Below are 57671 nucleotides of genomic sequence, written 5' to 3'. Positions count from 1 at the left end.
ACCTTCTCCTTCACCATCCGGGAGGGCGCCACCTGGGACGCCGGAGAGTCCGGGCGGCAGATCACCGGCGCCGACGTGGAGCGCGGCTTCAAGCGCCTGTGCAACCCGGTCGTCCCCAGCGCCGGGGCCTCCTACTACATCGACGCCATCGAGGGCATGCGCGCCTTCTGCGACGGCTTCGGCAAGGTCGCCAAGAACGTCACCGCCATCAGGGAGTACGTCGAGAAGAACGACATCACCGGGATCGTCACCAAGGGCGAGCGCGAGGTCACCTTCAGACTGACCGCCCCCATGGGCGACTTCACCAACCTCCTGGCCCTGGTGTCGGCCAGCCCCGCACCGGCCGAGAGCCTGGACCACCTGCCCGACTCGCCGGACTACCGGCGCACCGTGGTCTCCAGCGGCCCCTACCGGGTGAGCGACTACCGGGCCGACCAGAAGATCGTGCTGGACCGCAACCCGGCGTGGAAGGCCGCCTCCGACCCGCTGCGCAAGGCCTACGTCGACCGGATCGAGATCACGTTCGGCGCCACCCAGGACTCGGTGATGCAGCAGCTCCAGGCCGGGACGGTCGACCTGCCCTGGGACACCGTCGTACCGCCCGCGCTGCTGCCCGGCCTGGCCGCCGCGAAGGACGACAGGCTGCTGATCGTCAAGACCGGCGCGACCGAGCCGTACCTCGCCATCAACCTGCGCAGCCCCAACAACGGCAAGGCGCTGTCCAAGCTGAAGGTCCGCCAGGCCCTCGCCTACGCCGTCGACAAGAAGGCCGTCCTCCAGGTGCAGGGCGGCGCCACCGTCGGCCAGATCCAGAACCAGCTCTTCGTCTCCACCCTCATCGGCTCGGAACCCTTCGACCCCTACCCCACCCCCGGCCACCGCGGTGACCCGGACAAGGCCCGCGCGCTGCTGGCCGAGGCCGGGTATCCCGACGGGCTGACCCTCAAGCTGCCCTACCGCACCAAGGACCAGTACCCCCAGGTCGCCCAGGCCCTCCAGGCGGGGCTCGCCAAGGCCGGCATCACCCTGAAGCTGATCCCCGTGACCCCGAACGACTACTACGGCGAGTGGCTCACCAACGACGCGGCCCAGACCTCCGGCCGCTGGGACATCGCCCCGGCCGGCTGGGCCCCCGACGCACCCGGCACCTCCCACCGCACCGTCTACGACCCGCTGATCCGCAAGCCCTCGGTCACCGGCTCGTACAACTACGGCAGCTACAGCAACCCGAAGGCGGACGCCCTCGCCGACCGGGCCCTGGCCACCAGTGACGAGAGGACCGCCGCCGAACTGTGGAACCGGATCGACCGCATGGTCATGTCCGACGTCCCGCTGATCCCGATCGCCGTCCGCAACCAGGCCCTCTACCGGGGCGCCAACACCGCCGGCGTCGTCGCCAACTCCCTCAGCAAGTGGCCCGACTGGACCCAGCTCTGGCTGAAGAAGTGACCCACCAGCCCGCATCCCCGCCCCGCGCGGGCAGCGCCGGAACGGAACGAACGATCAGCGATGAACCTACTTGAAGTATCCGGCCTGTCGGTCGGACTCCCCACCGCGGACGGCCTCGTCCGGGCAGTGGACGGACTGTCCTTCTCGGTCGCGGCGGGAGAGCTGTTCGGCGTCGTCGGCGAGTCGGGTTCGGGCAAGAGCGTCACCATGAGCACCCTCGTCGGGCTGCTGCCGGGGGCCCAGGCCTCCGGCAGCGCCCTCTTCGAGGGCGAGGACCTGCTCACCCTGCCGCCCGCGCGGATGCGCGCACTGCGCGGGCGGCGGATCGGAATGATCTTCCAGGACCCGCTCTCCAGCCTCCATCCGCACTTCACCGTCGGCTGGCAGATCGCGGAGATGGTGCGCGCCCACGAGGACGTCACGCGCAAGCAGGCCATGGCGCGGGCGGTGGACATGCTCGGCCGGGTGGGCGTCCCCGACCCGGCCCGCCGGGCCGCGGAGCACCCCCACCAGTTCTCCGGCGGGATGCGCCAGCGCGCCATGATCGCCATGGCCCTGGCCCTGAACCCGGCACTGATCATCGCCGACGAACCCACCACCGCCCTGGACACCACCGTCCAGGCACAGATCCTGGAACTGTTCGGCTCGATCCAGCAGGAGTACGGCACCTCCATCATCATGATCACCCACGATCTGGAGGTCCTCGCCGACATCGCGGACCGGGTCATGGTGATGTACGCGGGCCGCCGCATGGAGGCCGGCACCCGCGAGGAGATCTTCACCCGGCCCCGCCACCCCTACACCCGGGGCCTGCTGGACTCCTCTCCGGCCCGGCACCCCGGTGCGGGACGTCTGCGCCCGATCGACGGACGCCCGCCCAGTCTCGTCAGCCCGCCCGCCGGATGCGTCTTCCACCCCCGCTGCCCGGTCTCCACCGACGCCTGCGCCACCGACCGGCCCCCCGTACGCACCGGCCCGGCCGGCTCCACCGCCTGGACCTGCTGGCTCGACGCGCTCCCCGCGCCGCCGGCCGCTCCCCCGGCAGCGGCCCGGACCGCGGCGGCGAAGGCCGGGGGCCGGACCCTGATCAGGGCGAAGGGCATCGTCAAGAACTTCGACGGTCCCCGCGGCCCGTTCCGCAGGGGAACAGCCCCCGTCAGGGCACTGGACGGCGTCGACCTCGAACTGCGCGAAGGAGAAACGTTTGGCCTGGTGGGCGAGTCCGGCTGCGGCAAGTCCACTCTCGCCCGGTGCCTGGCCGGGCTGCACCCCCTGACCGGCGGGCACCTGACCATCAACGGAACCGACGTCTCCTCCGGCGACCCCCGGGCGTGGAACACGGTCCGCCGGGACGTCCAGATGGTCTTCCAGGACCCCTACGGCTCGCTCAACCCCCGGCGCCGGATCGGCTCCGTCATCGCCGAGCCCTTCCGCATCCACCAGGCACTGGAGGGCTCCGAACTGCGCAGGCGCGTCCAGGAACTCATGGAGACCGTCGGCCTGGACCCCGAGCACTACAACCGCTTCCCGGCCGAGTTCTCCGGCGGCCAGCGCCAGCGCATCGGCATCGCCCGCGCCCTCGCCCTGCGGCCCCGGATCATCATCTGCGACGAACCCGTCTCCGCACTCGACGTCTCCGTCCAGGCGCAGATCCTCAACCTCCTCTCCGATCTCCAGGACGCCTTCGGCCTCACCTACGTCTTCATCGCCCACGACCTGTCCGTGGTCCGCCACATCAGCGACCGCGTCGGCGTCATGTACCTCGGCCGTCTCGTCGAGGTCGGCGACAGCGAACAGATCGCCACCCGGCCCGCCCACCCCTACACCCGGGCCCTGCTGTCCGCGATGCCCTCGGGCGGCGACCCCGCCCGGTCCGGACGGCGCATCGCGCTGCGCGGCGACCCCCCCTCCCCCAGCGCACCGCCCCCGGGCTGCGTGTTCCACCCCCGCTGCGCGCACGCCGACGCGGAATGCTCCGCGAGCCGGCCCGCGCTCCTGCCCGGCCCGGACACGTCCGGCCACCTCGCCGCATGCTTCCACCGGCTGCACCACGGCGACACACCGGCGACGGCCCGGTGACCGCCCCCGCACCCCCTCGCGGGGCACCGCGCACCGTGCCCCGCCCCCACGAGAGAAGACACCAGTGACCGAACTCGCCGCGCCGCGCACCGGCGCACCGGTCAAACCACAGGGCTCACTCGCACTCGCGTGGCGGCAACTGCGCCGGAGCAGGGCGTTCCTGGTCTCCGGCGGCTTCGTCGTCCTCATCGTCCTCCTCGCCGTCGCCGCCCCCCTGGTGGCATGGCTCACCGGACACGGCCCCAACGAGCAGTTCAACGAGACCGGGCTGTCGGAAGCCGGCATCCCCGTCGGGCCCGGAGCCGAGTTCTGGCTGGGCACCGACCAGCTCGGCCGCGACGTCCTCGTCCGCGCCGTCTACGGGAGCCGGGTCTCCCTGCTGGTCGGCGTGGCCGCCTCGGCCGTCGCCGTCACCATCGGCGTCCTGGTCGGAACGGTGGCGGGCTACTTCCGCGGCGCCGCCGACGCGGTCCTGTCCCGGGTCATCGACGTCGTGATGAGCCTGCCGTTCCTGCTGTTCGCCATCGCGCTGGTGTCCGTCGTCGGCCCCAGCGTCCAGATCAGCGTCGCCGTCATCGCCTTCTTCTCCTGGGGCGCGATAGCCCGCGTCGTCCGCGGCCAGGTCCTGTCCATCCGCGAACGCGAGTACATCGAGGCCGCCCGCTCCCTGGGCCAGAGCCGCATGCGGATCGTCCTCCGCGACGTCCTGCCCAACCTCACCGCACCCATCGTCATCTACTCCACGCTGATGATCCCCCAGGCGATCGTCTTCGAGTCGACCCTGTCCTTCCTGGGCGTCGGCGTCGTACCCCCCACCCCGACGTGGGGCGGCATGCTCGCCGAAGCCTCCGGCAACTCCATGTACCTGGTCGCCTGGTGGCTCGTCCTGGTGCCCGGACTCTCCCTGCTCGCCACCACCGTCGCCTTCAACGTGCTGGGCGACTGCCTCCGCGACGTACTCGACCCGCGCTCGCGCCGCACGACCAAAGGCAACTGAACCATGGCCAGACACCTCCTGACCCGAGTACTCCACGGCCTCGGCGTGCTCTGGGTGATCAGCCTCGCCGTCTTCTTCCTCTTCTACCTCGCCCCCGGCGACCCCGCCCGGTCCATCGCCGGCGACCAGGCCTCCCCCGAAGTCCTCGCCCAGGTCACCCGCAGCCTCGGGCTCGACCGCCCCCTGTACGAGCAGTACGTCCGCTTCCTCGGCAACCTGGTGACGGGCGACCTCGGCTACTCCTACCGCAACCAGCAGCCCGTCCTGAACGTCATCCTGGCCCATCTTCCGGTGACGCTCTCCCTGATGGGCGGGGCCGTCGTCCTGTGGCTGCTGATCGGCATCCCCGTCGGCATCATGTCGGCCCGCCGCCCCGGATCACTGCGGGACCGCGCCGGTTCCGTCATCACCATGGTCGGACTGTCGTTCCCGACCTTCGTCCTGGGCATGCTCGCGCTGTACCTGCTGTTCTTCCTGCCCAGCAAGGCGGGCCTGTCCCTGGTACCGGCCGGCGGCTACGTGCCCTTCGCCGAGGACCCGCCCGGCTGGGCCTGGCACCTGCTGCTGCCGTGGCTGACACTGGCGTTCATCACCGCCGCGGTCTACGCGCGCCTGACCCGCGGCCAGATGCTCGACGTGCTCGGCGAGGACTACATCCGCACCGCCCGGGCCAAGGGCCTGCGCGAGTCCCGCATCACCTACGTGCACGGGCTGCGCAGTTCGCTCACCCCGCTGGTCTCCCAGCTCGGCGTGGACCTCGGCACCATGTTCGGCGGCGCCGTCGTCACCGAGCAGGTCTTCGGCCTGATGGGCATCGGCCGCCTCGTGGTGACCAGCGTGACCACACAGGACCGGCCCGTCATCATCGGGGTGGTCGTCTTCGTCGCAGCGGCCGTCGTCGTGGTCAACATCGTCGTGGACTTCCTCTACGCCCTCCTGGACGCGCGGGTCCGCGTCTCCTGAAACCACGGTCCGCACGCGGGCGTCCGCCCCGTCCGACCGCCGTCCCATCCGCCCGAACCCCAAGGAGGCCCCGCGGTGCTCCCCCCCTTCCGCACTGCCCGCGAGCGTGTTCTGGCCGGCGCCACCCTGTTCACCGGCACCGGCGACACCTCCCAGCACGACCAGGGACTGTGGATCGGGTCCGACGGGACGATCCGCGCCACCGGGCCGTCCGACGACGTGGTCGCCCAGGCACACGAGCGGTCCCCCGGCACACCCGTGACCGACCTCGGCGGCCAGACCGTGCTGCCCGGACTGGTCAACAGCCACGTCCACCTCGGCCTCACCCTGCCCGGCCCGCTGGCCGACGCCATGGGACGCGCCGAACCGGCCGACATCGCCCTGCTCATGGCGGACTCCGCGCGCCGCACCCTGCACGCCGGGGTGACCACCGTCCGCCTCGTCGGCGAACCCTCCTTCACCGACATGGCCCTGCGCCGGGCCATCGACGCCGGGGCCGCCGACGGCCCCACCATCTACACGGCCGGACAGGCCCTGTGCTGCACCGGCGGCCACGGCCACGACCTCGACGGACTGGAGGCCGACGGCGCCGACGGCTTCCGCCGGGCCACCCGCCGCCAACTGCGCGCCGGCGCCGACCTGATCAAGGTCTGCGTCTCCGGCGGCATCGCGAGCTCCCACGCCACCGTCGACACCCCTCAGCTGACCGACGAGGAACTCGACGCGGTCATCAGCACCGCCCACCAGTGGAACCGCAAGGTGACCGCCCACGCCGGCCCCGCCGAAACCGTCGCCCGCGCCGTGGAACTGGGCCTCGACTGCGTCGAACACGGCTACCGGCTCACCCGCGAGGTCACCGACCTCATGGCCGCCCGGGGAGTCTGGTACGTCCCCACCATCTCCGTCAGCCGCTGCGAGGACTTCCTCGTCCGCAACAACACGCCCTCCTGGCTCATCGACCGCGCCCTGGAGGCCGGACCGCGCCACTGGGAGAGCCTGCGCCACGCCCTGGCCTCCAAGGTGCCCCTCATGGCAGGCAGCGACATGCCGCCCCACGCGCCCTTCGACGAGACCACGGCCACCGTCCGCGAACTCGAGTTCCTCGTCGACGCGGGCCTGACCCCGGCCCGGGCCCTGCGCTCCGCCACCGCGGACCCGGCCCACTGGCTCGGAGCCGCGGACACCCTCGGCACCCTCCGGACCGGACGGCGCGCCGACCTCGTGATCACCCGTGCCGACCCCTCCCGGGACATCACCGCACTGCGCGGACTGCACACGGTCCTCAAGGCCGGCGTCGTCCACCGCGACGACCTCGGCACCCTCCGGCACTCCCCCTGAGCCCCGCAGGCCCCCGCCCCCGCACCCGCCCCCCGACCGAGGAAGCCCCGTGACCACACCCGTACGCCGCCTCGCGGACGCCCACCTGCGCGCACTCGCCCCCCTGGACCCGGAGGCCGCCGCAGCGCTGGGCCACACGGATGTCAACCTCATCCCCGACCTCTCCCCGGAGGCCTTCGCCGAACGCGCCGCCCTGGCCCGCCGAACCGGCCGGGAACTGCCGCACACCCCGGCGGACACCCCCTCCGACCGCGCCCTGGCCGCCGCCCTGGGCGAACGGCTGGACAGCGAGAACGCCCTGTACGAAGCCGGCTTCACCACCACGCTGCTGGCCCCCCTCGCCACCCCCGTCCACCAGCTGCGCCAGGTCTTCGACGACCTCCCGTCCGACCCCGAGACCATCACCGCGCATCTGCGAAGGGTCCCGGAGGCACTGTCCCAGTACGGCCGCACACTCTCCTCGGCCCAGCGCGCGGGCCACCGCGTCTCCCGGCGGCAGGCGCTGCTCCTGGCGGAACAGTGCGAATCCTGGGTCGACCCGCACGGAACCGACTCCTACCGGAACCTGGTCCGGTCCGCGGCCGCCGGCCGCCCCGTCCCCACCGCCGCGTCCCGGGCGGCCGAGGAGGCGAGCGAGGCCATGTCCGGCTTCGCCCGCTTCCTGAGAACCGGACTGCCCGGCGCCACCACGGCGACCGGCGCCGGAGCCGCTCTGTACGCCGTCACCTCCAGCTCCTTCCTCGGCGCCCGGACCGACCCGGACGAGCTGTACGCCTACGGGTGGGCGGAGCTCGCCCGGCTCGGCCGCGAGGCACACGACCTGGCGGCCGACATCACCGGGGAGACCACCCTCGGCGACGCCCTCGACGTGCTGGACCGCGACCCCGCCCGGCAGATCCCCGCGGGCGAACCCCTGCGCGACTGGCTGCAGACGCGGCTGGACGCGCTCACGGACGCCCTCGACGGCCCGCACTTCGACCTGCCGCCGTCCCTGCGCCGCGCCGAGGCCCGGCTGGACAGCACCGGCGCGGGCGTCATGTACTACGCGCCCCCGGACCCCGCGTCCGCCCGGCCGGGACGGGTCTGGTGGACGACCCCTCCCGGGGAGCGGTACGTATCCACCTGGCGGGAGGTGAGCACGGTGCACCACGAGGGGCTGCCGGGCCACCATCTCCAGTTCGCCGTGACCCTGGGGCTGGAGGATCTCCACCCCTGGCAGCGTTCCCTGTGCCAGGTCCACGGATACGCCGAGGGCTGGGCGCACTACGCCGAACAGCTCTCCGCCGAACTGGGCCTGCTCGACGACCCCGCCGAACGGCTCGGCATGATCTACGCGCAGATCTGGCGCGCGGCCCGGATCGTCATCGACATCGGACTCCACCTGGACCTCCCGGTCCCCGCCGGCAACGGAGTGGTGCCGGCCGGCCGGTGGACCCCGGAGACGGCCGCCGGGTTCCTGCACAGGGCGGCCGGGGTGCACCCCGCGACGGCCTCCTTCGAGGTGGACCGCTACCTCGGGTGGCCCGGACAGGCGCTGGCGTTCAAGGCCGGAGCCCGGCTGTGGCAGCAGATCCGGGCCCAGGCACAGCACCGCCTCGGCCCGGCGTTCGACCTCAAGGCCTTCCACATGACCGCGCTCGGCCTCGGCCCCATGGGACTCGACCCGCTGCGCCGGACCCTGCACGACACCTTCCTCACCGAAGCGCGGCCCCCCGCCCCGCCGGAATGGTGAACCGCAGGTCCGGTCGCTCCCAGGCGACCTTCGGGGGCGAGGGGGCGACCGTCCCCACCCGCTGCGCGCCCATGCGCAGATAGAAGTCCTCCGCCGGTGGATGGGCCACCACGCGCACGCCGGTCACCCCCGCCTCACCGGCCCGGCCGACCATGTGCCCGATCAGGCGCCGGCCGACGCCCAGCCCCTGCGCCTCGTCCGCGACGAACGCCAGGTCCAGCTCCGGCGGGTCCAGAACGAGGGAGTAGAAGCCGAGTACCCGGCCGGATGAGCCGACGGCCACGAAGACCTGATGCCGGGCTATGTACTCCGCTGTGACCCGGTACCCCGCGATGATCGGGGCGTACTGCCCCCGATAGGCGCCGGACCGCTGGATCAGCGAGGTGAGGTGCTGCGCGTCGTGCGCGAGGGCACGTCTGATCGTCATGGGCCGCATCCAACGGAGTATAGGAGCGTTCACCACATTCACCCATTACATGCCCTGAACGGGCGGGCCCGCGCCGCCGCCCGTTACGACGGGCGGGCCCGCATCCCGCCCGGCGCCGTCACCGCCGCTCGTCCCTTCAGGACAGGAAGGCGAAGTGCGCGTCGTCCCGCTCAGCGGCAGCCTGTTCCCCGACCGCCACGACAGCCCTGAGGGGGACCCCCCGCAGCCGCGCGCCCAGACCGGCGGGCCACGGCAGCGGTGGAGCCTCAGGCCTGTCCCCGGCCGTCGTGCGCACTGTCCTGAGAACGCCGCGACCGGCCCGGTGCCCGGCAGGCGGCACGGCGCGGAGCGTGGCACCTGGCCGGTGCCGCGGAGCGAGAACTCCGGCGTGAATCAGCACGGGCTGCTTGTCATGCCCTTCAGGGCTCCGGTGCGCACGGCGCCGCCGGCCGGGGGCCCGGGTGCGGGCTGCTGCTGGTCGCCGGGGAGCGCGTCACTCCCGGGGGAACCGGCCGGGGCCCGGTGGCGCGGTCAGACGGCGCCGGTGAAGGTGTCGCAGCGGGCCGGGGAGCCCGTGGTGTACCCGGTGGTGAACCAGTGGACCCGCTGCCGCGAGCTGCCGTGGGTCCAGCTCTCCGGGTCGACGCGGCCCTGGGTGCGTTCCTGGATGCGGTCGTCGCCGATGGCCTCCGCGGCGTCGAGTCCCTCGCGGATGTCGGAGTCGGTGAACGGTGCCTCGAAGAAGCCGGTGGTGACGGCGTTCTTGGCCCAGGCCCCGGCGTAGCAGTCGGCCTGGAGCTCCAGCCGGACCGAGCCGCTGTCGGCTCCCGTGCGGTCCCGGCCGGCGCGGTTCATGGTGCCCAGCAGGTTCTGCACGTGGTGCCCGTACTCGTGGCCGATGACGTACGCCTGCGCGAAGGGGCCGCCCTTGGCGCCGAAGCGGTCCTCCAGTTCCCGGAAGAAGCCGAGGTCGAGATAGACGCCGCGGTCGGCCGGGCAGTAGAACGGGCCCATGGCGGAGGTGGCCCGGCCGCATCCGGTGCTCCAGGTGCCGGACACCAGCGTGGTCCCGGCCTTGCCGTAGGTCTGCTGGAAGTGCTCGGGAAGAGCGCCCTGCCAGTAGCTCTGGATGCTGTTGACGACGCCCACCACGCGGCACTTCTCCGACTGGTTGGCGTCGCTGCCCTTCCGGCACTTCTCGTTCAGGTTCTCGCCCGGCTGCGAGGCGGTGGAGTCCGAGCCGCCGCCGTTCAGGAGACCGGCCGGGTCGACGCCCAGGAACAGTGCGACGACCAGGACGACGACGCCGACGAGGCCGCCGCCGATGGTGAGCCCGCCGCCGGGTATGCCGCCGCCGCCGCTGCTGCCGCGGTCGTCGACCTGGGAGGCATCAAGATCCACGTCGTCGCGGAATTCCATGGGTCGTCCGTCTCCTGGAGGTTGGTGATCGCCCCCCATTCTGCCCGGTGCCGCGGACCGGTCGCGAGGACCGGGCGGTGGGGACCGGGGTACCGGCTTCGCTCGCCGGTCCCTCCTCGGACAGCGGGCCGCCCGGCGGTGGCTCACCGGGCGTGGGGCCGGGCCATGGGGCCGCTCATGAGGAGCCGTTGACCGCGGCGGTGGCTATCACCAGGTCCTGCCACGACATGCCCACGCTCTTGAAGAGCTTCGGCCTCAAGGGCGTGACGTCCACCGCTCCGCGGACGAGTTCGGACAGGTTGCCCGCGATCGCCTCGGTTCCGATGTCGCCGGAGCGCAACGGGATCAGGATGTCGCCCGCCTCCCTCAGCGCGGCGGTGCGCGCTTCGACGACCACCGTGGCCCGGGCGACGAGGTCGGTGCCCACCTCCCGGGCCGTCGGCTCATGGGAGCCGACGGCCACCACCACCGCGTGGGGTGCGATGTCCGCGGCGGTGAACAGGGGGGTGCGCGAAGTCGTGCAGCAGGCCACGATGTCGGCGTTCGCGAGGGCATCCAAGGAGGCCGTATCCGCGTGCAGGCCGCTCTTCCGGCAGTGCTCGACCAGATCCGCCGCCCGCTCCGGCCGTCGCGTGATCACACCGACCGAGAGAACGGGGCGCACGGCCCGGATCGCCTCCACGTGGCCCCATGCTTGGGGGCCCGCCCCGAAGACGACGAGCCGTACGGCGTCGGGCACCGCCAGATGGTCCACGGCCACGGCGGAAACCGCGGGAGTGCGCAGCAGGGTCAGGGCGGTGCCGTCGATCAGGGCGGTCGGGCGGAGGATGGCCGCGTCCATCAGGAGATAGGAGGCGATGACGCGTGGCTGCCCCCGGGCGGGGTTGCGGGGTGCGACTCCGGCGATCTTCACTCCGGTGGAGGAGGGCGTCGTGGAGGGCATCAGCAGCAGTTGGCCCGCGTCGACGTCGAGCACGGTGCGGGGGATGTCCGCTTCGGGGTCCAGCCCTGCGCGCAGGGCTTGCTCCACTGCCTGTACGGCTCGTGGCACGGGCAGGCGGCGCGCCAGTTCCTCGGCGTCGATCAGCGGCAGGGCTGCGGGGTTCACGCACTCAGTTCCTTCAGAATGTGCGAGGTCTTCTCCAGGGCTGCGAGCAGGTGGGCCGGTTCCTGGCCGTAGGTGAACCGCAGATGGTGCTCGGTGCCGAAGTGGGCGCCGGGAGCGACCAGCACGCCGCCGCGGGCGTGCAGTGCCTCGGCGACTTCGGTGCTGGTCAGCTCGTCGAGGTGGTAGCGGACGAAGGCCAGGGAGGTCGCCTGGGGCGGTACGACCGAGAGCAGTTGGTCATGGGAGGCGACCCACTGGTGCATGTGGGTCCAGCTCTCGCGGAGAAAGCCGCGGTAGCGGTCCAGCAGCCGGGTGCGGGTGGCGGGGGCGAGTGCCAGTTCCGCAAGGGCCATGGCCGGGCCGGCGGCGGAGACAGTGGTGTATTCGTGCCGTTGCCGAAGCCGCGGTGCGAGGACGGGCGGCGTGATCAGCCAGCCGAGGCGCAGACCCGGCATGCCGAATGCCTTGGAGAGACTGCCGACGCACACGGCCCGGTCGTAACGCCCCCGGAATGTGGGACTGACCGCCTCGGTGCGGAGTTCGGTGCCACGGTGCACTTCGTCGGAGAGGATCCATGCACCCACGCGGTCCGCGATGGAGACGATGGCGTCCATCTCCTCATCGGTGAGGATGATGCCCGCCGGGTTGTTGGGGTTCGTCACCGAGATGGCTCGGGTGTCCGGTCGGACCATGTCCGCCAGCGCGGGGATGTCGGGGCGCCAGCCGCGCTGCGGGTCCAGTGGGAATTCCTCGACGACGGCGCCCTGGTTGCGGGCGGCGCCCCAGACCTGACGGTAGCCGGGTGACATCGTCACCACATGGTCCCCGGGCCGGATGAGGGTCTCGACGGCGACCGTGTTGGCCTCTGCCGCCCCGGCCGTGACGATGACCTCCGAGGCGTGGTCCGCGCTCCCGGCGTGCCACTGCGCTATCAGAGCGCGCAACCGGGTGGTGCCGCAGGTCGGGGGATAGCTCAGCTCACTGTCGAGGAGCCGGTTCAGGGACTGTTCGCTGTCCACGAGGTCGCGCAGCCGGATCGGCCGGCAGCCGCTGTCGGCCAGGCTGTGTGTGGCCGTGGCTCCCAGTCTCCCCTGCCATTCCAGCAGTTCGAACGGGGTGAAGGTCATGGATGTCCTCAGGGGTCGGGTGGAATGCGGGCGGCGGGGTTACTCGGCGCTGTCCACCTTGGCCGGGTCACGCTCGACGACCGGGCCGAGGACGGAGTCGATGCGGCGCATCAGGGCCGGCTCGATGCGGAGGCCTGCGGCCTTCGCGCTTTCGCCGATCTGCTCCGGCCGTGAGGCTCCCACGATGGCCGCGGCGACGTTCGGGTTCTGCAGTGTCCAGGCGAGTGCGAGCTGTGCCTGGCTCAGGCCCAGTTCCCGGGCGATGGGGGCGAGTTGCCGCACCCTCTCCAGCACCTCGTCCCGCAGGAAGGTCTTCACCCAGCCGGAACCGACCTCGTCCGCGGCCCGTGATCCGGCGGGCGGGGGGTGCCCGGGCCGGTACTTGCCGGTGAGCACGCCCTGGGCGAGGGGCGACCAGACGATCTGGCCGAGCCCCTCCTGTTCGCACAGGGGCACGATCTCCTCTTCGATGACACGCCAGAGCATCGAGTACTGGGGCTGGTTGGACACGAACCGGTCCAGTCCCAGTTGGCCGGCGAGTTTGACGGCCTGTGCGATCTGGTCCGCGGTCCACTCCGAGACGCCGATGTAGAGGACCTTGCCCTGCCGGACGAGGTCGTCGAAGGTCCTGAGGGTCTCTTCCAGCGGTGTCCGGTGGTCGAAGCGATGTGCCTGGTACAGGTCGACGTAGTCGGTGCCGAGCCGCTTCAGTGAGCCGTTGACGGCCTCGGTGATGTGTTTGCGGGACAGGCCGCCGTCGTTCGGCCCGGGACCGGTCGGGAAGAACACCTTGGTGGATATCACCAGGGATTCGCGGTGTTGGCCCTTCAGTGCCTTGCCGAGCACGGCCTCGGCGGCTGTGCCCGCGTAGACGTCGGCGGTGTCGAACGTGGTGATTCCGGCGTCCAGCGCCGCGTGGACGCACCGGACGGCCTGGTCGTCGTCGATCTGGGCGCCGTGCGTGAGCCAGTTGCCGTAGGCGATCTCGCTGACCTGGAGCCCGCTGCGACCCAGTTGCCTGAATTTCATCCGCAGTCCTCACTGCTGTCGCCCCCGCGTGGAGGCAGTGGTGTTATCCGCACACGGTTGTCGTGGTAGACCGCTCCGCCGCCCATGTCCGCGTCCCGCTCGTCGACGGTGGCGTTCGGGCCGGAGCCGTCGGTCAGCTTGGGCCAGTGGCCTTTGGTCGTCATGGCGACGCCCGGGCGTACGGCATCGTCGATCGTGGCCAGGGCTTCGAAGGCGCCTCGGCTGTTGGCCACCTGGACACGGTCACCGCTCGCGAGGCCGTTCGCCGCGGCGTCCTTCGGGTGCAGCACGACATACGGCGGGCCGGCCCGGCGGCGCAGCGCCGGCTTGTTCCCGAAGACGGTGTTGAGGAAGAAGTGGTTCGCCACGGAGAGAAGGACGAAGGGGAACGACCGCGCGAGTCGGGTGTCGTGCGTCTCGGCCGCCGGGACGTAGCCGGCCATCGCGTCGAAGCCGTCCGCCCGGGCGGTCTCCGAGAGGAATTCGAGCTTCCCGCTGGGGGTGGGGAATCCGTTCGCGAAGGGCACATGCCGTTCCGGATAGGAGAGCCGTGCCCATCCTCTGTCGCGCAGCGCGTCCATGGTGATGCCGGCCAGGGAGGGGTGCCGGGAGTCGAGGAGTTCGCTCGCCAGTTCCTCGTCGCTGGCGTACAGCGCCGGTTCCGTCAGCTCCATGGCCCGGGCCAGGCGCCGGAAGGTCTCGGTGGTGGACAGGCACTCCCCCGGCGGGGCGACCGCCGGTTCGTTCCAGGTGATGTACAGGTGGCCGTAGCCGTCGTGCAGATCCAGGTGCTCGGGCTGCATGGTGGCGGGCAGCACGATGTCCGCGTAGTCGGCGGTGTCGGTCTGGAAGTGGTCCATGACCACCGTGAACAGGTCTTCCCGGGCAAGGCCCCGGCGGATCCGGTTCTGATGGGGGGAACTGGCCAGCGGATTGGCCCCGTAGACGACGAGTGCCGCCACGGGCGGATCGTCCGTCTCCAGCAGTCCTTCGGCCAGCCGTGTCATGGACAGGCTCCGAACGGGACGGCTCAGCAGGTCGTCCCTGTAGAGGGCCTCGCGGTTGCCGCCGAAGTAGCCGTCGGTCGTGTAGAGCAGACCGCCGCCGGGACGCCGCCAGTCGCCGGTCACGGCGGGCAGACAGGCGAGGGCCCGCAGGGTTGCGCCGCCCCCGGCGTGACGCTGGATGCCCTGCGACACCCGGATGGCGGTGGGCCGGGTGTCGGCGATGCGCCGCCCGAGCCGGATGATCTCTTCCTCCGTCACCCCTGTCTCCTGTGCCGTGCGCCGGGGGGTGAACTCCAGCACTCTCCTCCGGAACGCCTCCCACCCCACGGTGCGGGTGTCCAGGTATTCGCGGTCCTCGGCCTTCTCCTGGAGGACCATGTGCATGAGGCCCAGGGCGAGGGCCGCGTCCGTGCCCGGAAGGGGTGCAATGTGTTCATCGGCCTGGGCCGCCGTACGGCTGCGGACGGGGTCGATGGCGATGACACGGGCGCCCTCGCGCCGCGCACGCTGGATCACCTTCCACAAGTGGTGGTGGGTCGTGAGCGGGTTGCTGCCCCACAGCAGGATCAGCCGGGAGTGCACCAGGTTCTCCGGGTCGATCCCGGTACTCGTGCCGAGTGTGTACCGGAGTCCGGTGAGGCCGGCGACCGAGCAGATCGTCATGTCGTGGCGCGAAGCTCCGAGTACGTTCCAGAGCCTGCTGCCGGCCCGCCCCTGAAGCCCCTGGAGATAGCCGAGCGTTCCGGTCCCCTGATAGGGCCAGATCGCCTCTCCGCCGTGACGTTCGACGGTCTCCGTCAGCCGCCGCGCGATCTCGCCGAGGGCGGTGTCCCAGCTGATGCGTTCGAAGCGCCCTTCTCCCTTGCGGCCGGTGCGTCGCAGGGGGTGGAGCAGCCGGTCAGGTGCGCGGGTGTGCTCCAGGAACTTGTTGACCTTCACGCACAAGGTGCCCCTGGTGTAGGGGTGGTCCGGGGTACCGCGCAGTGTGAGGGCCTCACCGTCCTGGACCGTCACCTGCCAGCTGCAGCCGTCCGGGCAGTTGAGCGGGCACGCTCCGGGGACTTGTGCGATGCTCACGGGCACTCCCCGCCGGACGGCCCCGGGGCGGTGCGCGGGGCGGGCGGCCCTGTGCGCGGCGGGGGCGGAAGGACGCCCCGCGTCGTCGTCCGCGCGGTTCCGGCCGGGGTGAGCCGGCCGTCCCGTGCCGCACTCCCCGCGGCTTCACCGCGGGACATGCGGGTCCTCCCGTCCCGGTCGGCACGGGCGGGCTGCGTTGTGAGCCGGTACCGGGCGAACCGTTCGAGACGCGTTCCGTCGGCCATGGACGGATCGGGATGAATTCCTGGCGGGGTGCTCGGGGATCCAGTGTTCACGGATGAGTTTCCTCAGCGGTGAGCGGGAATCGGAGGGTGCGTCGGCGCTCCGCCGGACGTGCCGGGAGATCACCGGCCGTGGACCGCGCGTGGGTTCGCCGACGGGATTTCCGGAGGGCCGGCCGATCACGGGCGGCGTCTGAGGGGCGGGATTCCAACGGAACGATCCGGCAGCGAGGATCTCCCGGCAATCACCGGAGGGATCCCCATGTCCGTCTTCTGATCGGGTAAGTGAGCTTCCGGGCCCACACCGCCCCCTGACGTATGCCGAGTCTCCATACCAGCGGCATGGTCAAGCGGAACGCTAACTTCTCGGCTGCTCAAGGAGCCATATCGCTGCGGGAGGTTGACGTGACGAGAGGTCTTGACACGGCTGGTAGGAGGATGCGTCCCCGCCGGATGCCGATGGCGCGATGCCCGCCCTTCTCCGCCGCGGTTGTCGTGGCGGGCGGCCGTCGAGACGGCCGCCCGNCATGTGTGTGGTGTCCGGGGGCGCGTCAGTCCTTCGCCGGTGCGGCCGGATGCGACCGGTGCCGGCCGTGGTCGGCGTCCGGGGCGGACGTCCTGCGGGAAGCCGCCCGGCCGGCCCCCTCGCCGGCGGCGAGGAAGAGAACCGCGAACAGCAGCAGGGCCGTGCCGGTGAGAACGACCGCGTTGAGCCGCTCGTCGAAGACGAGGATGCCGATGACCGCGGCGGTGAGCGGCTCGACCAGTGCGACCACGGACGCCGTGGTCGCCCGTACGGCACCGAGGCCGGCGAAGAACAACGTGTACGCCAGGGCCGTGGGCGCGGCCCCCAGGTAGAGAACCAGGGCCAGGGTCCATGCCGGTCGCGCCATGTCGGGCAGCAGGCCCTCCAGCAGGGCCATCGGCAGGAGGCAGACCGTGCCGACCGCGAAGCCGGTGACCGTGGACTCGAACGCGCCACCGGTGTTCTCCCTGCCGGAGAAGCGGCCCAGCAGGGTCACGCCCGCGTACCCGGCGGCGGAGAGCAGCGCGTATCCGATGCCCAGGAGGGGAGCCGGGCCGGTGTTCCCGTCGGCGCCTCCCATCAGCAGCACCAGGCCGCCGACGCCGCTCGCCACCGCGGCGGTTCCGGCGACGCCGGTGCGTTCGCCCAGTGTGAGCCGTGCGCCGATGGTGACCAGTACCGGGCCCGAGCCCAGGGTCACCACCGTGGCCACGGTCAGCCCGGCCTGCTGGACGGAGGCGAAATAGGCCGTCTGGTACACCGCCAGTCCGGAGCCCGTGATCAGAGCCCGCCACGGGTTCGCCGCGAATGCCGCGCGGAGCGACAGCGCCTTTTTCGGACGCCGGGATCGTCGCACCAGATGAGCGATCAGAAGTAGCCCGAGTCCGGTCAGGAACCGCCAGAAGGAAACGGAGATGGGGCCGATTCCGCCGACGTCGTACAGCTCGGCGGCCACTGCACCACCCGTGCCCCACGCTGTGGCCGCAATCGCGACGTAGAGAACACCCCGCCGAACGGACGGGGCGGAAGAGGACTGCAACTGAGGTCTCCTCGATTGATTGCCATCACGATGTGTCCGTGGGCAACCCGCACGGCCGTCCCGAGGCGCACGGAACGGCTCTGCATGACTGCCCGCCTCAAACGGCGGGCGGCGGAGGCGTCGAAAAGAGCTGCATGCGATCACCCTACCCAGCAATGGGCAGGAGCCCTGGCACAAGCCGGGGAATTCTTCACCGCTCGGAAGGAGGCCGTGCCGAGATGGCGTCCGCGGGCACGAACGCCGCCGGGGACGGGCCTTTCCGGCGGGCGGGACCGGCGCGGCCCGTGCACCCGCCGTCGGCGGCCTCGGCGCGGTCGGCGTCCCGCGGCGGCCCGGGCTCCGGCGCCCGCGCCCGCCGCCGGCCCTCCCGCACGATTCGAGGGCGGTTCCGGCACCGTCCCGTTCCGGCGCCGGCGGTGCGCGTGACCGGGAGCCGTCGCATCCGGCACGGCCCGGCCGCTCGCCCCGGCGGCCCCGCGCGCGCCGGGTGTCCGTGTGCCCGGACGGGCGGGAGGCCCCCGCCCGTCCGGGCACACGCCCGTGACGAACGGAGGCCTCTCGTCCTCCCGGCAGCGAATGGGTCGGGGACGGCTGCCGCGAGGAGCCGGGGGGTGCCTGCCCCGTGCGCGGGGGCGGCGCGGTGTCAGCGGGTCTGCGCCGCCGACAGCGCGCGGTACACACCGCTCTCGGACAGGGCCTTGTAGGCCTGCCGGTAGATGTCCCACAGCTCGGTGTACCGCTCGTGGCAGGCGGGGTCCGGCTGGAAGACGCGGTCGACGTGGACGGTGGCGTCCACGCCTTCCTCGACGTTGTCGAACACCCCGGCCCCGACGGCGCCGAGGATCGCCGCCCCCAGCACGGCGCACTCGCCCTCGCGCAGTACGGCGGTCGGTTTGCCGTAGACGTCGGCCTGGATCTGGCACCAGAGTTCGGATTTGGTGGCGCCGCCGGCGAGACGGATCTCGTTGAGTTCCAGGCCCATCCCGTCGTAGCCGTCGAGGACTTCCCGGGCCTCGTAGGCCACGCCTTCCAGGACGGCGCGGGCCATGTCGCCGAGGGTGTGCTTGAGGGTCAGTCCCAGGAAGCCCGCCCGCGCGTGTTCGTCGTAGTGCGGGGTCATCGATCCGGCCAGATACGGGTGGAAGACCAGTCCGTTGGCGCCGGCCGGCGAGTCCGCGGCGAGGGCGTTGATCACGATGTAGGGGTCGGTCCTGGTGAAGGGCTCGATGTAGCGGGCCATGTAGCCGATGTTGTCGCGGAACCACCGGTAGGCGGCTCCCGCGGCGGCCTGGATCCCCTCCGCCTCCCACGCCCGGTACGGGGTGGCGTGCACCGACCGGGTGATGACCCGGTTGGGGTCGTTGACCGGCTCGGCGAGGAAGGCGACGGAGTTGCCCGCGGTGCCGAAGGTCAGCTCGCACAGGCCCGGTCTGATGGCGCCGGCCCCGATCCCCGCGCACTGCTGGTCGCCGCCGCCGGTGGAGACGGGCAGGCCGACGGGCAGACCGGTGCGCCGGGCCACGGAGGGGGTGACCGCGCCGACCCGGTGGCCGGAGGGGACGATCGACGGGAGCAGGTCGGCGGAGATGCCGACGAGGTCCAGCAGTTCCCGGCTCCAGTCGAAGCTGTCGACGTCCATCAGGCCGAACAGGGACGCGTTGGAGTGGTCGACGACGTAGTCCGGCACATCGCTGAGCCGGCGCAGGAAGTACTCCTGGGTGCTGAGGATCTTGCTGGTCTGCCGCAGCACGTCCGGTTCGTTCTGCGCCACCCAGAGGATCTTCCCGATGGGCCAGAACGCGCTGATCGGCAGGCCGGTGATGGCGTAGAAACGTTCGTCGCCGATCTCCCGGCGCAGTTGGTCCAGTTGTGCGGTGTGCCGTGCGTCCTGCCAGGACAGTCCCCGGCCGTCGCGCAGGATGTTGCCGTCGGCGTCGATGTAGAGGTGCAGGCCGCGCTGGGTGGACAGTCCCAGTGAGCGGATCTCCCGCGGATCGACGCCGGAGGTCTCCACGACGCGGCGGATGACCTCGAAGTTGGCCTCGTCCAGCAGGCGGATGTCCTGGTCGACCCACCCGGGATGCGGGTACTCGCATCCGTACTCGCTGGTGGCCGCCGCGACGACGACCCCGGTCGTGTCGTACATCTTGGCCCGGGCGCTGGTGGTCCCGTTGTCGAGTCCGATGATGTAGCCGGCCATCATGTCCTCCTTGACATGTTCGCTGGTCAGATCGCGGTGTCGATGGCCCACCGCAGCTGCGCGGCGAGCGAGGGTGCGGCGGGCAGGGCCGAGTCGAGCACGGCACTGCCGATGGTGAAGGCCCAGAAGTCCAGGTCGGCGAGGCGCCGGATGCGTTCCCGGCTGTCGACCGAGCCCGCGTTGACCACCTGGAGGCCCTGCACCGATGCGACCTCCCGGAGCAGGAGGTCGACGTCACCGGTGTAGCGGTAGCCCAGCAGCATGGTTCCGGTGACGCCTTCGGTGGCGACGAGCTTCTCGCAGCCGGAGACGATCTCGTCGATGGTCCCTCCCAGTCTGCCGGGCAGGCTGTTGAGGTCTCCGACGGCGGGGTAGTAGCCGATCGGCGAGCCCTCGATGACTTCGAGCACGGCGTCGGTGTGGGTGCCCCCGATGATGATGTCCGCCCCGAGCCGCAGGGCCAGCCGGGCGGCCTCGCGTTCCGACCCGGGGTCGGCGCCGACGACCTCGACCACCAGCCTGCGCCCGTCCGCCACGATGCGTTCGCCCAGCCTCGCGAGGTCGGCGAGGGAGTGGCCGACGTTCTTGAAGCCGACGTAGGGCAGTTCCTCGGCGGTGAGCGAAGCGGTGACGGCGGCGTAGACCTCGTGCGCGTCCGGGATGGTGACGTCGTGCTTGGTGAGCATGAACTGGGTGATCATGGTGGGTCTTCTCTTCTCGTTGCGGGAAACAGGGATCAGGTCAGGGCGTGGGCGGCGAGGACGACGCTGGTCAGGGTCCAGATCGCACCGGCCGGGGGGTCGATGTGGGTGTCCCCGTGGTTCTGGACCGTCCTGGCCCAGAACTCCCCGAGCAGCCCGGCGGCGCCCCCGACCGCGGCCCCCACGAGGACGGAACCGCTCAGGTGTGCCGCGGTCGCGGCCGTGAGCGTCATGTGGTGGGTGACCGGCACCCCCTTTCCCACGGCGGCGAAGCCGAGGGAGACGGCGGACACGGCGAATCCGAGTCCGACGGCGGCCGAGCCCAGTTCGGGCCGGGCCTCGGCCAGTGCGAGGGTGGCGTAGGAGGCCGGCAGGCCCGCGACCACTCCGAGGAGCGCCGCCTGCGACATGCGGGACTGGTGCGGGACCCACGCCTCGTCGGCGGTGGGTCTGAAGCGCCGACGCAGGGATGTGCCGGGTGGCAGATGGCCGAACAGGCCGTGGTGGCCGAAGAGCAGACGGGCCGCCACGCCCAGGACGACGACGATGAGGGCGGTCGCGTTGGTGTACTGGTTCAGTGTGTCGCCCCACAGCCCCATGACCGTCTGCCCGGCGAGGCCGAACAGTCCTCCGATCAGGAGGGGGCCGGCCCTGCCCAGTTCGGCCAGGGAGAAGGCGATGTCCTTTCCGTCGGTGATGTGTTCGCGGCGCATGGCGTAGGCGGCCGCGGCGACCCCGCCCGCGAAGGCGACGTGGGGGCCGAACAGGGGTCCGTTGGCCACCACGTCCAGAAACGCGGGGCTGCCGCCCGCGAGGACGATCGAGATTCCGGCGATCAGAGCGATCCCGCAGAAGATGAATGCCGCCAGCGCACCGATCGCCGCTCCGAACGCGCCGCCGGCGAACGCCGTCAACAGTGTTGCTGCGTCCATGCCTGCCTCCACTGTATGCATGTTGCGTATTCGTTCGCAAGGTTGCGTATGGCGGCTCACCGTAGGGCTAAACGGGCATGTTGGCAATGTTTAGGGCGCACTGACTTGCGAGAGCTCGCACGAAAGGGAACAGTGACCGCATGGAAACGCAGGGAAACGCAACCGATGAGACCCTCCTGAAGTCCCAGCGGCACGAACGCATCCTCGCCATGCTCAAAAGGTCCGGGCAGGTGCACGCGGGCGCCCTGGGCGAGCTGTTCAAGGTCTCCGCCTACACCATCCGGCGCGATCTCGACGAGCTGGCCGACGCGGGGGCGCTGCAGCGTGTGCACGGCGGCGCCGTGCTCGCCTCGCACGTCCCGAAGAGCTACGAGGAACGCGAGGGCAGCGGAATCGGGGAGAAGAAGCAGAGCGCGCTCGCCGCGCTGGCCCTCGTCGCCGAGGACGACGTCGTCATCATCGACGGCGGCAGCACCACGGCCGCCCTGGTCCGTGCCCTGCCCGCCGGGTATCCCGCGACCTTCATCACCCACAGCCCCGCGATCGCCGACGAACTGCTGCACCGGTCCGTCCGGGAGACCATCCTCATCGGCGGCCGGCTCGACCCCCACTCACGGGTGGCCGTCGGGGCCCTCCCGGTGGAGACGTACGGCAGGATCTCCGCCGACATCTGCTTCCTCGGGATCTGGGGGCTCAACATCACCCAGGGCGTCACATCGCCGTACTACGACGAGGCGCAGGTGCGCGCGGCCATGGTGGGCGCGGCCAACAGGGTCGTCGGCCTCGCCGTCGCGAACAAGCTCGGCACCGGCGGGCCGTTCACCGTCGCGCCCGCGAGCGCCCTGACGCACCTGTCCGTCGAGGGCGGTGTGCCCGAGGAGGTGACCCGTCCCTTCGAGGAGATCGGGATCAGGATCCTCAGCCCGGGGCCGGAGGCCTAGGGTCCGCCGTCCGTCATCGGCCGGCCCCGGGGGGACGGGGCTCCGGTCCGAACGCGGCCGGTCATACCGGAGGGCGGCCGCCGGCCGCCCTCCCGCGGGGCCGGGTCTGCCGACGGTCCCGGGGGGGGGCGGGCCCCGGAGGCCGGAGCGGGTGCTGACGCCCCGTCAGTACGGGGGGCTCGGCGGGCAGCCGGTTCCGGCCGGGCCGGGGCGACGGAGCGACGCTCGGCCGGTGGCCGGGCGGGCGGGGCCGGGCGGGCGGGGCCGGGCGGTGCGCCGACGGTGCGGCGGGACGGGCCGGTGCCCGGCCGTGACCGGCACCCGGGCCGGACGTCCTCCGGGAAGCCGCCGGGCTCCCGGCGCTCAGTACGGCGAATCGCTGATCTCGGTGACGAGTTCGGCCAGGGGCAGGCGCCCCGCGGGGATCGCGGACCTGCCGGCGGGTGCCGGGGCCGGGCGGCCCATGGAGATCGCGGTGCGCACCCGCCAGGGGTGCTCCAGTCCGCAGAGCCGACCGGCCCGGTCGGCGTTCACGGCGGGGAAGAAGGACGCGGGGCAACTGCCCAGTCCCTGCAGGTGGGCGGCGAGCATCAGGTTCTGTGCGGCGCGGCCTGCGTCGAACTGGGCGTCCTCGCCGCCCGCGTCCTCGTCGACGCCCAGTGCGACCACCACCGGCGCGGTCGCCAGGTGCCCGGCGTAGGAACCGAGGCCCGACAGCTCCCGGCGGACCGCACGGCTGCGTACCACCACGAAGCGCCAGGGCTGCCGGTTGCGGGCCGATCCGGTCCAGCGCCCGGCCTCCAGCACCTGGCGCAGTTCTTCGTCGGTGACCGGTTGCGCGGTGAACCACCGACTCGCCCTCATGGACGTCAGTGCCGAGACAGGAGGGTGTGCCGCATCCATCAGCGATCCGCCTTTCACACGGGGCCGGTCCGGCTCCGACGGCTTCTCCCCCGGAGCGCGTGGTCTCGACCGGCTCTGGAACGGACCGGAGGAGCACGGCGTCCGCGAACCCCGCGCGAACGGACGCGACGTGATCATCATCGGTGACGAACCCGGCGGCCGGCCGCGGAGGGTCCGCGGGACCGCCGGGCCGCGTCCGCCGTCCACCGTCCGTCCCCGTCCGGCCCCGTCCGGGAAGTGCCCGCGGCGTGCTGCCGCACGGGGCACGGCTGCGTGCGGGGGCCGGGGGTCGGGGGCCGGGGCAGCGATCGGCCCGCCCCCGCCCGGGTGAGCCGGGGGCATCCGGTGCCCGTGGCCCCGGAGCCCTCGGCTGCCGCGGAGCACCCCGGACCGGGGCGGGCTGCCGGGGTGGGGGCCCGCGCCCGGTGTGCTCCGGGCATGGGCGCCGCGGACGGAGGCCGGTCGTCCGCCGTATGACGTCCGCCGTCTGTCCGGCGGTCTCGTCCGGGAGGCCGGTCGCCGCTTCCACCGGACCCGGTGGGGCCGAGGCGGGGGCGGGGCGGCTGAGCTGGGGTTTCGCCGTGTCCCGTCCTCCAATGCGCCGGATTGTGTCGCCTGACCAGCCGCTTCAATGTGCCGCCCGCCGGTGACGGTGTTTGTGTGGTCGTGGCAGGGCAGGTGAGGTCTGTGTTCGGCCGGGCGCCGACGCGTCAGCCGCGGCCTTCTGCCTTCTTTCCCCTGAACGCACGCAGGCGTCATGTCCGCCGCGCGGGCGCCCGCATCCCCATCCTCGGAAGGTCTTCCCATGCGATCTGCTGTGCAGGATCCGTTGTCGGATCTCAAGGACGCCACCCTCGCCCACCAACGGGCCCACGGGTGCGGCTCTCACCCCTTCGGGGACGGCGCACGGCTGGCGGCCTGGGCCGTCGACGCCGGTGCGCGTACCGCCGTGGAGATCGGCACCTCGCTCGGGTACTCCGCCGCGTGCCTGGCCGGTGCCGGGGCCCGTGTGCACACCGTGGACCGCGACCCGGTCCACACGGAGCTGGCGCAGAAGCATCTCGGTGAGCGGGGGCTGGCCGACCGGGTGAGCTGTGTGACGGGTGAGGCCGTCGACGTGTTCGCGGAGCTGCCCGCGGGTGGGGCCGACCTCGCCTTCTTCGACGGCATGGAGGTGAGCGTCGCCGAGGTCGAGGTGCTGGCCCGGGCGCTGCGCCCGGGTGGGCTGCTGATCGTCAGCAACATGAAGCTGGGCGGCGAGGAGGCGGAGGTCCGTGAGCTGCTGGGCGGCTGGCGGCCCCGGGAGGAGGGCGAGGAGCTGTTCGCCGTCAAGCCCGGCCAGAGCCGGTGAGCGGCCATATCGGTGGGGTCGGCGCTCCGGCCGGGGCGCCGGCCGTGGTCACCGCGGTGCCGAGTGCCGGGAAGACGGGGGGCGAGGCGGCCGCCGGGGCCACGCCGATGCCGCTGATGCGGTTGCTGGACGGGTTCCGTGCCTCCCAGGTGCTGGCGTCGGCCGTGCGGCTGGAGCTCTTCGACGCGCTGGCGGCGCACGGCCCGCTCTCCGTGTCCCGGTGCGCGGAGCTGCTCGGTCTGCGGGAGCGGCCGGCGGGGATGCTGCTGGCCGCGTGCGCCTCGTTCGGGCTCGTCGAGCGCAGCGCCGCGGGCTACGGCAACAGCCCGCTCGCCGCGCGGTACCTGGTGGCCGGGCGTCCCCACTACTTCGGGGACTTCGTCCGCCTGGTGGAGCAGCAGCAGTACCGGTCCTGGGCGGAGTTGCCGGACGTGCTGCGCGCGGACGGTACCGCGGGGCGTGTTCCGCAGGCGGAGCGGCGGTTCGCCGCCGACGAGGCCGACCGGGACCCGTTGTTCTGGAGGGGCATGTCGTCGGGTTCCGCGTTCACCGCGGAGGCCGTGGCCCGGTCGTACGACTTCTCGCGTTTCCGGAGGCTGCTCGATCTCGGTGGCGGCCAGGGCGATTTCAGCCTGGAGCTGTGCCGGAGCAATCCGGGGCTGTCGGCGACCGTGTACGACCTGCCCTCGGTGTGCGGGCTCGCCCGGGAGCGGATCGCCCGCGACGGGTACGCCGGCCGGATCGGGACCCGGGACGGTGACCTGCTCACCGCGAGTGAGCTGCCCGCCGGCCACGACGTGATGCTGGTCTCCAACATCCTGCACATGTGGGACGAGCCGGGCTGCCGCGCTGTTCTGGGGCTCTGTCTGCGGGCGTTGGAGAAGGGCGGGGCGCTGGTGGTGGCCGAGGCGTTCGTCGACGACGACGGCACCGGCCCGCAGACGGCCGCGCTGATGAGCCTGAACATGCTGGTGCACACCGCCGGCGGCGCCAATCGCACGCGCCGCGAGTACGAGACCTGGCTGGCCGAGGCGGGTTTCCGGTCCGTCGAACGCGTCGGGCTGGTCGTGGAGGCCCCCGGGGCCAACGGCCTCGTCGTCGCCCACAAGTGAGTGCCAAGGAGTGGACATGCAACTCACCGCCGCCGGCATCGTCGGCATCGGAGCCGTGTCGGGATACGGCTGGGGGATGAAGGAACTCTGGTCCGGTCTGGCCACGGGAGAGTCCAGTGCCCGGCTGCACCATGGCCTGGGCGGACGGTTTCCCGACCCGTGCTGGTTCGCCCGCGTGCCCGAGGGCGGCGATCCGGAAGTGGGCCACACCCGGTATGTGCGGGCCGCGTTCGCCGCGGCGGACGAGGCGGTCACGGACGCCCTCGCCCGGGGCTGGACGCCCGGCGAGCGGGTCGCGATCGTCCACGCCACGACGCGTGCCGACCTCGAACTCGTCCGCAACCGCTACCTCGACCCGGGCTGGATCAGTCCCCGCAGTTCCTATGTGGAACAGACCTGGACGACCCCGCCCGCCCTCGTGATGATCAAGTACGGGTTCACCGGGCCCTCGGTGGTCACCAGTGCCGCCTGTTCCTCCGGGCTGCACGCCCTGACCCTGGCACAGCGCCTGCTGACCTGCGGCGACGCCACGGACGTCATCGTGACCGGCGCGGACGTGGGTTTCGACGGCGAGGAGATGCGCCTGGGCGCGTCGGTGGGGCCGCTCATCCACGACCGTCCCCCGCACGAGGTGTGCCGTCCCTTCCAGAAGGGCACCCGCGGGTTCGTCCTCGGTGAGGGTGCGGCCGCGCTGGTGCTGACTCCCGCGCGCCAGGCGCAGCCCTATCTGGAGCTGCTCTCCTCCTGTCTGGCCAACGACGCCTTCCACCCCGTCGCGATCGAGCCGTCCTTCCGGCACATCCTGACGACCGTCGACGACGCCCTGGGGCGGGCCGGTGTCCGCGCGGCGGACATCGGCTACTACAACGCCCACGGCACCGGGACCCGTGAGTGCTACGACGCGGACCTGGCCGCCCTCGGCCGTCTCGGCCCGCGGGCCACCGCCTACGGTTTCAAGCCGATGTTCGGTCACTCCATGGGTGCCGCGCCGCTGCTGGACACGGTGACGACGGCGCGTGCCCACGAAGAGGGTGTGCTGCCCGCGCCGGTCCCGGCCGCCGGGGACGCCCATTCCCAGCTCGCCCCGGGGGCGGTCGCGCACACCGGGGGCCTCACCCTGCAGGTGGGGCTGGGCTTCGGCGGGAACATCTGTGCCGCCGTCTTCCGTGCCCCGACCGGCGAGGGCTCCTCGCGGTGATCCGGTCCGCGGGCCCCGCCCCTCCCCCCTTCGAACCTCCTCCGGCCGAGTGCGCCGGGAAAGGACGCGCCATGCCCGAACTCACCGTCAAGGACCTCGCCGCGATCCTCGCCTCGTGCGCCGGCGACGAGGAGGTGGTGCCGCTGGACGAGGAGCACCTCGACACCTCCTTCGCCGAACTCGGCCTGGACTCCCTCGCCCTGCTGAACACCGTGGTGAAGCTGGAGCGGCAGTGCGGGGTGGTCCTGCCCGAGGACGTCCTGGGCAGGACCCCGACGCCGCGGGACCTGATCAAGATCGTCAACGACCGGGTGAGCGGATGAGCACCGCCGCCGGCCCGCCCGGTCCCGGGCGGGTCACCCCGTGTGGAGAGGACTGATCACCATGTGCGGAATCACCGGCTGGGTGGACTACCGGCTCAGCCTGCCCCGGGAACGGGCGACCGTCGAGGCGATGACGGCCACCATGGCCCGCCGCGGTCCGGACGACGGCGGTGTCTGGCTCGACGAGCACGTCGCCCTGGGGCACCGCCGGCTCGCGGTCATCGACCCCGAGGGCGGCCTGCAGCCCATGACGGCCGAGGAGGACGGCCGGGTGCTGGCCGCCATGACCTTCAGCGGGGAGGTGTACAACTTCCGCGAGCTGCGTGCCGAACTCGCCTCCCGCGGGCACCGCTTCCGCACCCGCAGCGACACCGAGGTCGTCCTCCGCGCCTATCTGGAGTGGGGGGAGGGCATGGCCGACCGGCTGAACGGCATGTACGCCCTGGCCGTCTGGGATCCGCGCACCGAGGAACTCCTCCTCCTGCGCGACCGGATGGGCGTCAAGCCGCTCTACTACCTTCCCACCCCGCACGGCGTGCTGTTCGGCTCGGAGCCCAAGGCGATCCTCGCCAATCCGCTCGCCCCCCGGACCGTCGGCGCCGACGGTCTGCGCGAGGTGCTGGACATGCTCAAGACGCCCGGGCGGACCGTCTTCCACGGCATGCGCGAGGTGCGGCCGGGCCAGCTCGTCCGGGTCGGCAGGGACGGCCACCGCGAGCGCCGGTACTGGCGGCTGGAGGCCCGCGAGCACACGGACGACCTGGCCACCACCATCGCCACCGTGCGTGGTCTGCTCGAGGACGCCGTCACCCGGCAGATGGTCTCCGACGTGCCGCTGTGCACGCTGCTGTCCGGGGGCCTGGACTCGTCGGCGGTGACCGCGCTCGCCGCGCGGGCCCTCGCCGCCGGGGGCGGCGGCCCGGTGAACTCCTTCTCCGTCGACTTCGCGGGCGGAGACGAGCGGTTCGAGGCCGACGGGGTGCGCGAGACCCGCGACGCGCCCTTCGTCACGGAGCTGGCGCGGCACGTCTCGGCCGATCACACCGAGGTCCTCCTCGACAGCGGGCGGCTGTCCGACCCCGCGGTCCGCGCGGCGGTCCTCGAAGCCGTGGATCTGCCGCCCGCCTACTGGGGCGACATGTGGCCCTCCCTCTACCTGCTGTTCCAGGCCGTTCGCGAGCAGTCCACCGTCGCGCTGTCGGGCGAGGCGGCCGACGAGCTGTTCGGCGGCTACCAGTGGTTCCGCAACCCCGCCGCCATCGAGGCCGACACCTTCCCCTGGCACACCTCGGGCTCCGCCCGCTACTTCAGCGGCCTGTCCCTGCTGGACCGCGGGCTCAAGGAGAAGCTCGACCTCCCCGGCAACCGTCAGGCCCGCTACCGGGAAGCCCTCGCCGACGTGCCCGTGCTGCCCGGCGAGGATCCCGGTGAGCGACGGCTGCGCGAGATGACCCATCTCAACCTCACCCGCTTCCTCCAGATCCTGCTCGACCGCAAGGACAGGATGAGCATGGCCGTCGGCCTGGAGGTCCGGGTGCCGTTCTGCGACCACCGCCTGGTCGAGTACGTCTTCAACACCCCGTGGGCGATGAAGTCCTTCGACGGCCGGGAGAAGAGCCTGCTGCGCGCGGCCGTCGCCGACCTGCTCCCCTCGTCCATCCTGCAGCGCGTCAAGTCGCCGTACCCCGCCACCCAGGACCCGGGCTACGAACTGGCGCTGCGGCACCGGCTCGCCGGTGTCCTGGCCGACGGGGACTCCCCCGTCCTGCCGCTCCTCGACCAGAAGAAGGCGCGGCGCGTGGCCGCCGCGGACCCCGGGGACGTCAGCCTGCCCTACAACCGCGGCGGCCTCGAACTCGCCCTGTGGCTCAACGACTGGCTCTCGTCCTACGACGTCACCCTCGACCTGTGACCCGCACGCGGCCCACCGCCGGAGGCAACCATGCCGGACACCACGACCACCAGGTACCTGCTCGGCGAGCGGGACATCCCCCGCGCCTGGCACAACCTGGCCGCCGACCTGGGCGGCCTCGCTCCCCCCGTCCATCCCGTCACCGGGCGGCCCGTGACCGCGGACGACCTTCTCGCGATCATGCCGCCGGAACTCGCCCGGCAGGAGACCAGCCGCGAGGCCGAGATCGAGATCCCCTGGCAGATCCGGCGGGCCTACGCGCAGTGGCGGCCCACTCCCCTGTTCCGGGCCCGCCGTCTGGAACGCGCCCTCGGCACCCCGGCCCGGATCTACTACAAGTACGAGGGCTGCAGCCCCACCGGCAGCCACAAGGCCAACACCGCCGTCGCGCAGGCCTTCTACAACCAGCAGGCCGGCATCCGGCGGCTCGTCACCGACACCGGCGCCGGCCAGTGGGGTTCCTCGCTGGCCTATGCCGGGGCCCTCTTCGGTCTCGCCGTCCAGGTCTTCATGGTGCGGGTCAGCTACCAGCACAAGCCCCACCGCCGTACCTTCATGGAAGCCTACGGGGCCCGCTGCGTGCCCAGTCCCAGCCCCGAGACCGCCGCCGGACGGGCCGTCCTGGCCGCCGACCCCGACTGCGAGGGCAGTCTCGGCATCGCCATCTCCGAGGCCGCCGAACTCGCCCTGTCCGACCCCGCCACCAGCTTCGCCAGCGGCAGCGTCCTCAATCACGTCCTGCTGCACCAGAGCGTCATCGGCAAGGAGGCCGTCGCGCAGCTCGCCCTCGCCGACGACCATCCCGACGTGCTGATCGGGTGCGTGGGCGGCGGCAGCAACCTCGGCGGGCTCATCGCGCCCTTCCTCCATCCGGCCGCCGGGCCCCCGCCCAGGATCATCGCGGTCGAGCCGACCGCCTGCCCCACCCTCACCCGCGGGCGGATCGCCTACGACTTCGCCGACAGCGCGGGGCTGACCCCCATGCTGCGGATGCACACCCTGGGCCACACCTACATGCCGCCGGCCCTGCACGCGGGGGGACTGCGCTACCACGGCATCGCGCCCCTCCTCAGCGCCGCCCACGAGCGCGGCCTCGTCGAAGCGCTCTCCCTGCCCCAGACCGAGTGCCTCGCGGCCGGTCTGCGCTTCGCCCGCACCGAGGGCATCGTCCCCGCGCCGGAGTCCTCCCACGCGATCGCCGCCGTCGTCCGCGAGGCACTGCGCTGCAAGGAGGCCGGACGTGCCGAGAGCATCCTCTTCGGACTGTCCGGCCACGGCCACTTCGACCTCACCGCCTACGAGAACCATCTCGCCGACCGCCTCCACGACCAGCCCCTCGACGAGAACGCCCTCGCCGCGTCCTTCGCCCGGCTCCCGGCGGCGGCGCTCGTCCAGGACTGACGTCCGGCGGGGCGGCCGGAGCCCCGCGGGGTACGCCGCGGGCCGGGGTACGCCGCGGGCCGGGGTGCGGGGCGTGCCCGTGGCCGGGCGGGGTCCCTCCTCCCGGCGGGACGGACCGCGCGACCGGGGCACGACACCGCAGACGCCGCCGGGCCCGTCCCCCGGCCTCGGCGTGTCCCTCGGAGTTCATCGCCGGGCCGAAGCAGCCGCGCGCGGCCGTGGTACGCGCGGACCAGGGCCGGGGCCGGCCGCGCGGCAGCCTCACGCTGCGCCCCGCGCACCTGCCCAACCCGGGAGCCGACCTGATCGAGGTCTTCGACCGGCCGCCGGTCCCGCACGGCAGCGCGGCGCGCCGGCCCCGCGCGCGTGGAGCACACCACGGTGACGGCCGGCCGGCCGCGGACCGGCCCCGTGGACCGCCCCGGTCGAGGCGCCCGCCGGCGATCCGGTCGCCTTCGCCTCGGACTCGCCGTACGCCTACGCAGCGCCGGGACCCGACGAGGTCCGCGCACCCCGGCCGCCAACCGCTGTCCGACGGCCGCCGGGCCGCCGGGCCACCGGGCCACCGGGCCACCGGGCCACCGGGCCACCGGGCCACCGGGCCACCGATGAGGTTACGAGGCCGATCACCCTCCTGGGGCGCAGGAGCCGGGGGCGCAGGTGGGGGCGGTGGGGGGTGGTGGGGGCAGTCCGGGCCATTGAAGAGACGCAACGTATGGTCTAACTTAGACAAGACGCAACGGTGAGTCTCACCATGAGCCTGCCGTCCCCCCGCACACCCGACCGCTCACGAGAGGCCGTGCCAGTGGAAATCGCGACCGTCCGTGCCGCCCAACGGACCGGCTCCCCCGGGAGGCCGCACGGCGGCGGCCCCGCCCTGTTCGGCGTGGTCTTCGCCTTCTGGATCACCATGGCGGGCACCACCGCGCCCACCGCGCTCTATCCGCTGTACGGAGAGGAGTTCGGCTTCGCGCCGTTCACCGTGACGGTGGTCTTCGCCGTCTACGCGCTCGGGGTCATCCTCGGGCTGCTCGTCTTCGGCCGGCTCTCCGACCAGGTGGGGCGCCGTCCCGTCCTGGTCGCCGCGACCCTGCTGTCCGCGGCCGCCGCCGCGGTCTTCCTCCTGGCCCACGGCCTCCCCGCGCTGTTCGCCGCCCGGGTCGTCTCCGGATTCTCGGCGGCCCTGGTGACCGGCGCCGCCACCGCTTCGCTCACCGAGCGGCTCGGCCCGCACAGCCGGGTCGGGCCCGCCACCCTCGCGCTGTTCGCCAACATGGGCGGGCTCGCGTGCGGCACCCTGCTCGCGGGTGTGCTGGCGGACCTCGCGCCCTCTCCGCTGCGCACCCCGTGGATCGTCCTGCTCGCTCTCGCCTCGGTCGCCGTGCTCGCGGTCCTCCTGGCCGGGGAGAGCTCCCCGCACCGTTCCGGGTTCTCCCCGCGGTTCCAGCCGCTGGGCGTCCCGGCCGAGATCCGTTCGGACTTCCTGCGCTCCTCGATGGCGGCGGGCGCGGGCTTCGCCGTGCTCGGCGTCCTGACCGCGGTGACCGGTCTCTTCGTGGGAACGGTGCTGCACGAGCCCGGTCACACACTGACCGGCCTCGTGGTCTTCGCCGCCTTCGCGTGCACCGCCCTCGGCCAGCTCCTCGTCCGTGCCCTCCGGCCCGCCGTCGCCCTGCCGGTGGCGTGCGCCGGCCTGATCACCGCGGCCGGGCTGATCGGCACCGCGATGGCCACCGGCTCCCTGGCCCTCCTGTTCGCCGGGTCCGCGGCCGACGGGCTGGCGACGGGCATCGCCATCGGCCACGGCCTCGGCACCATCACCACCCGCGGCGCTCCCCGGCACCGGGGCGCCTCGGTGTCCACCTTCTTCGCCGTCCTGTACTCGATGCTGGCGGTGCCCGCGATCGGGGTGGGTGTCCTGATCCGCGTGACGGGCCTGCGCCCGGCCGGCGGGATATTCAGCGCCGCGGTCGCCGCCCTCGCCCTCGGCGTCCTGCTCAGCCTGGTACGGACGGGCCGGAGAACCGCCTGACAGGGGCGCAGCGGACCGCTCCGCCACGGATCCGCTGTGCCAGAATCACAGCGACCGACACCGGGTGAAGGGCAGACGGACCATCAGCGCCACGCAGAGACCAGGACCGGCCGGCGGGAAGACCGCGGTCGTCAGCCGAACCGGCCCGCGCCGCAGCGAGAGTGTCCGGCGCGCGGTCCTGCACGCCGCGGACGACCTGCTGGTCGAGCGCGGCTTCGCGGCCCTGACGGTCGAGGGCATCGCCCAGCGCGCGGGCGTGGCCAAGCAGACGATCTACCGCTGGTGGAAGTCGAAGGTCGACATCCTCCTCGACACCCTCACCGACGACGCCCGCGAGGCCCTGGCGTGGCGGGTGGACGAGGACGGCAGCGCCGAGGAGAACCTCACCTCGCATCTGCGGCGCGTGGCCGGCTTCTTCGAGGAACCGGCCGGCCGGGTGCTGCTGGCCCTTCTCGGCCATGCCCAACTGGACCGTGAGACGGCCGCGTCGCTGCAGTCCAGGTTCCTGCGGGAGCAGCGGGAGCGGGACGTGGCCGGCCTGCGCGACCTGCTCGCCCGCGACGGCGGTCCCGGCGTCGACGACGCCACGCTCCACCGCCTCGTGGACCTGCTGCTCGCCCCGCTCTACCACCGTGCGCTCGTGCTCGGTTCCCCGATCGACCGGGAGCTGGTCGACACCACGTCCCGTCTCGTCCTCGGGCTCGCCCGCCGGCCGTCACCGCGGGACTGCTGAGTCTGCCCGCCCGGGTGACCGCGGGAGAGGTCCCGCGGTCACCCGGGCCGCTGCGGGATGAGAGCCCCGTGCTGGATGAAGGGGCCGGGGCCGGCTGTGCACTTCCCCCGTTCACGGCACCGCCACCCGGGATCGCCCGACACGCGGGCTTCCAGCGCGCCCGTCACCTCAGCGGGCGCTGTCCGCCTCGGCGGACGGTGCCGGGGTTTCCGCCGAGCCGACCGGGGCCCGGCGAGGGATGGCCCACATGGCCAGGGCGCCCAGCAGCGCGGGGATGGCGAAGGCGTAGAAGTTCGCCCTGAAGCCCCAGTCGGAACCGATGACGCGGCCCCCGTAGGCGGGGCCGAGGATCGCGCCGAGACGGCCGACGGACAGTGCCCAGCCAAGCGCGGTGGCCCGGTTCTCGGTGGCGTAGCGCTTTCCGATGAATGAGCTGACCTGGATGGTCGTACCTATGGTGCCGGCACCGGCGATGGCCACGAGCAGCAGCCGAACGCTGATGGGCAGGGGCAGGCTGAGCAGGAAGATGCACAGAGCGGCCACCAGGAACATGGTCACCGTCACCCGGCGGTCGCCGAGCCGGTCCGCGATGGCACCCGCGACCGGTGTACCCAGGATGGCGCCCGCGTTCAGCGCCAGGACGAAGAGCAGTGCCGACCCGAAGGAGTATCCGCCCTGCGTCATGATCTGGGCGAGCCAGGTGTTGAGACCGTAGATCAGCAGCATCCCGATGGCCATTCCGATGCCGAACAGCAGGGTGGGACGCCTGTTGCCCCGGGTGAACAGGGCGCGGAGCGGCTCGAGTCTGCCGGTGCCGCCGGGTGCGGTGTCCTCCCGGCCGCCCGCACCGTCTGCCGTCCGGCTGGTTCCGGTGCCGGGCTTCGGCCGGGCTCTCCTCTCCCTGGCGGCAAGGAAACTGGGGGACTCCGGAAGGAGGAAGAACGCCAGTGGGGCGAGCAGGAGGACCGGGGCCGCCCCGATCCAGAACATGGTGCGCCAGCCGAGGGCGGGGACCGTGGGGAGCGCGATGAGAGCGGCCAGGATGCCGCCGACGGAGTATCCGCAGAACATCAGGGCGTTGGTCAGGCTGCGGTAGCGCGGATGCGCGAACTCGAGCGTCAACGCGATGGTCGTCGGGGCAAGACCGCCCAGGCCTATCCCGGTCAGGAAGCGCAGGGCGCCGAATGCCGTCGGGGTCGGCGCGAGGGCGCACAGCACCATCCCGGCCGAGAGCCAGACGAGGCAGAGCAGCAGGACTTTTCGGCGCCCCACAAGATCGGTGATCGTTCCGACGGCGAGCGTTCCGACCAGCATGCCGATGAACGTGTAGGAGCCGATGGCTCCGGCTTCGGCCGGTGTGAGGTTCCAGGTGTCGTCCTTGAGGAGGACCGGCACGACGGTGCCGTAGACGATCAGGTCGTAGCCGTCCAGGACGATACAGGCGAAGCAGATGATGACGACACGCAGCCGATCCTGCTGTGCCGACATGAGCATGGGGGAAGTCATCGGGTTCTGTGATCCTTCCGCGGGATGTCACGGCCGGCGGCGCGGGTGTCCCGGGCACAGTGGCTGTGCGGCACCGCTCCGGCATGGGCGCGCCGGGCGTTCCGGGGCCCAGGCGGATGGACGCCGCCTTCTCCTTGTCCGCGGACGACCGGCGCGCTTGGGGTGAGATGTGACGAGGGTCGCGCTCGCCCGCCCCGCCACCAACGGGCCGTCCGGCTTGGCCGGACAGGCGGTGCCGGTGCCGGTTCCGGTGCTCAGGCGGTCAGGGGCCATGGGGGCGGGCGGGGGCCGGAGCCGGGTCCATGCCCTGGAACCGGGGTGGACGTCCGTGCCCGGCCGGGCGTCGTCACTCCATGAGGTGGGGCAGCCGACGGCCGATGGTCGTTGCCACCAGCAGCAGGTCCTTCACCAGTTCGTCGGACACCTCGCGCCGGCGCATCGCGTCCACGGGTGCGGAGATCGACACACCACCCACTGGTACGGCTGCGCGGTTCGTGATCGCGGCACCGACGGACGCCCTGCCGGAACGCTGGACGGGGGCCGTCGCGAAACCCCGCCGTCTCACCTCGGCGAGATCGGTCTCGAGGGCCTGGCGTTCCGGTACCGGTCGGTACTCGGCCTCGCAGGCCACGGCGACACGCCGCCACGCTTCCTCCGGTGCCAGCGCGGCAAGCGCCGCCCGGCCGCAGTCGGTGGTGTGGGCGAGCACGCGAGAGCCCATGTGCACGTCGGTCGGCAGGCTCCAGAGGCTCGACGTGCGGTCCAGGTACACGATCCAGCCTCCGACCAGTTGGGCGAGGTGGGCCTCCACCTGGCCGAACCGGACGAATCGCTTGCCCACGTCCTTGGCCGCGTCGAGCAGCCCCACGCGTTCGATCACCTGTCCGCCGAGACCGATGAAGGCGGGCCCGAGCCGGTACCCACGGCCCGGCACCGGTTCCAGCATCTCCGCTTGCACGAGCGCCACGCACAACCCGTGGGCGGTGGTCCGCGGAATGCCCGTCCGGGTCGCGATCTGCCGCAAGCTCTGGCAGGGCGTGACGGCGTTGAAGCTGTGGAGGATACGGGTGGCTTTCAGTACCGAGGAAACAGGGGAAACCTTGCGGTGCCTCCCGTCCGGGCCAGCCGGTTCCTCCATCGATGTGTTCCAGCCGAACTCAGTCGAGGAACCGGACGGACCAATCATGCGATGAGAGTACCTATCGGACCCGAGGGGGACCAGATCCGGTCGGGCGGCGTCCGGTGGAGCGGGCCGGAAGGCGTGGCGAAACCCGGCCCGGCCGAACGCGGGACGCACCGGTGGGCGGCCGGGGTTTCGGCGCCCGTCCCGGCAGCGGGCCGGACCCACGGGCGCCCGGTGAGAGGGGCGAGTGCGCGCGGGGTCCTCGGCCGGAGTCCTGGCGTCGCCGTCGAAGGCTGGTCCCGGGCGGCGCCGGCGGAGCCTGGCGGACAGGAAGCGCAGGCCGCAGGACACCTGGTGGCCCCCGGTGCTCCGGCTTCAGTGTTCAGATCCCGCCGAAGCGTCGGCGCTACGGTACCCGGCACACCCTGCCGGGCGCCCGGCCGCAGCGAACGGGAGGCGTGCGGCGCCCCCTTCCTCTGTTCCGGACTTCCGGCTGCCCTTCGCCGACGGATCGGCCACGGCCGGCGCGGAGAGCGCGGTGCGCCGGAGCGCGAGTGCGGTCCGGCGCGGGATGCGGTGGGCCGGGGGCGCCTCACGGGGCCCGTCCGGTGGGGGTGTGCGGCAGGGGCGCCGGCTGTCCGGGGCAACGAGCAGGACGGTCGCGGGAGGCTTCCGAACACGAGGCGGGCCGGAAGGGGGAATCCGATCGCGGACGGCCCGCTCCCCCGCGGGCCGTGCCGGCTCTCGCGGGTCTTCCCCGGCACGACCGAACCGCGCGGACACGGGGAATCCCCGGCGCCCGGCGGCACGGCCGCTCACCCGCCTCAGACGCCGGTCAGCCTCAGCGTGCCGAGGTGGGCGAACTCCGCGCTGATCTCCTGCTCCGGCACCAGGGGCACCGCGTCCGTCAGTCCTCCGCTGAGCACGAGCCACCCTTCTTCGATGGCGATCCCGCGTGCGCCGAGCGAGTTCGCCGCCAGGGCAAGCGCTTCCGCCGGGTGCCCCTGTACCGCCGCGCCGGTGGCGGAATCGATGACCCTGCCGTCGGACCCGAGATCGCAGGCTTCCCGTGCGAGGTCGAGATCCCGGGGCGGCAGTCCGGGCCCGCCGACGACGAAGCGAGCCGACGAGGCGTTGTCGGCGACCACGTCGGGCAGCGCGAACGCGAAATCGGCGAACCGGCTGTCGATGACCTCGAACCCGGCATGCACGCTGCGGACGGCAGCGAGTGCGCTCGTGGCGGTGACCCCCGGCCCGCACAGCCGCTCCCCCATGAGGAAGGCGATCTCCGGCTCGACACGGGGATGGATCAGCTCGTGGAGCGGCACGGGTGCGCCCTCCGGCAGCATCATCGCGTCCGTGAGCCATGCGGTGAGCGGGGAGTCGATGCCCATGCGTTGCTGCTTGGCACGGGAGGTGAGGCCGAGCTTGACCCCGACGACCCTCTCGCCGGATTCGACCTTGCGGCGCACCAGGGCGTCCTGCACCCGATACGCGGTGGGAAGGTCAAGCCCCTCCCAGTCGTCGCTGAGCCGGTCACCGGCCCGGCGGTCGGCCTCCCGGCCGAGCAGTTCGTCCACCGCCCGGTCGATCGTCCAGTCACTCATCAGGATTCTCCTTGTGGATCATGGGCGAATCCGCCCTGAACGCGGCGCCGCACCGGACGCAGGGGCCCGCCCGCCGGAGGGGGCACCCCCGCCCCCTCCGGCGGGGGTGTCACGAGACGTTGACGCCCGCACCCGTGCGGTCCCGGCCGGGGCGCGGTACCTTTCGTCGCGACCCGCCGGGCCGTCGCCGGAGAGGGCGTCCGCACCCGTCGGGGGCCGCCCCTCGGCGGCGCCGGGCCGGGAGGGTGCGGTCGCCGGCCCGGCGGTCCTCAGCCCTCGGTCCTCAGTCCTCTATGGACAGGACCATCTCGATCTCGACCGTGAAGCCCAGCGGGAGCGCGGACGCCCCGATGGCGGAACGGGCATGCGAACCGCGCTCGGGACCGAACAGCTCGTGCAGGAGATCGGAGGCACCGTCGATGACTTTCGGTGCGTCGCGGAACTCGGGGGCACAGGCGACGAATCCCAGGATCTTGATGATCCGGCCCACGGAATCCAGCGACCCGAGGGCGTCGCGTGTCTGCGCCAACAGATTCAGCATGCAGTCACGTGCGGCGAGGCGCCCCTCCTCGATGGAGCGGGCGGCGCCGACATGCCCGACATGCCCGTCGGCGCCCTGTCCGGAGAGGAACAGCAGGTCGCCGTGGCGCACATATCCGAGGTAGTTTCCGGCCTTCGGCCGCAGCGGCGGAAGCACCAGGCCGAGCCGTAGGAGACGTTCTTCGGGGGAGACGGTTTCCAACCGCCCGTCTCCGCCCCGGTGACCGGAGGTTCCACAGGCATCGTGGGCCCCCACGAGACCATCCGTCCGCTTTGCCCCGCTCATCGTCACAGCACGCCCTTCGCAGGCCGCATCTGGAGGTCCTTCCGGCGGCCGGGCCGCTCCACCAGCCGGATCTCGTGCAGGTCGTGCCCGACGGCGCTGCCGCCTCTGAAGTCCCGCCGTACGTGCTCCAGCCATTCGTCGTCCGAGACGACATCGGTGTGCGCGGGAGCGAGGTGGCTGAGGACGAGGTTGGACACCGCGGCGGACTCGGCCACCCTGCCCACCGCGGAGTGCAGGGTGTGGCGCTCCTCCCAGTTAGCGAGCAACCCCTCCATGAGGCCCGGCGCGGGCTTGAGTTCGGAAAGCAGGTGGTCGAGGTGGATCGACTCGTGCAGCAGGAGGTCGCTGTCGGCTGCGAGCCGCAGCAGGTTGTCGTTCGGCCTGGTGTCGCCGCTGCACACCACGGAGCCGTGCTCGGTGTCGAACCGGTAGGCGAACGCGGGAAAGCAGAAGCGGTGGTCGACCAGAGTGGCGGTCACCCGCACCCGGTCGTCCTCGAAGACCTTGAACGGGTCCATGGGCGGGCACCGGCGGGTGGCGTAGTCCGCGCCGGCTTCCTTGGGAATTCGCAGGTCCCGGGTCCGGATGAGCTCATGGATGTCGGCGTGGTCCTCATCGACGTACCGGATGTTGAGGTCGCCCTGGAACGCCGAGCCGAGGATACCGTCGACGACCTCGCTGATACCGGGGATCGGCGAGGCGAGGTTCTCCACACGTCTCGGGAAGCTGGGCTGTCCCGGCGGGCCGTGATGCGGCAGGTCCAGGGGGACCGCGCCGGGTCCCCAGATCGACAGCGTGTCGGTGTAGGACTCCCCCGGCAACTCCCACGGCACCAGGAGCGCGTGAGGCAGCTCCAGGTAGTGGTCGGAATGCATGTGGGTGATGAAGATGTGGCGGAGGTCCTCCCAGCGCAGACCCAGCTGCCGGTACCGCTGGACGGAACCGATCCCCGCGTCCACCATGTAGCTGACGCCCTCGACGACGATCACTGTCGAGATTCCCGTGCGCCCGCGCCAGACGACCGGCCCGGCCGCGGTCCCCAGCGTCAGGACGCGAAGGGCGGCACTGTCCCGGGACGGGTGCTCCCCGGACTCCGTGCCGGGGCCGCGCGTCAAGTCCGTTCGGAGCCCGGTGACCGCGGGGAGCGTCGGCTTCGGGGACAGGCCGTCGTCGCAGCAGTCCTGGGGGCCGGCAGGACTGCTTGCCAGCCGGCGGGGGCGCGTCCGGTCACCGACGCCCGAATGAAATACCTTTGCCATGGAATCGAACCTAGAATCGGGGCTCACAGCCGGTCCAACACCCGTCCGGCAAGGCCGGACACCGGTCCCGCACAGGGCCGGGGGTCTTTGACCGAGCGGTCGGCCGGCTGATCACCGAGGCGTACACGGTCACCGCGCTGCCGCGCGGTCGATCCGGCGGAGGAAGCCGAGGAGAACGGGCAGGAGCACATGAGGCATGTCGATGTTCGGCGCATGTCTGCATGGGAGTTCCACCACCTCGCAGCGGGGTGCGACGGCGGCGATGTGCGCGGCCCAGCCGGGCTCCAGCAGACTGTCGGACGTGCCTTTGACCAGGAGGAGGGGGACATCGGTCGCGGCGAGGGCGGCGGGCCACGCGTCCTGGCGGGGCTGCTTGAGCGGCTCGGGCAGCGCCACGCCGATGGAGGCCATCGCGCGGAAGTGTCCGGGCTGCCTCGCCCAGCGGGTCCGGTCGGCGGCCTGTTCCGCAAAGCCGGGGAAGTCGTCCACGAGCAGCCTGAGTATGCGTTCGATATCGGCCCGCGACCCGTCCCAGCGCGACAGTTGCCGTGACAACGGCGTTCGCCACGGTCCTCCGCCGCCCGCGATGCTGACCACCGACCGGGCCGGGAGCGCCGCCTCGGGCAGGGACCGCAGCGCGACCGTCCCCCCGAAGGAGTTGCCGATGACGTGTACCGGCTCTTCCACGGCCAGGACCCGCAGGAAGGCCGCCAGGTGCCGGATACGGAACTCGTGGGGGGGCCGGTCGAAATACGCCACCTTGTCGGTTCCGCCGAAGCCCAGGAGGTCCGGGGCGAGGACGCGGTAGTGCTGCGCGAACATGGGGATCATGGCTCCCCAGGTGACGTCGCTGCTGCCGCCCCACGCCCCGTCGTGCAGCAGCAGGAGCACCGGTGCGGCGGGGTCACCGGCTTCCAGGTAGCGCGTCGTGTACCCCCCGGCCCTGACTCGTCGTTCGGTGACGGGCCACGGGCCCGCGGCGGCAGCCGGCCCGTCGGCGGGGAGCGGGCGCGGATCGGTGTCAGGCATCAGGGACGTCCTGTCCAAAGTGGTAGTCGGCGGGGTCGGGCCGCCTTGTCAGCCGCCAGTACTCGATGATCGGCAGCGGCCAGTTCTGCGTGACCCGGCCGGAGGCGTTCTTGTACCAGCTGTTGACCCCCGGCGTGCTCCAGGCCATCGACTGATTCGCCTCGTCGATCCGGGAGTTGTAGGACTCGAAAACGTCCTGACGGCATTCCATGGAGCCCGCGCCGCGGCGCATCAGCTCCTGGATGCAGCCGATCGTGTAGTGAACTCCCGCCTCGGAGAAGAGGATGATGCTTCCGTTGAGGACCAGATTGGTGTTCGGCCCGTAGAGGCAGAACAGGTTGGGGAACCCGGGGATCGTGATCCCGAGGTAGGCACGCGGGTCACCCGCCCATTGCTCGTGCAGATCGACACCGCCTCGTCCGGTGATCTTCATGGGCTCCAGGAAGTGCGCGGCGAGGAAGCCGGTGCCGTAGATGATCACGTCCACCTCGTGCTCGACCCCGTCGGCGGTCACGATGCCCTTCTCGGTGATCTCCTCGACGCCCTCGGTGATCAGGTGGACGTGCTTTGACTTCAGGGTGCGTGCCCAGTCCCCGTTGTCACGCAGCATCCGCTTCGTGTACGGGGGATAGTCCGGGACCACCCGGGCCAGCAGGTCGGGGCGGTCGGCGTACTGGCCCTCCAGGTGGGAGTGGAGTGCCCGGCGCACCGCTTCGTTCAGCCTGGACACGGACCGTTCGGACGTCCAGTCGGGATCGATCACCATGAACTGGCGTCTGGCCTCGAGGCTGTTCCAGAACTGCATGAACCTGAACCAGCGGTGGTAGTTGGGCACATGCCTCAGCAGCCAGCGCATGCCGTCGGGAAGCTTGTCGTGATAGGAGGGGGTGGGCATCATCCAGGGAGCGGTGCGCTGGAACACCCGCAGTTCCCCGACCTCGGGTGCGATGGCGGGGATCACCTGGTAGGCGCTGGCGCCGGTCCCGATGACGGCCACCCGCAGTCCTGCCAGGTCGGCCCCGTCCGGCCATTGCGCGGTGTGGAACGCCAGTCCCCGGAACCGGCTCCGGCCGGGGATGTCCGGGTAGCTGGGCCGGTTGAGTTGGCCGACCGCGCTGATGACGGCATCGGCCCGGACGACCGACCGTGATCCGTCAGTGGACTCGCAGGTCAGCTCCCAGGCCGCCGTCCCCTCATCGAAGTGGGCGGAGACGACCTCGGTCCCGAAGCGGATGCGTGGGCGGATCGCGAATTCGTCGACGACCTCGTCGAAGTAGTCGAAGATCTCGTCCCGGGGAGAGAACTGGTTCTGCCAGTCGGCCTTCTGCGCGAAGGAGTAGCTGTAGGCGAAATTGCTGGTGTCCAGCCGGCATCCGGGGTAGCGGTTCGCCCACCAGGTGCCGCCCACGTCCTCGCTCTTCTCGAGAACGACATAGGGGACTCCGGCCTGATCGAGGCGGTGAGCGGCAGCGATTCCCGACATCCCGGCCCCGATCACCGCGACCGAGAATTCCCTGTCCGGCGCGAGTTCGTCCTTGTGCCAGTCCGGCGCCCCGGCGTCGCCGGTGAGCCCGAGTTCATGGTTCAGGAGCGGCAGGTAGTCGTCGGGAAGGTCTCCCGTGACGAACCGGACGAGAGTCCGCTGTTCCTCCGGGGAGAGAGGCCCCGGCGGGGGCGACCCCGCGTCGCGGTACTGTCGCAGGGCCCTGAGAGCGAGTTCGCGGGCCGCGGCCTGGCTCTCGGGGGACATTCCTCCCTGCGGGAGCAGGTCCGCCACCGGTGAGGGAGGCGCCGGGCGAAACCGGTCCGCGATGAGCGCCGGATCCCCGGTCAGATGGGCGAGGGCCGGCAGCAGGGCAGGCAGATCCGCTTCGAGCAGCGCCTCCCTGATCTCGTCATCACCAGCGGTGACGGGATTGACGGGTCGCGGTTCGGTCATGCCTGCGCTCACTCTCTCTATCGGCACACTGCGGGTGGGCGCGGCACACGCCTCGGCCCGCTCCAGGTGACTTCTCACGTCCGGGGTCCCGCCGGGGCTCAGGGCCCGGCCAGGCGGACGCACACGTTGGTGGGCTCACTGTAGAAATCCAGTGAGTGCCTTCCGCCTTCGCGGCCGATCCCGGACAGGCCGGTGCCACCGAACGGCGATCGCAGGTCGCGCAGGTACCAGTCGTTGACCCATGACATGCCCACGCGCATCTGCTGGGCCACCCGGTGGCCACGCTCCAGATCGCTGGTCCAGACCACGGCGGCCAGTCCGTACTCGGTGTCGTTGGCCAGCGAGACCGCTTCGGGCTCGCTGTCGAAGGGCACCAGCCCGGCGACCGGGCCGAAGACCTCCTCCCGCATCACCCGGGAGGAGTTGTCCAGTCCGGTCCACAGGGTGGGCTCGATCCACGCTCCGCCGTCCAGTCCCGGCCCCAGGTCCGGGATGCCACCGCCGACGACGACATCGGCGCCCTCCTGCACGGCCCGTTCCAGGAAGGAGGCCACCTTCGCCCGGTGCCCGAGGGAAATCAGCGGTCCGGTTGTCGTCCCGGCCGCGTAGGGCGACCCCATACGCAGCGAAGCCGCCTTCTCCCTGAGCCGGGAGACGACTTCGTCGAACACCGGCCGCTCGACGTAGACCCGTTCGGTGCACAGGCAGACTTGTCCCGTGTTGGTGAAGATGGAACGGCTCAGTCCTTCGACCGCCCGGTCGAGATCGGCGTCGGCGAACACGACGGCGGCGTTCTTGCCGCCCAGTTCGAAGGAGACCGGACGCACATGGTCGGCCACGGCACGCATGATCGTCGAGCCGGTGCGGGATTCCCCGGTGAACGTGATGGCGTCCACCCCGGGGTGGGTGGTCAGGAACTCACCGGCCGATCCGGCACCGAACCCGTGGACCACGTTGAACACGCCGTCGGGGACACCGGCCTCCGCCATGATCTCGGCGAGTACCACGGCCGATGAGGGTGTCTCTTCCGAAGGCTTGACGACCACCGCGTTTCCGCAGGCCAGGGCAGGTGCCACTTTCCAGGTGAGCAGAAGGAGCGGAAGGTTCCACGGAACGATGACCCCGACGACCCCCAGGGGTTTGGGCACCGTGTAGTTCAGTGCCCTGCCGCCGTTCCCGAACTCGGTGACGAAGGCCTCCGGACCGGTGCAGGCGACCATGTCGGCGAAGCTGCGGAAGTTCATGGCCGCACGGGTGACATCCAGTTCCCGGGCGAGCTGGACGGGTTTTCCGGTATCCGCCACCTCGGCTCGCACCAGATCATCGAACCGGGCTTCGACGGTGTCGGCGACACGGCGCAGCAGGCGTACCCGCTCGGCGACGGTGGTGCGCCCCCAGGGGCCCTCCAGCGCCTCTCGCCCCGCGCGTACGGCGGCGTCCACGAGGCCGGAGCCGGCCTCGTGGACGACCGCCACCACGGAGCCGTCGACCGGACTGACCTTCTCGAACGTCGAGATGCCCTCCACGAACCGGCCGCGTACGAAATTGCGGAGTGAGGATCGGCTCGCACCCACGTCTACTCCCGGGCCCGGTCCGCAGGATGCCCCGGCGCGCCGGGAGACACCGCCGCCCCCTGGGCATGGTGGTGGTCGGCGCCGCCGACCAGGGCGACCACCGCGGCGTCGACGCCCTCACCGGCCAGCCTCCGGGCCACGTCGTCACCGGTCACCAGCACCGTGTTCCCCTCGGCCACCTCCACCAGGTCGACGGCCACGACCAGCGCGCCCTCCGCGGGCTTGACCATCACCAGACGCCGCTTCGCCAGCGACGGGATCTCCCGGGCGTTCCACACCCGTCCGACAACCTGGCCGACTATCACCCCGCACCTCCGCTTTCCAGGCTCCGTGTCCCCTGGGGCGCCGCTGTCGCCAGTGCCGCACGGGAACCGTTCTCCAGCAGTCCCAGCGACACCGCGTCAGGACGCGGATACATCCGCACCGCCCGCAGTTCCCCGTACTGCGCCACCGCCGCGGACCCCGAGTCCAGCGCCTGCCGTACGGCCGCGAGCTGCCCTCGTACCGCGACCGCGAAGAACCCGTACGAGATCCGTTCGATCCCGGCCACTTCCACGTCCGCGGTCTTCAGCATCGCCTCGATGCCCGCTGCCAACGCGACCGCTCCGCGCGTCTCCACCAGGCCGACGGCCTGACCAGACTGGTTCATCGCACTTCCTCCTACGAGTCCAGCAGTTCCGGATGAAAAGCGAGCGCCGCCACCGGTGCGGCCGGGCTCGCGAAAATGATCGAACGTACCCGCGCGCCCGACACCTCACGCGCTGCCGTCTCCCCCACTTCCACGGCTTCCTCCACCGTGGCCAGGTCTCCCGTGACCGCGACCGCGACGAGTCCGCCGCCGAGCCTGACGGTGCCGTTCACCTGTACCGAGGTCGCTTTCACCATGGCGTCGACCGCGTCGAAGACCGGCACGAACCCCTCTGCCTCGATAAACCCCACCGCGTGGTTCACGATTCACCTCTCACATTGTTTTCTACGAATGAGGACGGCCAGTGGACGACAGCTCCCCCGGTGCCCCACAGGGGGCCGTAGGCGAGAACCCTCGCCGGGGAGGTGAGCCGCCCGGTCCCGGCCAGGAAGGCCAGGGCGCGGAACTGGCTGTCCGCCTGCGCCTCGGACGCGTACCGTTCACGGGTGGCCAGCGCCCGTTCCAGGTCACCGTCGGACAGCAGATCGAGCATCCTGCGGTCCCACGCTTGGTGCTCGTGTTTCTCGACGCGGTCCTCCTCAGGGGCCATCCAGCGCTGTGTCAAGCCGCTGGACATCCCGGACACAGCCACGAGGAAGACCCGTTTCCCGGAGGATTCCGCGGCCCGTACTCCTGCCGCGGCGATTTCCCCCAGGTCGTCGGCCGCGGCGTAGAGATTGCACGAGACAAGAGCGGAAGGTATTTTGCCGCCGGGGTTGAGGAAATTCTGGGCGACAATCGTTCCCGTATCGATGGGGAAGTGCTCATAGCGGGTACGCCGGGCCTGGAATCCGGACCGCTCGGTTTCCGCCGCCCATTCCTCGGTCAATTCGACGTCGACGGGGAACGAGTACCTCAGGGTCCCGTAGTCGAAGTCGTACCAGTTCTCGTCGACGTGCACGCCCTGCGGGCGTGGGTCCATCTGGAACTGGTGGCCCAGTACCGTGAACCACTGGGTCGAGAGGATCAGCAGCGCGTCCGGCGCCTCGTCCGCGATGATCCCGCCCACCTCGGTGGTCGCCGCCGCGAGCGCCTCCCAGCTGCTCGCCCTGTGCCCTGCGAGCAGCTGGGGCATCCCCGGGACCAGGGCCGCACCCGCGAAGCCCGGTGAGTGGTTCATGCCGACACCCTTCCGGGCTCCCAGGCCGCGACGGCGTTGCCGGTGCCGATGACCGTGCCGTAGGCCAGCACTTCTCCGAGTCCCTCGGGCCACCCGAGAGCGGACAGCATCCAGCTCAGGCTGCCGGCCTTCGTCTCCGACTCGGTGGCTTCGATGTGCTCGGGGATGAACCCCTTGAGGTCGCGCGTGCGGCCCGCCCGGACGAGTTCGAGCAGACGCATGTCCCACTGGTACTGGTGGTTGCTGTAGACATGCTCACCGGCCATGTCCTCGGGCAGCTCGGGCTCCCGGTCCCAGTGCAGATGGGACAGCGAGTTCGAGCCCGCCAGGACGGCCCGGCGCCCGGTCGCCTCGATCGCCTTGCGGGTGGCCTCCCCGAGCACTTCCATCTGGTCCAGCGAGCTGGTCGAGTAGTAGTAGGGGTTGTTGTTGGCGGACAGCGACACCACGGGGATGTCCCATTCCGGGTTCAGCAGGTGGAGCGCGGTGATGGTGGCGTAGTCGACGCGTACCCCCTCGGTCTTCAGCTTGCGGGTCACCAGACCGTCGGCGGACGCCTGGTCCGCGATGGCCTCGGCCAGTTCGACGTCCGTCCGGAAGTCGTAGCGGTAGCGCAGCAGGTTGGGAAAGATCGGCTCCACGGAGACACCGCGCGGGTTGGGCACGCAGTTCACGTGGTGGCCCACCATCGTGATCCAGTGCGGGGCGTGGATCACGATGACGTCCGGCCGAAGCTCCTTGATCCGCTTCCTGACGTTCTCGTAGGCCCAGCGCAGGACCTCCCATCCGCCCTGGGACCGCGGTTCGTTCTGCGGCGGATTCTCCGCGTACAGCAAATGGGGCGGGTGCGGCGCGAGGTAGCCGGCGACGATGCCGGGGCCGTCGTCGGCCGGCGAGGTGACCGGGGAGGGCCTACGCCGCCACGAGTTGTCTCCCGGCGTTGCACGAAAAATGCGCGACATGGGAGGAGTCTGAATCGCCGGCACGGGGGCGGCCAGGGGCTGTCCGGCAGCGCGGGACAGGAGCGGCGGGCAGACCGGCGGTGGATCCCAGCGGGTTCGCCAGGGGCCGGCGCCGGCTTGCCGGGAAGAGGCGGTCGTGGCCGGTCGTCGGCCGGGGCCCGACGGCCTGGAGGCTAGGGCCTCTCGTTTGGATCATGCCGGGCTCGCGGACCCTGGCACCGCACCTCGCCGCGTTGTCGTCGGTCCCCAGGGCTCCGCCCCGACTCCCTCCTCCGCCCTGCGACGCACGGCGCCGGACCCCGCTCCCCGATCCGGCCTGATCCAGACGAAAGACCCTGGTGCGGGGGCTGTCCGCTGTGCGTCTGTCCGGACGGGTGGCCGGCGGGGCAAGCCGGGCCGTCCGCGGGTCACCGGCGTTCACGGGGCGGTCCGGGGACGGCCCGCCTGCGGGGCGAGTCCGCTACGCGCGGGTGGCCTCGAAGGTCCACACGTCGTCCGCGGCGGTCGGGGCGGCGCCCGCGCGGTAGCCGCCGTGGACCTCGACCCGGGCGAAGCCCGCCCGGTGCAGCATGGCGGTGAACTCGGCCAGCCCGAACCACAGCAGGGAGAAGACCTGGAGTTCGGTGCGCGTCAGGGCGCCGCTCCGCCAGGCTTCGTAGCGGAGCCAGCGGGTGGTGCGCTGGGCGACCGGGTCCACGTGGGTGCGCCAGGTGGTGAGGGTGATGAGGTCGTCGCCGCTCCACCGGTGGCGGACCGGTCCGTCGTCGGGGGCCGTGCCCGTGGACGGCGGTTCGACGTCGACGATCAGCCGTCCTCCCGGGGCCAGGTTCGTGTGCATGGCCGCGAGCGCGGTCCGCGCGCCCGCCTGGTCGGGCAGCAGGGCGAAGGAGCCCGTGGGGATCACGATCGCCTCGAAGACCCCCGGGGCACGGTGGGTGGTCATGTCGCCCTCGGACAGCTCGGCCCGCACGCCGTGCCGGGCGCAGTTGGCGCGGCACCGTTCCAGCATGGGGGCCGAGGTGTCGTAACCGCGTACGTCCAGTCCCCGTTCGAGCAGGGGGATCAGGACGCGGCCGGTTCCCACGGCGGGTTCCAGGACGGGGCCGGACACGTTCCGCAGACGGTCGGCGTAGAACTCGACGTCTCCGAACGAGGTGCCGACCGGCTTGTCGAGTTCGTAGAACAGGGTGGCCAGCGGGCCGTAGCGCCAGGCGGTGTCGTCGAAGCCGGAGTGCATGTGTTCCTCGGGGTGATGTCCGGGCGGACGGGCGTGTCCCGTCCGGGATCCTGCGGACATCCTGCAATGGAGCTGTCCGGGAGACCAAGCCGGTTGGGCGGGCGGGGCGGGGGCCGTCCGCGGCGCGTTCCCCCGGCCGGGCCCCTGAGCACGTCAGCGCTGAGCGCGCGGGACCGCTCCCGCGCACCGGGCCGGCGGCCCTGCGGTGCCCGGAGGTCATGGTGTGTGGTGCCCGCCGTGGGCCGGAGCGGTCCGTGGCCGCGGGGTCAGCGGGCGTGGCGGCGGAGCGCGTCGAGGAACCGGTCGATGTCGTCGGGGGTGTGGGAGAAGGCGGTGACGAGCCGGACGACCCCCGGTCCCCAGCGCCCCCGGTAGAAGGTGTAGCCCTCCGCGAGGAGTCCGTCGATGGTCCGCTCGGGCAGGCGGCAGAAGATGATGTTGGCCTGTGGGGCGGCCAGCAGGTCGGTGCCGGCCATGGCTTTGAGGCCGTCGCCGAGCCGTGCGGCCATGGCGTTGGCCCGGCGGGCGTTGCGCAGCCAGAGGTCATCGGTGAGGTATGCCTGCATCTGGGCGGCCTGGAAGCGCATCTTGGAGGCGAGTTGCCCGGCCCGCTTGACGCGGAAGGTGAGTTCGTCGGTCAGTGCCGGATCGAAGCAGACGATCGCTTCGGCGGTCATCGCGCCGTTCTTCGTGGCCCCGAACGAGAGCACGTCGACGCCGGCCTTCCAGCTCATCTCGGCGGGGGTGGCGCCGAGGTGTTCCAGGGCGTTGGCGAAGCGCGCACCGTCCATGTGGACGCGCAGGCCGGCGTCCTTGGCGATGCCGGCCAGGCGGTGGATCTCCCCGAGGGTGTAGACGCTGCCGCTCTCCGTGGCCTGGCTGATGCTCAGCACGGACGGCTGCACGCTGTGCACATCACCGGCCCGGTGGCGCGCCGCCCGCTCCAGGGCGTCGGGGTCGATCTTGCTGTCGTCGCCCGGAACGGCGAGCAGCTTGGCGCCGTCGGTGAAGAACTCGGGAGCGCCGCACTCGCTGTTGTTGATGTGGCTGGCCGGATGGCACAGCACGCCGCTCCACGGCCGGGTGAGGGCGGCCAGGCCCAGGGCGTTGGCGGCGGATCCGGTGTTGACCAGGAAGACGGAAGCCTTCCGTTCGAATACGGCGCTCAGTCGGTGGCGGACGGCTTCGGTCAGGGGGTCCCTGCCGTACGGCGGGGCCTGCCCGGCAGCCGCGTCGGCGACGGCCCGGACCATCTCGGGCGAGGCCCCCGCCATGTTGTCGCTGAGGAAAGCGGGGTTGGAGGGGGCAGGGTCGGCGGAGGTGTCCATGGAGGGCCTTCCTGGTAGCCGGTGTCGGGGGGAGCCGGGGCCGATGCCTTCTCCCCCGGTGCTGCGGCGGGACCGCGGGGGGCGCGGCCCGGTGTGATCGGTCGATCGCGGGCTCCGGCCGCGCTGTCTTCCCCGGCCGGCGCGCGGCGGGCCGGGGCGGGGGCCGTCGGCCGCCGCGGTGGTGGTGCGGAGGCGTGCGCCCCGATGGTGCCGCTCCTTTGGCGGGGTCCGGAGAGGAGCGGGGACGGAGGGGCCGGGCCGCGGTGCGGATGCCCGCCGGGCCCGGGCCGGGCACACGGGTGCCCGCCTCGGCGGTTCTGCGGTGGAAGAGGCGCGGTGCCGGGGCGCGGTCGGCATCCGGGCCCCTTCCTCCCGGGAGGACAAGGGAACGTCCGATGATTCACCGTTCCGAGGGCGGTGACGGCGTTGGTTCGTCAGTCGAGCACTGCCCGCTCGGAGTCGCGGAGGTACTGGTCGAGCAGCGCGGCGGCACCGTCGAGATCACCGGCGCGCAGGGTGTCGGCGATGGCCTCGTGCCGGTTGAGGAAGCCGAGGTGGAAGACCTGGGTGTCCTTCATGAGCGCGTAGGCGAGCCGGTGCTCGGCGAGGACACCGTCCATGATCTCGTTCAGGCGTTCGCTGCCCGCCAGGGCGACCAGGGTCTGGTGGAAGCGGATGCTGGCCGAGGCCACCAGTTCCCACTGCCCCTCCCCGGCCGCGCGCTTGCCCTCCTCGATCGCTTCGGCGAGCTGCCGCAGGAGTACCGGGGTCAGCGTCTCGACCTGGCGCAGCGCCGCACACTCGATCACTCTGCGGACCCGGTAGAGGTCACGCAGCTCCGCGCGGGTCGGTTCCCGGACGAAGACGCCGCGGCTGAGTTCGTGCACGAGGAGGCGGTCCCGGACCAGCAGCCGGAACGCCTCGCGCAGGCTGCTGCGCGAGACCCCGTACCTGGCGCGGAAGTGCTCCTCGGACAGCCGCTGGCCCGGCCGGAGCGTACCCGCCCTGATCTCCGCACGGAGCAGATCGGCGACCCGCATGGCGGCACCGCCGTTGACCTCGCTCATGGACACCCCTTCCCCGGACGCCGGCCGTCCGGTCGCGTCCCATGGTTCCTCACCCGTCTCATCGTACCCAAGGAACGTCCGACGATCCATGAGAAGATTGTCAGACGATCCATGGATCGGACGGAGTCGCCCCCCTGACCGGCCGCCCTCTGGCACGGTGCCGTCGTGCGCGGGGTGCCGGGAGGTCCGGACAGGTGCGGGGCGGGCAGCGGGCACGGTGTCCCGCGGACCGGCCCGTGGCGGACGGCTCTCCCCGTCCAGGTGCGGTACCTGGCTCACGGGCCCGTGGCCGGGCCGCGGGAGGTGCCCCGGACGACATAGCTTCCGGGCATCCTGACCAGGGCGGCCGGGTCGCCGGTGTACTCGATGTCCACGCCGTAGACCGCGCGGGCCGCGTCGATGCCGACGTATCCGTTGACGACGTCGTCGAGGACCTTCTCGGGGGCGCGGTCGGCAGGGTTCCCGTAGCCGCCTCCGCCCGGGAAGGACAGCCGGACAGTGGTTCCGGGCGCCAGCCGCACCAGTCGCTTGGCCGGCAGCGGCCGGCCGGTGGCGTCGTCGACGAACTCGCCCCGGGTGCCCTCGGCACCTCCCCGGGCCCCGGGGGCCGGGTGGGTGAGGCGGTCGATGTTGGCGTTGACCGACCAGGCGTTCACGCCGAGCCGGCGGACCCGCAGGATCTGCCCGAGGCCGCCGCGGAACTCCCCCGCACCGCCGGAGTCCTGCCGCAGCTCGCGCTGGACCTGCACCAGCGAGGTGAGTGTCTCGAGGACCTCGGTCGGCGCGGCGCGCACACCGGTGGGGAAACTGGTGGTGTTCAGGCCGTCCTTGGCCGGGCGTGCCCCCGCGCCGCCGGCGGCGAAGGCGGTCAGTGTGAAGGGGAACGGCTCGCCGAGCTCGGCGCTGCGCCACACCGTCATCCACAGGGCGTCGGCGCTGCTGGCCTGGAGCCCGCCGGGGACGGCGGGGCGCAGGGCTTCGAAGAGCAGACTGGGCAGGAAGTGCCCGACCAGGTGGCGGGAGGCGACGGGGGCGGGGTCCACGCAGTTGAGCACGGATCCCGCCGGCGCCCTGACGGTGACCGGCCGGAACGATCCCGCGTTGTGCGGCACTTCCGGGGCGAAGGCGGCCTTGACGGCGAAGGAGGTGTAGGCGCGGGTGTAGTTGAGCACCACGTTGACGCCGTTGCGCGACTGCGGCGAGGAGCCGTCGTAGTCGATGTCGATGGCGTCACCGCGGATGGTCACCCGTGCCTTGAGGTGGATGGCCTCCCCGTCGAAGCCGTCGGAGGTCGCCTCGGCGCAGTACACACCGTCCTGGAGTTCACTCAGGGCCGTGCGCAGCGCCGCCTCCGAACGGCGCATGATCTCGTCGGCCACCGGGTCGATGGTGTGCAGGCCGAATTCGTCCATCATCGCCAGCAGGCTGCGGGCGCCCACCTCGTTCGCGGCGACCTGGGCATAGATGTCGCCCAGGGTCTCGTCAGGGGTGCGGACGTTGGCGCGGATGATCTGTTCGAGGGTCTCGTCCGGGCCGGCGGCCGAGCGCAGCCGCATGACCGGCAGGCGCAGGCCCTCCTCGAAGACCTCCGTCGCGGCCGCGGACAGGATCCTGCCGCCGATGTCGGGCGAGTGGCAGCAACTGGCGAACCAGGCCACGAGGGTGCCGCCCCGGTAGACGGGGGTGGCCACGGTGATGTCGTTGATCTGTCCGGCGGTGAGCCAGGGATCGTTGGTGATCAGTACGTCGCCCTCGGCGAGGGTGTCCTGGGGGAAGGCGGCCACGATGTGCTCCATGCCGGTGGCCATCGCGTTGATGTGACCGGGGGTGCCTCCGGAGGACTGGCCGATCATCCGCCCGGCCGAGTCGAACACGGCGCACGCGAGGTCGAGCGACTCGCGGACGACGGGACTGAACGCGACGCGGATGAGTGCCACCTGCTGTTCGTTGAGCAGGGAGTGCATGCGGTTGGCGACGAGGCCGACGACGATGGGGTCGACCGCGGTGTCCTCGGGGACGGTGGGTGACGCGGCTGCTGGGGTCGATGCGCTCACTGAAACTGCTCCCGGTCGAACTCGACGACGATGCTGGTGTCCTCGGCCACGGTGCACCGGTCTCCCGGGCCGACGACGAGGGTGGACTCGCGTTCCTCGATCAGTGCCGGACCCGTGAGGACGGTGCCGGCCTGCAGGTGGTACCGGCTGTAGACCGGAGTGGCGACGTAGCCGCCCGCGGCGGGGAAGTACGCCCGGCGGTGTCCCTTGAGGGCCTCACCGGTGCGGCCGGCCCCGGTCAGGCGAAGTGTCGCGTCAGGGCCGGGGCCGCGTACGACGGCCCGCCAGCTGATGATCTCGGGGGCGACCCCGCGGGGGACGGCGGTGCCGAAGCGCTGGAGGTAGAGCCGGGTGAAGTTGGTGGCCACGGCGTTGTGCCAGTTCTCGTCGGCGGCGGGTGCCGGCACCTCCAGCTCGTTGCCCTGGCCGATGAAGCGCATCTCCAGGGTGCGCTCGCAGACGATGTCGCCGCGCGGGATGCCCGACTCCTCCAAGATCCTGACGCCTTCGGAGGCCATCTCCTCGTACAGCGTCACGACGTCGGCGAGGGTGATCCCGGCGAGCGGGTAGTGGCGCGAGCGGACGATGTCGATGGACATCGGCGCGGAGAGGAATCCCAGCGTGCTCAGGACGCCGGCGGCGGGCGGGGAGACGAGGCGAGGGGCGCCCAGGGCCCTGGCCACGCCCGGGCCGTGCAGGGGTCCGTTGCCGCCGGAGACGAACAGCGGCAGTCGGGCGGGGTCCTGGCCGCGTTCGATGGCGTGCACGCGCGCCGCGCTGGCCATGGCCTCGTTCGCGGTGGTGTGGATGCCCCAGGCGGCCTCGGGGACGCTCAGGCCGAGCGGGCCGGCGATCTGCTCGTCGATCGCGGCGGCCGCCGCCGGGACGTCCAGGACGAGGTCCCCGCCGCTGAAGGAGGCGGGATCGAGGTAGCCCAGGACGAAGTCCGCGTCGGTCACCGTGCAGCCGGTGCCGCCGCGTCCGAAGGCGACCGGGCCCGGTTCGGAGCCGGCCGAGTCGGGACCGACCGTGACGAGGCCGAGGCTGCTGATCCGGGCGATCGAGCCACCGCCGGTCCCGATCTCGATCATGTCGATGACGGGGGCCCGCACCGGCAGTCCCGAGCCTGCCAGCATGCGGTACATGCGGTCGACCTCGAAGGTGTGGGTGACCAGGGGGCGGTGGTTCTCGATGACGCACAGCTTCGCCGTCGTACCGCCCATGTCGAAGGCCATCTGGTGGGGGCGGCCGGCGACGCGGCCGAACGCCACCGCGCCCAGGGCCCCTCCGGCGGGGCCCGACTCGAGCATGCGGATGGGGAATCTGGCGGCGACGTCCACGGTGGCGACGCCGCCGTTGGACAGCATGATGAGCGGGTCCCGTGCGATGCCCATCCTGCGCAGCCGGCTGCGCAGGTCGGCCAGGTAGGTCTCGACGAGGTCCTGCACGTAGACGTTGGCCAGGGTGGTCGTCGCGCGTTCGTACTCGCGGATCTCGGGGTTGACCTCGCTGGACAGTGCCACCCGCACCGTGGGGGCGACGTCGCGGAAGATGTCGGCGACGCGCTGCTCGTGCGCGGGGTTGACGTGGCTGTGCAGCAGGCAGACCCCGACGGCCTCGATGCCGACCGACCGCAGTTCCGTGGCGAGGCGGCGGACGACGGCCTCGTCCAGCGGCCGTTCGACCGCTCCGGTGGCCAGCGTGCGTTCCGGTATCCCGAACCGCAGGTACCGCGGGACCAGTGGCCTGGGCAGGTCGAGGTTGAGGTCGTAGAGCTCGTAGCGGTGTTCGCGGGCCATCTCGACCACGTCGCGGAAGCCTTCGGTGGTGAGCAGCGCGGTGCGGGCGCCGCGGCGCTCGATGAGGGCGTTGGTGACCAGTGTGGTGCCGTGCACGACCGTTGAGACGGCGTCGACGGGGAGGGCGTTGGCCACGAGCGTCTCCCCCAGCAGCCGTTCCACGCCCGCGGCCGGCTCGGCGTGCGTCGTGAGGGTCTTGCCGACGGCGACGATGCCGGTGTCGTCCATGATCGCCATGTCGGTGAAGGTGCCGCCGATGTCCACGCCTACGCGTAGCTGTCCGGAATGCGTCATCAGTACTTCCATTCGTGGCTGGCGGACCGGTGCGCCGCCGCTCCTCGGTCGCGGGGCCGTGCTGTTCAAGTCGCGGGGCCGCGCTGCGCAAAGGGGGCGTGCCGTCCCGGGCGCGGCGCCCGGGCGCCGGGCCTTGTCCGGCACCGGCGCGGACGAGGCCTGCGCGATGACATCGAACGATAGTCAATCGTCCGACGATTTAGCAATAGATCGTCGGACGAAAAAGGCCTCCCTGCCGCCGACGCGGCGTACCGGGTCGCGAACATGCCGCGTGCGGGCGCCCGCACCGAGGGGCGCGCACGGACCGGGCGCGGCGCTTCACGCGACGGTCCGTACGAGGGCTCCCGGCGGCCGGCCCGCGGCCGTGACCGTGCGGCACAGCCCCCGGACGCAGCCCTGGAGCGCATGTCACCGAGGCGCCGGCTACGCACACCCCCCCCCCTTCCGGGAGGGCGTGCACGGGGAGCACCCTCGGCACCCCCACGGCAGTACCGGAAGGGGCCCGTCGTGTCCGATACGGCCGCTCCGCACTCGACACGAGAGTAATCGCCGGACGACCAAAGAGAATCATCCGGCAAACGATTGTTAATCGTCAGACGTTCCTCTACTGTTCCACGGCATGACGCCGCCCGAGGGCGACCGGCCGCTGCCGGGCCCCGAGCACGGCGGCCCCTTACCCCCCTGAGGTGACATCCCCATGGACCGTCTGAGCACAGCCCACGTCCGCGCCGCGGCCGAGCGAACGGGAGCACGTCTCCTGCGGGCCCCGCCGCCCGGCTCGACGGCGCGACCGGCGCCGCAGGCCGCGGCCGGGACGTCGCGGCCGTGGCCCGGCCGCTCGGCACGGCCGCCGCGGCTCCCCTGCCGGTCGGGCCCCGGAGACGCGGTCGGGCCCCGCCCGCGGCGGGGCGGGGGCATCGCCCGTGATCCTGGCCGGGAGGACCGCGAGGCGCTGGTCCATGACGCGGCCGCCGAGCGCGACCCGGCCTTCGCACCCGCCCCCGACGGCGTGCGCACGCATGCCGTCCGGCCCGCCACCGGCGCGTACGGCCGCCGCGGCGGCGCCGGGAGGCCCGCTGTACCGTTCGAAGCCGGCACGCGGGAAGCCGCACCCCGGGACGGGGTCCCGGGCGTGACTTCATGGGCGGCCGCCAGAAGCGATCCGCGGAAGAACCGGCGGGCGGAGCACCGGCCGGAAGCCGCTTCACCGGTCCGCCGTGAACGGACCCGCAGGGCGGCACCACCGGTTCCGGGCGGCCTTCCCCTACGGGTACGACCCAGTCCCGCACCGGGATCTCAGGAACGGTCACGGTTTCCGCAGTCGGACGACGGCCCTTCGGGCGGCAGTCATCTCACCACGCTGATCCCCCATCTCTAGGAGCGAACATGAACCAGCCCGTTTCCGCGTCCGGCGCGGACGCCGTCCCCCGTCCCGACGGGGGCGGCCGGCCGTCGGCACCGGCCGAACTCGACCGCTCGACGGTCGTGAGGACGGCCCGGGCGAGTTTCAGCGGCACGGTCATCGAGTGGTACGACTACTTCCTCTACGGCGCCGCCGCAGCCGCCGTGTTCCCGCACGTCTTCTTCAACGGCATGGGGCCGACCGGAGCCCTTCTCGCCTCCCTGGCGACCTTTGGCGCCGCCTTTGTCATGCGCCCCCTGGGCGGCATCGTCTTCGGTCACCTCGGGGACAAGGTGGGCCGCAAGACGGCCCTCGTGTCCACCTTGATGATCATGGGTGTCGGCACGTTCCTGATAGCCCTGCTGCCGACAGCGGACCAAATCGGTGTGCTGGCACCGGCCCTGCTGGTCGTTCTTCGCATGGCACAGGGCATCGGCATGGGCGGGGAATGGGGCGGTGCCGCGATCCTCATCATGGAGAACTCCCCCAGGGACAAACGGGGATTCTACTGTTCGGCCGCGCAGCTGGGCATTCCGGCCGGCCAGCTGCTCTCCTCCGGGATGCTCGCGGGCTTCTCGCTGCTGCCCGAGGACCAGTTCCTCTCATGGGGATGGCGCGTCCCCTTCGCGTTCTCGGGTTTGCTGGTACTGATCGGCCTGTGGATCCGCACCAGGATCGAGGAGCCCAAGGAGTTCCAGAAGCTGCGGGAAGACGCCCCGGAGCGTCCCAAGCTGCCGCTCGCCGACCTCTTCCAGAACGCCAAGAAGCCGACGCTGCTGCTGATGTTCGCCTCCGGCGCGTCCACCATCGTCTACACCTGTTTCACGGTCTTCGTCGTCAACTACGCCCGTGACACCCTCGGCCTTCCCAACTCCTACGCCCTCACCGGCATCCTGAGTTCTGCCGCGGCGCTGCTGGTCCTCATGCCCGTCTACGCCTGGCTGTCCGACCGGTACGGCCGCAAGGTCGTCTACCTGACGGCCACCGCGGCCATGGGCGTCCTCGCCTTCCCCTCCTTCATGCTGCTGGACACCCGCCATCCCGCCCTGGTCGTGCTCGGTATCGCGCTGCCGCTCGTACTCGGCTACGGGCCGACCGGGGCCATCAACGGCGTCATGTACTCCGAGCAGTTCCCGGCCCGGTACCGCTACACCGGGACATCGGTCTCCTACCAGTTCGCCTGCATGATCGCCGGAGCGCCGGCCGCCTTGATCATGGCGTCGCTGATGACGACCACCAACACCAGCGACTCGGTGGCCTGGTACCTGATCGGCGCCGCGGTGGTCTCCTTCCTCTGCGTGCTCGCCCTGAAGGAGACCAGCCGCACCGAACTCGCCGTCGCCTGAGCACGGGAAGCCGCCCGGCCCGGACGGAACGGGGCGGCCGTCCGCACATCACGGCGTGAGGGCCGGCCCCGGGCGCGGCGGCCTCGCGGGGCCGGCCCCCGCACCGGCCATGCCGCCCGTGTGCCGCGCGTGCACCGCCACGGCAGCGGGTGCGGGCGGCGAGCGGGCCGCGCCCACCGTCGCGCCCGGGGGGCCTGCCGGAACACCTGAGGT

General features: G+C 72.0%; 45 protein-coding genes (1 of these 45 cut by a window edge). 16 read left to right on the top strand and 29 right to left on the bottom strand.

What is annotated here, in order from left to right; genetic code table 11:
* The 6 genes from GTY84_RS12700 to GTY84_RS12675 all read left to right on the top strand — a co-directional run.
* Positions 1-1449 carry the 3' portion of an ABC transporter substrate-binding protein gene (locus tag GTY84_RS12700; RefSeq protein WP_161226295.1) on the top strand. It extends 312 nt beyond the left edge of the window, so 1449 of the gene's 1761 nt are visible here — the last part of the coding sequence; its start codon lies beyond the left edge, outside the window; the stop codon is at positions 1447-1449.
* Positions 1450-1509: 60 nt separating this feature from the next.
* The gene (locus GTY84_RS34945) at positions 1510-3528 is read left to right on the top strand and encodes an ABC transporter ATP-binding protein (protein ID WP_161226294.1); all 2019 of its coding nucleotides are present in this window, start codon (positions 1510-1512) and stop codon (positions 3526-3528) included.
* A gap of 64 nt (positions 3529-3592) precedes the next feature.
* On the top strand, positions 3593-4525 hold the full coding sequence (locus GTY84_RS34940; RefSeq protein WP_161226293.1) for an ABC transporter permease: 933 nt from the start codon (positions 3593-3595) through the stop codon (positions 4523-4525).
* A 3-nt stretch (positions 4526-4528) separates the two neighbouring features.
* A complete protein-coding gene (locus tag GTY84_RS12685) occupies positions 4529-5488 on the top strand; it encodes an ABC transporter permease (RefSeq protein WP_161226292.1) in 960 nt (319 codons plus the stop codon).
* Between the two features lie 75 nt (positions 5489-5563).
* The gene (locus GTY84_RS12680) at positions 5564-6826 is read left to right on the top strand and encodes an amidohydrolase family protein (RefSeq protein WP_345943420.1); all 1263 of its coding nucleotides are present in this window, start codon (positions 5564-5566) and stop codon (positions 6824-6826) included.
* A gap of 49 nt (positions 6827-6875) precedes the next feature.
* On the top strand, positions 6876-8558 hold the full coding sequence (locus tag GTY84_RS12675) for a DUF885 domain-containing protein (protein ID WP_161226291.1): 1683 nt from the start codon (positions 6876-6878) through the stop codon (positions 8556-8558).
* Here GTY84_RS12675 and GTY84_RS12670 read toward each other — a convergent pair.
* The 10 genes from GTY84_RS12670 to GTY84_RS12625 form a co-directional block, all read right to left on the bottom strand.
* The gene (locus GTY84_RS12670) at positions 8521-8994 is read right to left on the bottom strand and encodes a GNAT family N-acetyltransferase (protein WP_161226290.1); all 474 of its coding nucleotides are present in this window, start codon (positions 8992-8994) and stop codon (positions 8521-8523) included. The genes GTY84_RS12675 and GTY84_RS12670 overlap by 38 nt on opposite strands.
* A 522-nt stretch (positions 8995-9516) precedes the next feature.
* Positions 9517-10404 carry a neutral zinc metallopeptidase gene (locus GTY84_RS12665; RefSeq protein ID WP_161226289.1) on the bottom strand — a complete coding sequence of 296 codons (888 nt, stop codon included), beginning with the start codon at positions 10402-10404 and terminating at the stop codon, positions 9517-9519.
* Positions 10405-10579: 175 nt separating this feature from the next.
* Complete coding sequence (locus GTY84_RS12660; protein WP_161226288.1) at positions 10580-11512, bottom strand: ornithine cyclodeaminase family protein; 933 nt, start codon at positions 11510-11512, stop codon at positions 10580-10582.
* Entirely contained in the window at positions 11509-12639 is a 1131-nt protein-coding gene (locus GTY84_RS12655) for an aminotransferase class I/II-fold pyridoxal phosphate-dependent enzyme (protein ID WP_161226287.1), read from the bottom strand. The genes GTY84_RS12660 and GTY84_RS12655 overlap by 4 nt, the downstream gene beginning before the upstream one ends.
* A 39-nt stretch (positions 12640-12678) precedes the next feature.
* Positions 12679-13668 (bottom strand): aldo/keto reductase family protein, encoded by a 990-nt coding sequence (locus GTY84_RS12650; RefSeq protein ID WP_161226286.1) that lies wholly within the window; start codon positions 13666-13668, stop codon positions 12679-12681.
* Positions 13665-15752 carry a molybdopterin-dependent oxidoreductase gene (locus tag GTY84_RS33795; protein ID WP_161226285.1) on the bottom strand — a complete coding sequence of 696 codons (2088 nt, stop codon included), beginning with the start codon at positions 15750-15752 and terminating at the stop codon, positions 13665-13667. The genes GTY84_RS12650 and GTY84_RS33795 overlap by 4 nt, the downstream gene beginning before the upstream one ends.
* A gap of 793 nt (positions 15753-16545) precedes the next feature.
* Positions 16546-17559, bottom strand: a complete 1014-nt coding sequence (locus tag GTY84_RS12640; RefSeq protein ID WP_161226284.1) for an EamA family transporter — start codon at positions 17557-17559, stop codon at positions 16546-16548.
* A 643-nt stretch (positions 17560-18202) separates the two neighbouring features.
* On the bottom strand, positions 18203-19759 hold the full coding sequence (locus tag GTY84_RS12635) for an FGGY family carbohydrate kinase (RefSeq protein ID WP_161226283.1): 1557 nt from the start codon (positions 19757-19759) through the stop codon (positions 18203-18205).
* Between the two features lie 26 nt (positions 19760-19785).
* Positions 19786-20460, bottom strand: coding sequence for a 4-hydroxythreonine-4-phosphate dehydrogenase (locus GTY84_RS12630; protein WP_161226282.1), 675 nt, complete (start codon positions 20458-20460; stop codon positions 19786-19788).
* Between the two features lie 35 nt (positions 20461-20495).
* Positions 20496-21392, bottom strand: a complete 897-nt coding sequence (locus GTY84_RS12625) for a hypothetical protein (protein WP_161226281.1) — start codon at positions 21390-21392, stop codon at positions 20496-20498.
* Between the two features lie 140 nt (positions 21393-21532).
* Between GTY84_RS12625 and GTY84_RS12620 the strand changes: the two genes are divergently transcribed.
* Positions 21533-22333 carry a DeoR/GlpR family DNA-binding transcription regulator gene (locus tag GTY84_RS12620; protein WP_161226280.1) on the top strand — a complete coding sequence of 267 codons (801 nt, stop codon included), beginning with the start codon at positions 21533-21535 and terminating at the stop codon, positions 22331-22333.
* Between the two features lie 363 nt (positions 22334-22696).
* On the opposite strand, the gene GTY84_RS12615 is transcribed toward GTY84_RS12620, so the two are convergent.
* Positions 22697-23197 (bottom strand): nitroreductase family protein, encoded by a 501-nt coding sequence (locus GTY84_RS12615; protein WP_237532200.1) that lies wholly within the window; start codon positions 23195-23197, stop codon positions 22697-22699.
* A gap of 844 nt (positions 23198-24041) precedes the next feature.
* Between GTY84_RS12615 and GTY84_RS12610 the strand changes: the two genes are divergently transcribed.
* From GTY84_RS12610 to GTY84_RS12575, 8 genes are all read left to right on the top strand, one after another.
* Positions 24042-24587 (top strand): class I SAM-dependent methyltransferase, encoded by a 546-nt coding sequence (locus GTY84_RS12610; RefSeq protein WP_161226278.1) that lies wholly within the window; start codon positions 24042-24044, stop codon positions 24585-24587.
* 56 nt (positions 24588-24643) lie between these two features.
* On the top strand, positions 24644-25699 hold the full coding sequence (locus GTY84_RS12605; RefSeq protein WP_202550911.1) for a methyltransferase: 1056 nt from the start codon (positions 24644-24646) through the stop codon (positions 25697-25699).
* Between the two features lie 16 nt (positions 25700-25715).
* Positions 25716-26897: a beta-ketoacyl synthase N-terminal-like domain-containing protein gene (locus GTY84_RS12600; RefSeq protein ID WP_161226277.1), complete on the top strand. Its 1182-nt coding sequence runs from the start codon at positions 25716-25718 to the stop codon at positions 26895-26897.
* Positions 26898-26968: 71 nt separating this feature from the next.
* A complete protein-coding gene (locus GTY84_RS12595) occupies positions 26969-27220 on the top strand; it encodes an acyl carrier protein (RefSeq protein WP_161226276.1) in 252 nt (83 codons plus the stop codon).
* 61 nt (positions 27221-27281) lie between these two features.
* Positions 27282-29132: an asparagine synthase (glutamine-hydrolyzing) gene (asnB, locus tag GTY84_RS12590; RefSeq protein ID WP_161226275.1), complete on the top strand. Its 1851-nt coding sequence runs from the start codon at positions 27282-27284 to the stop codon at positions 29130-29132.
* A gap of 30 nt (positions 29133-29162) precedes the next feature.
* Entirely contained in the window at positions 29163-30533 is a 1371-nt protein-coding gene (locus GTY84_RS12585) for a TrpB-like pyridoxal phosphate-dependent enzyme (RefSeq protein WP_161226274.1), read from the top strand.
* A 799-nt stretch (positions 30534-31332) separates the two neighbouring features.
* Entirely contained in the window at positions 31333-32565 is a 1233-nt protein-coding gene (locus tag GTY84_RS12580) for an MFS transporter (protein WP_345943419.1), read from the top strand.
* A 64-nt stretch (positions 32566-32629) separates the two neighbouring features.
* Entirely contained in the window at positions 32630-33298 is a 669-nt protein-coding gene (locus GTY84_RS12575) for a TetR/AcrR family transcriptional regulator (protein WP_345943418.1), read from the top strand.
* 168 nt (positions 33299-33466) lie between these two features.
* Here GTY84_RS12575 and GTY84_RS12570 read toward each other — a convergent pair whose 3' ends face one another.
* From GTY84_RS12570 to GTY84_RS12485, 18 genes are all read right to left on the bottom strand, one after another.
* Positions 33467-34804, bottom strand: a complete 1338-nt coding sequence (locus GTY84_RS12570; RefSeq protein WP_202550910.1) for an aromatic acid/H+ symport family MFS transporter — start codon at positions 34802-34804, stop codon at positions 33467-33469.
* Between the two features lie 346 nt (positions 34805-35150).
* Entirely contained in the window at positions 35151-35990 is an 840-nt protein-coding gene (locus tag GTY84_RS12565) for an IclR family transcriptional regulator C-terminal domain-containing protein (RefSeq protein ID WP_161226272.1), read from the bottom strand.
* 761 nt (positions 35991-36751) lie between these two features.
* Positions 36752-37534 carry a 4-oxalocrotonate decarboxylase gene (locus GTY84_RS12560; RefSeq protein WP_161226271.1) on the bottom strand — a complete coding sequence of 261 codons (783 nt, stop codon included), beginning with the start codon at positions 37532-37534 and terminating at the stop codon, positions 36752-36754.
* Positions 37535-37817: 283 nt separating this feature from the next.
* Positions 37818-38276, bottom strand: coding sequence for a RidA family protein (locus GTY84_RS12555; RefSeq protein ID WP_202550909.1), 459 nt, complete (start codon positions 38274-38276; stop codon positions 37818-37820).
* A gap of 86 nt (positions 38277-38362) precedes the next feature.
* Positions 38363-39619, bottom strand: coding sequence for an MBL fold metallo-hydrolase (locus GTY84_RS12550; RefSeq protein ID WP_161226270.1), 1257 nt, complete (start codon positions 39617-39619; stop codon positions 38363-38365).
* Between the two features lie 129 nt (positions 39620-39748).
* On the bottom strand, positions 39749-40648 hold the full coding sequence (locus tag GTY84_RS12545; protein ID WP_161226269.1) for an alpha/beta fold hydrolase: 900 nt from the start codon (positions 40646-40648) through the stop codon (positions 39749-39751).
* On the bottom strand, positions 40641-42587 hold the full coding sequence (locus GTY84_RS12540) for an NAD(P)/FAD-dependent oxidoreductase (RefSeq protein WP_161226268.1): 1947 nt from the start codon (positions 42585-42587) through the stop codon (positions 40641-40643). Before GTY84_RS12540 ends, GTY84_RS12545 begins: the two co-directional genes overlap by 8 nt.
* A 98-nt stretch (positions 42588-42685) precedes the next feature.
* Positions 42686-44161: a 2-hydroxymuconic semialdehyde dehydrogenase gene (locus tag GTY84_RS12535; protein WP_161226267.1), complete on the bottom strand. Its 1476-nt coding sequence runs from the start codon at positions 44159-44161 to the stop codon at positions 42686-42688.
* Between the two features lie 2 nt (positions 44162-44163).
* Positions 44164-44466: a EutN/CcmL family microcompartment protein gene (locus tag GTY84_RS12530; RefSeq protein ID WP_161226266.1), complete on the bottom strand. Its 303-nt coding sequence runs from the start codon at positions 44464-44466 to the stop codon at positions 44164-44166.
* A complete protein-coding gene (locus GTY84_RS12525; protein ID WP_161226265.1) occupies positions 44463-44810 on the bottom strand; it encodes a BMC domain-containing protein in 348 nt (115 codons plus the stop codon). The genes GTY84_RS12530 and GTY84_RS12525 overlap by 4 nt, the downstream gene beginning before the upstream one ends.
* 11 nt (positions 44811-44821) lie before the next feature.
* Positions 44822-45112 (bottom strand): BMC domain-containing protein, encoded by a 291-nt coding sequence (locus GTY84_RS12520; RefSeq protein ID WP_202550908.1) that lies wholly within the window; start codon positions 45110-45112, stop codon positions 44822-44824.
* Positions 45109-45969, bottom strand: a complete 861-nt coding sequence (locus GTY84_RS12515; RefSeq protein ID WP_161226264.1) for a 2-amino-5-chlorophenol 1,6-dioxygenase subunit alpha — start codon at positions 45967-45969, stop codon at positions 45109-45111. Before GTY84_RS12515 ends, GTY84_RS12520 begins: the two co-directional genes overlap by 4 nt.
* Positions 45966-46931 (bottom strand): tRNA U-34 5-methylaminomethyl-2-thiouridine biosynthesis protein, encoded by a 966-nt coding sequence (locus GTY84_RS12510; protein ID WP_161226263.1) that lies wholly within the window; start codon positions 46929-46931, stop codon positions 45966-45968. Before GTY84_RS12510 ends, GTY84_RS12515 begins: the two co-directional genes overlap by 4 nt.
* Positions 46932-47391: 460 nt before the next feature.
* Complete coding sequence (locus GTY84_RS12505; RefSeq protein ID WP_161226262.1) at positions 47392-48168, bottom strand: class I SAM-dependent methyltransferase; 777 nt, start codon at positions 48166-48168, stop codon at positions 47392-47394.
* A gap of 266 nt (positions 48169-48434) precedes the next feature.
* Complete coding sequence (locus GTY84_RS12500) at positions 48435-49496, bottom strand: low specificity L-threonine aldolase (RefSeq protein ID WP_161226261.1); 1062 nt, start codon at positions 49494-49496, stop codon at positions 48435-48437.
* A 434-nt stretch (positions 49497-49930) separates the two neighbouring features.
* Entirely contained in the window at positions 49931-50563 is a 633-nt protein-coding gene (locus GTY84_RS12495; protein WP_161226260.1) for a GntR family transcriptional regulator, read from the bottom strand.
* Between the two features lie 275 nt (positions 50564-50838).
* On the bottom strand, positions 50839-52617 hold the full coding sequence (locus GTY84_RS12490) for a hydantoinase B/oxoprolinase family protein (RefSeq protein ID WP_345943417.1): 1779 nt from the start codon (positions 52615-52617) through the stop codon (positions 50839-50841).
* Positions 52614-54710, bottom strand: coding sequence for a hydantoinase/oxoprolinase family protein (locus GTY84_RS12485; RefSeq protein WP_161226259.1), 2097 nt, complete (start codon positions 54708-54710; stop codon positions 52614-52616). Before GTY84_RS12485 ends, GTY84_RS12490 begins: the two co-directional genes overlap by 4 nt.
* Positions 54711-56096: 1386 nt before the next feature.
* Between GTY84_RS12485 and GTY84_RS12480 the strand changes: the two genes are divergently transcribed.
* On the top strand, positions 56097-57458 hold the full coding sequence (locus GTY84_RS12480; protein WP_161226258.1) for an MFS transporter: 1362 nt from the start codon (positions 56097-56099) through the stop codon (positions 57456-57458).
* Positions 57459-57671: the final 213 nt, after the last annotated feature.

This window comes from Streptomyces sp. SID8352 (assembly GCF_009862265.1).
Taxonomy (GTDB): Bacteria; Actinomycetota; Actinomycetes; order Streptomycetales; family Streptomycetaceae; genus Streptomyces.
The sequence above is the reverse complement of the archived record's forward strand: the minus strand, read 5'-3'. Positions and strand labels throughout refer to the sequence as shown.

What these genes read in the sequence shown, in the direction of transcription:
- GTY84_RS34945 (WP_161226294.1), top strand. Translation starts at nt 1,510, where the DNA reads ATGAACCTACTTGAAGTATCCGGCCTGTCGGTCGGACTCCCCACCGCG.
- GTY84_RS12685 (WP_161226292.1), top strand. Translation starts at nt 4,529, where the DNA reads ATGGCCAGACACCTCCTGACCCGAGTACTCCACGGCCTCGGCGTGCTC.
- GTY84_RS12670 (WP_161226290.1), bottom strand. Translation starts at nt 8,994, where the DNA reads ATGCGGCCCATGACGATCAGACGTGCCCTCGCGCACGACGCGCAGCAC.
- GTY84_RS12665 (WP_161226289.1), bottom strand. Translation starts at nt 10,404, where the DNA reads ATGGAATTCCGCGACGACGTGGATCTTGATGCCTCCCAGGTCGACGAC.
- GTY84_RS12655 (WP_161226287.1), bottom strand. Translation starts at nt 12,639, where the DNA reads ATGACCTTCACCCCGTTCGAACTGCTGGAATGGCAGGGGAGACTGGGA.
- GTY84_RS12650 (WP_161226286.1), bottom strand. Translation starts at nt 13,668, where the DNA reads ATGAAATTCAGGCAACTGGGTCGCAGCGGGCTCCAGGTCAGCGAGATC.
- GTY84_RS12635 (WP_161226283.1), bottom strand. Translation starts at nt 19,759, where the DNA reads ATGGCCGGCTACATCATCGGACTCGACAACGGGACCACCAGCGCCCGG.
- GTY84_RS12630 (WP_161226282.1), bottom strand. Translation starts at nt 20,460, where the DNA reads ATGATCACCCAGTTCATGCTCACCAAGCACGACGTCACCATCCCGGAC.
- GTY84_RS12625 (WP_161226281.1), bottom strand. Translation starts at nt 21,392, where the DNA reads ATGGACGCAGCAACACTGTTGACGGCGTTCGCCGGCGGCGCGTTCGGA.
- GTY84_RS12620 (WP_161226280.1), top strand. Translation starts at nt 21,533, where the DNA reads ATGGAAACGCAGGGAAACGCAACCGATGAGACCCTCCTGAAGTCCCAG.
- GTY84_RS12615 (WP_237532200.1), bottom strand. Translation starts at nt 23,197, where the DNA reads ATGAGGGCGAGTCGGTGGTTCACCGCGCAACCGGTCACCGACGAAGAA.
- GTY84_RS12610 (WP_161226278.1), top strand. Translation starts at nt 24,042, where the DNA reads ATGCGATCTGCTGTGCAGGATCCGTTGTCGGATCTCAAGGACGCCACC.
- GTY84_RS12600 (WP_161226277.1), top strand. Translation starts at nt 25,716, where the DNA reads ATGCAACTCACCGCCGCCGGCATCGTCGGCATCGGAGCCGTGTCGGGA.
- GTY84_RS12595 (WP_161226276.1), top strand. Translation starts at nt 26,969, where the DNA reads ATGCCCGAACTCACCGTCAAGGACCTCGCCGCGATCCTCGCCTCGTGC.
- asnB (WP_161226275.1), top strand. Translation starts at nt 27,282, where the DNA reads ATGTGCGGAATCACCGGCTGGGTGGACTACCGGCTCAGCCTGCCCCGG.
- GTY84_RS12585 (WP_161226274.1), top strand. Translation starts at nt 29,163, where the DNA reads ATGCCGGACACCACGACCACCAGGTACCTGCTCGGCGAGCGGGACATC.
- GTY84_RS12570 (WP_202550910.1), bottom strand. Translation starts at nt 34,804, where the DNA reads ATGACTTCCCCCATGCTCATGTCGGCACAGCAGGATCGGCTGCGTGTC.
- GTY84_RS12565 (WP_161226272.1), bottom strand. Translation starts at nt 35,990, where the DNA reads ATGATTGGTCCGTCCGGTTCCTCGACTGAGTTCGGCTGGAACACATCG.
- GTY84_RS12560 (WP_161226271.1), bottom strand. Translation starts at nt 37,534, where the DNA reads ATGAGTGACTGGACGATCGACCGGGCGGTGGACGAACTGCTCGGCCGG.
- GTY84_RS12550 (WP_161226270.1), bottom strand. Translation starts at nt 39,619, where the DNA reads ATGGCAAAGGTATTTCATTCGGGCGTCGGTGACCGGACGCGCCCCCGC.
- GTY84_RS12545 (WP_161226269.1), bottom strand. Translation starts at nt 40,648, where the DNA reads ATGCCTGACACCGATCCGCGCCCGCTCCCCGCCGACGGGCCGGCTGCC.
- GTY84_RS12540 (WP_161226268.1), bottom strand. Translation starts at nt 42,587, where the DNA reads ATGACCGAACCGCGACCCGTCAATCCCGTCACCGCTGGTGATGACGAG.
- GTY84_RS12525 (WP_161226265.1), bottom strand. Translation starts at nt 44,810, where the DNA reads ATGAACCAGTCTGGTCAGGCCGTCGGCCTGGTGGAGACGCGCGGAGCG.
- GTY84_RS12515 (WP_161226264.1), bottom strand. Translation starts at nt 45,969, where the DNA reads ATGAACCACTCACCGGGCTTCGCGGGTGCGGCCCTGGTCCCGGGGATG.
- GTY84_RS12510 (WP_161226263.1), bottom strand. Translation starts at nt 46,931, where the DNA reads ATGTCGCGCATTTTTCGTGCAACGCCGGGAGACAACTCGTGGCGGCGT.
- GTY84_RS12505 (WP_161226262.1), bottom strand. Translation starts at nt 48,168, where the DNA reads ATGCACTCCGGCTTCGACGACACCGCCTGGCGCTACGGCCCGCTGGCC.
- GTY84_RS12500 (WP_161226261.1), bottom strand. Translation starts at nt 49,496, where the DNA reads ATGGACACCTCCGCCGACCCTGCCCCCTCCAACCCCGCTTTCCTCAGC.
- GTY84_RS12495 (WP_161226260.1), bottom strand. Translation starts at nt 50,563, where the DNA reads ATGAGCGAGGTCAACGGCGGTGCCGCCATGCGGGTCGCCGATCTGCTC.
- GTY84_RS12485 (WP_161226259.1), bottom strand. Translation starts at nt 54,710, where the DNA reads ATGACGCATTCCGGACAGCTACGCGTAGGCGTGGACATCGGCGGCACC.
- GTY84_RS12480 (WP_161226258.1), top strand. Translation starts at nt 56,097, where the DNA reads ATGAACCAGCCCGTTTCCGCGTCCGGCGCGGACGCCGTCCCCCGTCCC.